The following is a 57,671-nucleotide window of genomic DNA, read 5'->3' on the forward strand; positions in this document are numbered from 1 at the left end:
CGGTACCGACGGCGGCCTCACCGTCGCTGTCAATGCCATGCAATCGGCTGCTAACCCTCACAGTTTCCTGGGTATCGATTCCAAAGGCCAGGCAACGGTTCTGAAAACCCGCGGCAACGCCTACGGACATGTGATTCTGCGCGGTGGCAACGAAGGTCCCAACTACGATTCAGTCAATGTATCGATCGCAGAAGAAGCCATGAGCAAGGCCGGACTGCCTCTGCGCATCATGATCGACTGCTCACACGCCAATGCCAACAAAGACCACAAGCGCCAGCCGCTGGTAGCCCATAACGTTGCAGACCAACTGGCTGCCGGTAATGATTCCATCATCGGCATCATGCTCGAGTCTCACCTGCATGCTGGCAACCAGTCCCTGAAGGATCCGAAAGATCTGGTTCATGGCGTGTCCATCACCGATGCCTGCATTGATTGGGAAACCACAGAAAAGCTGATGATGGAACTGCACGGTGTACTGGCAGCTCGAGTTGGCAAATAGTCACGACAAGGATTGCGAGAAATAAAGCCGATGAGTAACAGTGATTCTGCCGCCGGAGTGCGTGATTCGCTTTTTGCGGCGCCACTGGGAGATATCGAGGGGTTCCGCTTCAACCAGTCCGTTGTTGATGTATTCCCCGACATGCTAAGGCGTTCGGTACCTGGCTACGAATCCATCATCGCCCAATCGGCGTTGCTGGCCAGTCGCTATGTCCAGCCCAACAGTCATTTGTATGACTTGGGCTCATCGCTGGGTGCCACCTCGATTGCCATGCGCGATGCGCTGATGAAAAAAGAGGCGGCCTCCAGCATTGGCTGCCAGATTCATGCAATCGACAACGCTGGCGCCATGATTGCCGCCAGTCGCCAGTTAATTGAGCTGCATGACGGGCAAAAGACGGCACAAACTCAGCAAGCGGTGCCCATCGTACTGCACGAAGCCAATCTGGAAGAACACCCACTGACGGATGCCTCAGTGGTTGCCATGAACTTTACCTTGCAGTTCGTCAACCCCGACGCTCGCAGCGACTTGATGCAGAAGATTGCAACGGCCCTCAGACCCGGAGGCGTGTTGATACTGAGTGAAAAAGTCAGATTCGACGATGCTATCGTTAATGATATGCACATTGATATGTACCACGCGTTCAAGAGCCGCAATGGCTATTCTGATCTGGAAATCAGTCAGAAACGAACGGCACTGGAAAACGTACTGGTGCCTGATACGCTGGAACAGCATCGGGATCGACTGCTGGGCAGTGGCTTTGCCCATTGCACGGTCTGGTTCCAGTGTTTCAACTTCGCCTCCCTGATTGCCATCAAGGGCTCGTAATACCCGGGAGGTCATCAAACCTCGCCACCAAAGAACTGCTTTTCATGTCTGAACTTGCCTTCGATGCCGCCGCCCTGCGTAAGCAACTGGCCGATACGACCCTGGCCGCCTGGAGTGATGGCCTTGCCAGTGCGGTATTGGGCCAGGAACACGCACTCAAGCATGGGCATTTACCGCAATGGGAGAGCGCGGTCAGCTTGTTACCTTCGATAGCCGATGCAAGCTGGTCAATGCAGGACGGCAGAATGACCATCAGCGGCTCGTTCACGGATGAACAAGCAGAGCAACTCAGCACCGCCCTGAGCGGCCTGATGCCATGGCGCAAGGGCCCCTTCCAGGCAGGCCCTGTGCACCTTGATACTGAATGGCGATCAGACTGGAAATGGAACCGTCTGTGCGAGCACATTCAACCCATGGACAATCGCGTGGTGCTGGATGTGGGCTGTGGCAGTGGTTATCACTTATGGTGCATGCGCGCCGCCGGAGCCCGCCTGGCTCTGGGAATCGATCCCAGCCTGTTGTATCTGAAGCAATTTGATGCCATTCAGCACTATGCCAACGATCCTGGGGCCTGCCTTCTGCCATTGCCCATGGAGGCCCTGCCCTCGTCCATGCAGGCATTCGACACGGTGTTCTCCATGGGTGTGCTTTATCACCGTCGTGACCCTGCCCCCCACCTCGAGGAGCTTCGCCAGGCGCTGAAAAGCGGCGGAGAACTGGTGCTGGAAACACTGGTAATCCCGGACAGCACCGAGACCTCACTGGCTATTACCGGACGTTACGCCAATATGCGCAACATCTACGAATTGCCCTCGGTGAAACGTCTGGAGAACTGGGTGCGAGCCGCTGGTTTCAATGATGTACGGGCAGTCTCCGTCGAACAAACCAGTCTTGAAGAACAACGCAGCACCGCCTGGATGCCATCGCATTCGCTGGACAAGGCTCTGGACCCTGAGAACCCGGAGTGCACCATTGAAGGCTACCCACGGCCACTACGAGCGGTGATTCTGGCAACGGTTTGAGCGGGAGCGAAATGCTGCATCTTATCGCTCTAAAACAATCAGCTTGAACTGTTTTGTGAGCCTGCAAATCGATGATATCGAACCTGAACAGGTCAAAACAGCACTCGCAAGGTTATAAAAGTGCACAAAACAGACGAATGTAATGTACAAGATTGCGAATGTAGTCTGTAACAATATGACTTTCGTTAACCATTGATATCATTGAATATAACAGTTACATAACGCGTATTCTCCCTCACATGAAACAACAATTTCGGTAGGAAATGTGAGCAAATTACAAAATCATAGTGATCATTGACTGGCAGAACCTATCCATCTCGTTATACTGCGCCCATCGAGCTGTTTCACCGGTGTTAAATGCGTATTGCCCATTCATCAAACAACCCTGCCGGGTCTGAAAGACCCACTTTGCTGGCACAGGCGACTCCGCCTGACAACGGCGAACGGCGCACAGTCGATGGAGCTGACTATATTCACTTCAACGGTTACTGGGTACGTTATTACCCACCGCTGGAAGAATCACTGGCATCCAGAAAAACTCTGATCGATCACCTGACTCGGCGTGCCTTCCATCACACCGAACCAGGTATCAACACCCCGGGCGAACGACTGGACACAGCCCGGGCTCACTACCAGAACCAGTCAGATCCGGCCATGAAACGGGTCAACGCGGCCATGCTGGCTGGCGCTCTGTTCAACCGTGCGACCGACATCTTTACCGCGATTGTCGAGCTGGAAGAAAAAGGCGTGCGAATCAGCCGTGACAACGAGCTGATGAGAGCCTGTGGCGACTACTTCAAGGAAGCACTGGAACTGGGCCGTGATGTTCGGCATTTCAGTGGCGAGGAAGGTATCGATGAGCTGTGGGGCGAGCCTTTCCGGGCGTTTACCCTACCGATCACCGCCTATTACGAGTCACGATTCGTCAAGGTGGCACAAGCCATGGCGAACATCGACAAGGTAGTAGCTCGTATCCAGCAGTTATATGGCGATCGACCCGAATTCAGTGAGATCGGACCACTACTCGAAAACTACTCTTCAGCGGCCAAGCATGAGTGCGAGACCATGAAGTCCGATGTCTGCATCTTCGACATCTGGCCGCGGTTCATCGCATCGGGTGAATTGCTGGGTAATGTGCAACCGCATATGCAACAAAACTGTTCGCGAGAATGCCGCTACGTCATGGAAGAGGCCCTGAAAACTCTGGTAGCGGGTCGTAACCTGATCAACTGGATAGCCCGTGCGCGCGTTCCCATGCCGCGTAGCAGCGTTGCTTATTTCGCACGCTGCGAGCTGCTGGGCGAGCGGTTTAAATCCTGCTGACAAATCCCCTGCTGTCAGACACCTTGTCAGCTTTGCAATGACTGCCCAGATCATAACAACAGGCGACGGCTCTCATACGATCTGTAGCGAGCGTTATGGGGAAACCTACCATTCCATCAACGGCGCCATCACCGAGTCGCGCCATGTGTTTCTGGAAGCCGCCGGCGTGTCCCAGCGCCTGGCACAACAGCAACCTACGCGGGTGCTGGAAATCGGTTTTGGACTCGGATTGAATTTTCTACTCACAGCAGATCTGGCCCTGCAGCACGGTGCGGCTCTGGACTATCATGCCTATGAGCATGACCCCTCAGTGCTACTGACAATCGCCTCCCTGAACTACGTTGACTGGCTGACAGACCCGCAAGTGCTGGATAAACTGCTGTCAGGGCTTGCCGATTCAAAGCAGCAGACACAGACTCACATCTGCGTTGGGCAAAATGTCACGCTGACACTGCATCAGGCAGATGCTGTCCAGGAGCCGCTACCACCCGGAAGCTTTGATGCGTTGTACCTGGACGCCTTCAGCCCGGATACCAATCCGGAATGCTGGACGATGAGCTTCTTTGCCAAACTACTGGCCAGCACCACCCCCGGCGGAATGTTAACGACCTACTCTGCCAAAGGTTCGGTTCGACGAGCCTTGATAGCGGCTGGATTTGGCGTCAAAAAAATGGCCGGACCGCCCGGAAAGCGCGAAATGCTGCATGCAACTGCCTGAAAGCACACATTTAACAATGTGTTGCTGTCAGCTCACCAAGTTGTTGACCGGTACTCATGATCTTTACATGGTTGTACCCATATAATCCCCCCCTGACTTAACTTCTCAAAAAAACTCTCCGGATAACATGACCACTGCCGCTAACGGCATGGTTTCCGCAGTTATCTGTTGCAAATTCCGCAGGTAGATCGTGATGCTGTTCAGCGCCGTTTGCCCTGCCACTCTTTGATTTTTCTTTTACGCAGTGTATTGGCGGCCTTGGCTGTCACAATTCAGGAATAATAATGAAAGTAACGATTTACGGTTCGGGCTATGTAGGGCTGGTAACGGGCGCATTGATTGCGGACGTCGGCAACGAAGTACTGTGTGTGGATGTTGACGAGAAGAAAGTCGCCAACCTCAAGAAAGGCATCATTCCCATCTTCGAACCGGGCCTTGATGATGTCATCAAGCGCAATGTGGAAGCTGATCGTCTCGACTTCACCACCGATATGGATCGTGCGGTTGCTCACAGCGAAGTGCAGTTCATCGCCGTTGGCACACCTCCTGGCGAAGATGGCTCCGCTGACATGCAATATGTCGCAGCTGTTGCCAAGACGATTGCCGATCGCATGACCGAATCAAAGGTTGTCGTGAACAAGTCGACAGTGCCTGTTGGCACCGGTGACATGGTCGAAAAAGTCATCGCAGACGGACTGGCTGCTCGCGGCCAATCCATCTCCTACGCTGTCATATCCAACCCTGAATTTCTCAAAGAAGGCGCGGCTATCGAAGATTTCATGAAGCCTGATCGCATTGTCATCGGTACTGACAACGAACAAGCGATGGAAGTCATGCGCGAACTGTACGCACCTTTCTGCCGCAACCGTCGCGACCGTCTCATCTTCATGAGCCGCAAGTCATCTGAACTGACTAAATATGCCGCTAACTCTCTGCTGGCAACCAAAATCAGTTTCATGAACGAGCTGTCCAACATTGCTGATCGCCTCGGTGCTGACATCGAAGATGTTCGCGTCGGTATCGGTTCTGACCCACGCATTGGCTATCACTTCATCTACCCTGGCTGCGGCTACGGCGGATCGTGCTTTCCAAAGGATGTAAAGGCGCTTATCGCCACGGCACGTGAGAATAACTACGACGCCAAGCTGCTGTCAGCCGTGGATAGCGTCAACGACAGTCAGAAGCATGTACTGTTCGAAAAGCTGATGAAGCATTTTGACAACGACATCAAAGGCAAGAAGTTTGCAGTCTGGGGATTGTCGTTCAAACCCAACACCGATGATCTGCGTGAAGCGCCCAGTCGCGTACTGATTGAATCCATCTTCGAACACGGCGGTACTGTACGTGCCTATGATCCGGTTGCCATGAAAGAGATGCGTCATTTCTACCCGGACGAGAAGCGCCTGGAACTGGTGGGTACCGCACAGGATACGGTTGATGGAACCGATGCCCTGCTGATCAATACCGAATGGCGTGAATTTCGCAGCCCGAACCTGGAAGCCCTCAAGAGCAGCCTCAAACGACCTCTGGTGATCGACGGTCGTAACCTCTATGATCCGGCTCAGATGGTTGAACATGGTTTTACCTATGACTGCATCGGTCGTCCCGGCAAGCACGCCGAAAGCTGATTGAGCGATAAACCAGGCGCGCTGGCTGCCAGCGCGTTTGGGTGAAGTCATCGGGGTTAGAACTTCCCCACCCCGATCACGGCTTCTGTAACATACCGCGGTGATTACAGAAAACGCCAGCCCCGCCCATTGGCGACGACACCTGCTCAACCTCTCTATTCCTGTCATGCTGTCCAACAGCATGGTGCCGATCGTCGGCATTGTGGATACAGCGGTCATGGGCCATATGGGCTCTCCCGAATGGATTGCAGCCACAGCCGTTGGCGCACTCCTGTTCAGCAGCATCTTCTGGCTATTCGGCTTTCTGCGAATGGGCACAGGTGGACTGGTAGCACAGGCCTTCGGCGCAGACAATCATACTGAGGCCGGACGAATCGCTGTGCGGGCCATGTCCATGGCAGCGCTGCTTGGCATCTTGCTCATCCTGCTACAAAGTCCTTTGCTTGAATTGGGTCTTGCCGCCCTGACTGATAGTCAGGACTGGAAAGCACTGACCTCGATCTATTTCTCCATTCGTATCTACTCAGCGCCTGCCACATTGATGATCTACGTCATCATGGGCACCCTGATCGGCTTGCAATTGATGCGACAGGTGCTGTTTCTGCAGCTCGCCTTGAATGTGCTGAACGTCATTCTGACCATCGGTTTCTTTTCACTGACCGATCTGAATATTGCAGGGGTTGCTCTGGCAACCGTCATCAGCGAATACACCACACTCGCCCTGGGTCTGTACCTATCGCGCGATGTGCTGCTGCAAGCGCTGCGACAAAAACCCATATCCCCCTGGCTATTTGACTCGCAGGAGTGCCTTAAATTCTTCCGCATCAGCGGCAATCTGTTTATCCGCACCTTGTGCCTGATTCTGGCCATGTACTGGATGACGGTCATGGGCAGCCGCATTGGCGTGGCAACCCTGGCCGCCAATACCATCTTGCTGAATATGGTCAGCTTTACCGCCTATAGCCTGGACGGATATGCCCATGCTATCGAAACGCTTACCGGCTATTCACTTGGACAGCGCAATCAGGCCATGTTCAAGCGAGCAACCCGCGCCTCCATTGAACTGGCAGCTTTGACCGCGATCGTGTTCTCGGGCATTTTCTGGCTCTTCGGCCATACCCTGGCTGGCCTGATGACCAACGATGCACAGATCGTGGCAATGGCCACGCAGTGGCTGCCCTGGGTCATTCTTGTACCTCTGACTGGTGTCTGGAGCTTCTTGCTGGACGGTATTTTCATTGGCGCCACCCAAACCGCCAATATGCGAGACAGCATGATCGTATCGCTGCTGGTCTTCGGCGTATCAACTCTGGTAACCGTGCCACTGCTGGGTAATCACGGCATCTGGCTGAGCTACCATATAATGCTGGTGACACGAGCACTGACGCTGGCAAGGTACTGGCCTCAAGTGGTACACCGTATGAGTGCCAGTGTTCACACCCAAGCTGTAACTGCCCGGATATCGATTCCGTGAGCCAGCTCGATGTGCAACATGATGTCGAGCTGAGTCCGTACACCACATTCGGATTTTCGCAGCGTGCCGCGCATTTTGTCGAGGTGCATTCAGAGGCGGAACTGGCTGAGGCGGTGCAGATTGCTCAGACAGAAAAATGGCCCCTGTTGGCGCTTGGCGGCGGCAGCAATCTGGTCTTTGCCCACGATTACCCGGGGCTGATTATCCGGCAGCTTGACCAGACGATCTCCTACCAGCAAAACAGCGACGGCAAAAACAACAGTAACGGCGACATAGACGACAAACAAGACATACAAGTCACGGCCAGTGCGGGAGTCTCCTGGCACACCCTGGTCATGGATACCGTCAATCGTGGCCTGACCGGGCTGGAGAATCTGAGCCTGATACCCGGCCAGGTGGGCGCGGCTCCCGTGCAGAACATCGGCGCTTATGGCGTTGAGCTGTGCGACCGGTTTGTCTGCTTGCGCGCCTTGCATGTCCCCAGCGGCGAATGGCATTGCATGAATGGCAGCGATTGCCAATTCTCCTATCGCGACAGTCACTTCAAACACCATGATGGCGACTACATTATCAGTTCCGTGACACTGCGACTTGGCGAGCATCTGGGCCTGCATACAGCCTATGCGACGTTGTCAGACTACCTGGCGCTGCACTACCCTGGCGTAGAACCGGATGCCAGGCTGGTGAGTGAGGCGGTCTGTGTCGTTCGCAGCGCCAGGCTTCCAGACCCTGCCAAACTACCCAATGCCGGCAGTTTCTTTCACAATCCGATTACCTCTGCGGAGCATTTCCTGCAGCTGCAAGTGCGTTTCCCGGACATTGTTGGTCATGCCCTTGCCGATGGCCGCTACAAGCTGGCTGCCGGCTGGCTGATTGATCGGCTCGGCTACAAAGGCTATCGTGACAACGGGGTCGGCGTGCACGAGCATCAGGCTCTGGTTCTGGTCAAATACCAACAGACGGATGCCTCGGCCCTGATCCAGCTAGCCGACAAGATTCGCCAGCACGTCATGACGGAGTATGGCGTGACTCTCAATATCGAACCCCGCATACTTTAATCATGAACAATGATCTGGCCCCTGGTGGCAAACTAACTGGCGACGCCTTGCATCAGCTGATTGCAAAGCTCTATCCCATCATGCGCAGCATCACAGGGCCCGGCGTCAGGGAATCACTGGCGATACTGCAAACTCTGGCCCCTTTGGACATTCATGAAGTCGCCAGTGGCAGCCAGGTGCTGGATTGGAACGTACCGGATGAATGGCATTTCAAATCCGCCTGGATAGCTGACGCCAGCGGCAAACGCATCATTGATAGCGCGGATTCAAATCTGCATGTCGTGAATTTCAGTGTCCCCGTGGAAGGAGAGTTTACGCGCGAGCAGTTGCTACCACACCTGCATACCCTGCCCGATCAGCCAGAGAGCATTCCCTACCGCACGACCTACTATGCGGAACAATGGGGCTTCTGCTTGTCCCATAAAACACTGGAATCAATGGGAGATGGCCCATTTCAGGTCAGGATTGATGCACAACGCAAGCCTGGAGTGCTGAACTATGGCGAGTTGTTTATCTGCGGCAAGAGCGATCGTGAGGTTCTGGTCAGTACCCATATCTGCCACCCGCAACTGGCCAATGACAACCTCTCCGGCATGGTACTCGCAGCGGCCCTGGCAGCCTCGCTATCAACCAGCACGCCCGAACTTTCCTGGCGTTTCGTTTTTGTCCCGGGCACCATCGGTGCTATCAGCTGGCTGGAGCAGAACCAGTCCTCGCTGTCCCCGATCGTCGCCGGTCTGGTCATCACAGGACTAGGAGACAACAGCGATTATCACTGGAAAAAGACGCGCGACGGAAGCCTCTGGATTGATCAGCTGATGGCACAGGTACTCAACGAGGCGGCACCGTCGACCCATACGCTGCTACCGTTCAGCCCCTACGGCTATGACGAGAGACAATATTGCTCACCGGGTTTCAATCTGCCGGTTGGACGATTGACACGTGGGGTTCATGGCACCTTTGCGCAATACCACACCAGTGAGGACAATCTGGATTTTGTCACCGCCAGTGGATTGAGCCAGTCTCTTGAACTACTGGAGAAAATTGCAGCAGCCGCCAATCGCGACATCATCTACCAGAACTTGTCACCCTATGGTGAACCGCAACTGGGACGTCGAGGCCTGTACAGCGCCCTGGGGGCCAACAATGACCCGGGCAAGCTACAGATGAGCCTGTTGTGGCTGCTCAATCAATCTGATGGCCAAACCTCCTTGTCAACGATTGCCGCAAAATCCGGCATTTCCATGAGTGATCTGGATGAGGCTGCACGCCTGCTGGAAGAACATCAACTACTCGCCCCAGTCAGGCATGCCAGCGCTGACTGAGACGGCACGGTAGTAGCAAACGCTACTACCGCCTGCTATCTATCTAGTCAAGAATCAGTGGATGCGGAATGGGCACGATGAACTTGCAGCCCCACTCCCGTACGTGTGCCAGCTGATCCATGATTTCACGTTGCAGATTCCAGGGCAGGATAAGCACATAATCCGGCTTCATCTCATCGATGTGCTCAGGCGGGAAAATCGGGATGCGTGAACCCGGGCAGAACCGACCATGCTTGTGCAGACTCTTGTCGCAAGTTGATGGTAATAAATCGGTTTTGATACCGCAATAGTTGAGCATTGTATTGCCCTTGCCAGGTGCGCCGTACCCGATGACACGCTTGCCGTCACGCTTCAGTTGAATCAGCAGAGTCAGTAATTCATTCTTGATTTCAGCCGCACGTGCACCAAATTCCAGATAGGTCTTCATATCACGCAAGCCAGCATCCGTCTCCTCGACGAGCACTTCTGCAACCGCCGCCGTTGGCGTCGATCCAGCCGCCTGATGCTTGAGAAATACCCGCAAAGAGCCACCTGCTGTTTCCAGCTTCTCCACATCAACCACCTGCAAGCCCACGCTTTCGAACATGCGACTGATGGTGTAGAGCGAATAGTAGGAATAGTGCTCGTGATAAATGGTGTCAAACTGGCATTGTTCGATCAGTTGCAAGAGGTGAGGAAACTCGAACGTTGCTGTGCCTTCCGCCTTCAACAGAGTAGCCACAGCTGCAATGAAGTCATTCACATACGGTGTATGGGCCAGCACATTGTTGCCAATGATCAGGTCGGCCTGTTCGCCGGCATCTCGCATTCCACGCGCCAGCTCGTCGGTGAAGAATTCAACTCGCGTGTCTACACCCACTGTTTTAGCGGCTTTTGCCACATTGCCAGCAGGATCGATACCCAGACAGGGAATACCTTTCTGGACAAAGTTCTTCAGCAGGTATCCATCATTACTGGCCACTTCCACCACGAAGCTATCAGCATTCAGGTTAAAGCGAGGTATGGCCATATCGACATACTTGCTGGCATGCTTCAACCAGCTTGTGGAGTACGACGAGTAATAGCCGTAGTCGTCATCAAAGATATCTGTGTTTGAACAGTATTCCTTGGCCTGTACCAGCCAGCACTCGGAACACACCAGCACTTCCAGCGGCAGAAAAACCTCTGGGCTGTTCATCTCGCTGGGGCTGATGAAATCTTCACACAAGGGCGAAAGCCCCAGGTTGACCATCGTATGCTCTAGCCCGGTTCCGCAAAAACGGCAATTCATGACAGGCTCAGCAGATTGCACAGTTTTAACAGCTTGTTTGCCCTGGGAGCTCGCGTCGATCGACGGCTCCTGAATCGTATCATCGCTGTTGAAATTGAGAGAGTTAACAGATTTATCCATTCCGAAGAAATTCCTAAAACAAACTAAACGCGGAAGTAGCTATTCTACTCCGGTACATTACCAAAATTTAACAATTGAAAATAACGATGTGGTTACGTAATTTCACAGCCAATAGCATTGAGGGCAAGCACGCCGGTCGGTCCATCAAGCCCGAACCAACACCGTTATCGATTCTTTACCTATAGACTTCAAAACACCACTTGAAGTCACATTACAAGGATCTGAGCTTGCCCCTGTCAGGCGCTTACCTTAGGCAGTGTTGTCAGCTCGGCAAAAGGATGTGGCTTACCGCCTCGCACTGATGCGAAGTAGTCGGAGCGCAATGTCGCGAGCATGCCTGTATCGGTGGCTAGTTCGCGGCGGCCAATGGCCTTCACCGGTGTGATCTCGTTAAGTGTTCCACCGATCGCAAGTTCGTCAGCAATCAGCAGTTCAGTGCGATCAATTGGTCGACGCTCGAATCGGTAACCACGGTCAATGGCCAGCTGCTCACAGAAATCCGCTGTCAGACTCTCAAGCGTGGACTCGCTCGCAGGCGGGGTGGAAATGACGCCATCGCGCACCATCATCAACGCAGCAGTGGATGCCTCGGCAACTCGGCCAGCCTGGTTGAGCATGACCATGTCATCAAGCCCCTGTTCGCGGGCTTCGATACGCGCCATGCGTGAATTCTGGTAATTGGCACTCGCTTTGATTCGTGCCGGCAATGAATCATCGCCCGGCTGACGCCAAGTGCTGATACCCAGACTCACAGGCTCCGGCAAGGCCTTGTCCTGATGATAGGCTGTCAGTACCAGATCAGAACGTGTGTTCTCGCCCCAGTGACCTTCAACAACATACAACGTGGTACGAATCCACATATCACGCGAAGGTTCAACAAGAGCGGTCATCAGCTCGAAGATAGCTGCCGAAAATTCATCAAAATCGTGTTCGAACGGGATGTGCAATAGCATGGCAGAGCGCTTCAGGCGAGCGAAATGCAAACGCAGCATCAACAGCGCAAAGCTACCGTCAGGCTGCCAGTAGCCCTTGATGCCTTCAAAGATGCTCAGTCCACGCGTTACGGATTCGCAGCCTATGTGCAGGCGCGCATCCTCCCATGCAGTAAGCCCACCATTCATGTAGACAAATTTTGGAGTTTGCAGTGCGGCCATGGGCAGATATTCGGTGAGAATGCCAAAAAAGAAGGTTAAAAAATCTAAATGCAACTACAAGATGATTCTATCGCAGCCGCATTACCCCAGCGATGGCATGTAACCCGGTCGATGAGGAATATGACTCGGGAATATCACCACCAATGAGTGCGAGCAACAAGAGAAGGCAGCCTTAGCCTTGATCGACCAGACCCGCTTCGACGCGCTTGTGTAGCAGTCGTGGTGTCAGGAAGTGATGAGCCAGAACCAGAACAACAAATAACCAGAATGAAAACGGGATCAATACGCGATATTCATTCACCAGAATACCCACCAGTATGAAACCTACCTGGATCAGCGCCATGACCAGAACCATACCGTTCACTGAAAAATTGGCTTCCAGCAATCGATGATGCAAATGTTCGCGATCAGCATCGAACGGAGATCGTTTTTGTGACAAACGCCTCATCATGACTGACACGGTATCGGCCAAGGGTAATCCAAATATCCAGCCCGCGCTGACCGGTGAAAGCACAGCATCTGGTCCCTGGGTTAGCACAATGAAATACCAGACCAGGAAGAATCCGAACAACATGCTGCCCGAATCGCCCATGAAAACCTTGGCGCTCTTGCGGAAGAGTCTTGAGTTATAAAACAGGAACGCGAACAGCGCACCGACCATGGTCATCATCAATTGAAACGATGCCAGATCACCCGCTTTGTAGCAGTAGTAGGCCAGAGGGCAAACGGTAATCGTGATGATGGTGCCAGAAAGGCCGTCGACCCCGTCAAGCATGTTGATCGAATTGATAACGCCCACCACACACATGATCGTAAAAATGACAGAGACAACACCTGTCATCAGCACCGGACCGCTACCGTACAAATCGCCGACGGATTCAATACTCTGCCCACCCAGGAAAACCATGGCCAGAGCCGTGGCAATCTGCAAAGGCAAGCGCTGCCGTGCACTCATTATGTAAATATCGTCAAGCACACCCATCAGGACAAGCCCGGTTCCGAAAACGATAGGAGCCATGACACGCCATTCGATACCCAATGCCAACGAGGCCACCAGCACTGACAGGTAGATAGCAATACCTCCCACCACAGGGACATTACCCACGTGCTGTTTGCGTTCGGTGGGTTTGTCGAGTAGACCTACCGAACCGGCGAAACGCGCTAGCACAGGCACCAATGCCAGACAAAACAAACCGCCTAACGCTACCCCGCTACCCATGTAGAGGTCGAATGTCATTGTTCATCAACTGTTGCAAAACTTGTAATAAGCCAGACTCATAGTGTACCGGCTAGCAAGGCGATAAAAGTGCCACAAGTGCCTGTTTGATGCTTCCAGACAGGGTAAAAATACCTGTGACATGCAGGATCACTCTGTCCCGCTGGCAGCTTTCATCTGGATGTTCGCGGCCTTTGACCAGGAACTGCGCATCTGCATCCACTCCTTCACCACGGCTCTGGAGTGATCAAGCTTGACGTTGTCCAATGAGATTGGCGCGTTCGCAGCTATACCTGCCGTTACCGTCGCAAATTCCACCAGTCCAACCGGCAAGTATTCAGAAGAGCGTCTGGTTGACTCTATCAGCCCATAGGCGGTGTAGCCACCAATACAATCCAGCTTTTCGCCACTGGATAAATCCTTTTTGGCCATGGCGATGACTTCCGCAACATGGGGTTGGTCAACACTGACCAACGGTTCATTATCCAACAACACCTGTGCCATGGTGGCAGGCAGCTCTAGATGAACCAGATGGAATGGGCGAAAGAAAAAATAATCAGGTCCATTGCCCATCTTGTACAACGACAGCGCTTTTTTGTGTGAAACGCCGTTGGGATGATGGGCAATTACAGCAACACCTGCTCCAAAGTCACCGCCCAGGGTGTAGTCAACCTGCTTGCCTTTGGGAAGCTTTGCCGCACAATCGCGCAGTATGTTTTCCTGTGTGCTCTTGATCCCATGCATGCCAAGAATACTTGGCTCAATACCAGTGGCATTGGCAACGACCGCTTGCTCTACCTGCATTTTGGTTCCATCACCAAATGCGGTTGTCATGATATTGGAGGTTGCGTCGCGAGAGGCAAAGCCAGCACCGCTACTCGGTGTCTGGCTAGTGTCCATATAGCGTTTGCAATTGAGCAAGGTATCCACTTCGAACCCCATAGCCTCCACTTGCTGTTTCAATCGAAAGATAGCTCCGGGTTGATCACCATCTGCGATGGTGTAGACCACGTTGTGCAAACGAGCCTTGTCATGAAACAACCATCCCAGTAGCGCGTCCACTTCGGCATTGTAGGACACCACATGAATACCTTGTTCCAAGGTATACAGAATGGCTTCTGTGCCGTAGTCCATAGCGCCGGTAGCTTCAACCAGAGCACGCACAGGGAGATCCTTGATGACAGCATAATGCTGTGTTACGGCGGGCTTACCGCTATCGATAGCGTTGGCCAACACCGATGCGTCATCAGAAACAACGATATCCGACTCGCTATAACCCACATCAATAAAAGCCTGTACGGCTTTCTCAACAGTTCGGTTAATGATGATAGCCGGGCGTACACCCGGAGTCTGAGCCAGCATGCTGACCACGCCACCAGCGACATAGCCTGCACCTATGATTGCGATGGGTGCTGCACCATTTTCGCTTTCGTATCTTTGCAGTCTGTTCCAAATATTCATCTAATAATGCCGATTGAGAAATGATATTTCACAGCCCTGAACTGACTGTTGCGCGAAGTATACAGGTTACAAGCTGCCGCAAAAAACAGCACCCAACCGAACCTCTGGCTTCGTGATGTCGCGCACTAATCAGATCAAAAAAGTGATACTCATCACAGAATAAAACCAAGCATACTTCGCGAACTACAACACGCCACAACCGTTAAAACATTGCAAATTCCAGCTTTTGCAACGCACTGCACACGACTTGATCGGCATTTGCACAACAGCCGCTTCACAAACATCAAGGGGGTCCGATAAGCGCAGTAATACCTATTAACAGCTTATTCGACGCGGTTGACGTTGCGCTCGAAAAACCAAGCATACGCACAGGCCGGGACTCATGCCGAGGCAACAACAACTATGAATCGAAAGCGATTAAAAGCCCATTTCACACTGTCAGTGACAGCCCTGTTGGTTGCTGCATGTTCGGATGGATCAACGCCATCCAGCTCTGACAATAATCCGGACCTAGGGGCCGCCACGGCAGATTCGGTCATATCCGGTAGCAATGCCACTGACTCGGCCAATGCTTCCACCCCCCCCGATAACTCTTCAGCTGTACCGACCGTCAACATAGACACCGGTGCAGTCAGCTCAACAGATATCACAATCACTCCCAGCGTGTCCTCGTCCACAGGTACTTTGGTTAGCGATCAGAATTACACAATAGGTGCTCAATCTTCATTGCCAGCACTTGAGCTACTGCAGGCAGACTTTCTGTCCATGACCAGTACTACAGGAGTTGCACACGCGGCGCTCAATCGAAACAGCACATCCACGCTGCAATTCCAGAGCGATAGCGGGCAATTAGTGTTCCAGGAAAACTCCGAAACATGGGGAACTGGCGACGGTCATAACATGAAGATGGCGGGTCTTACGGCCGGTACAGAGTATCAGTACACCTGGACGTTTACCGCCAAGGGTATGCAGCCGTTGACGATCATGGGCATGCTGATCACACCCTCTGACAACACCACGGTAGCACCGGATTCAGCATTGCCTGCACTTGAGTTGGTGGAGGCAGATTTCCTGTCAATGACAAGCACGACAGGGGTTGCGCACGCAGCCCTGAACCACAACAGCACATCAACTCTGCGACTGCAGAGCGCTAGAGGCCAAATCGTGATTCAGGAAAACTCCGAAACATGGGGCACTGGCGACGGCCACAACATGAGGATGAAAGAGCTTACGCCTGGTACAAATTATCAATATACCTGGACGTTCACAGCCAAGGGCATGCAACCGTTGACAATCAGAGGCGTGATGAGTACGCCTTCTGACAATAATCAGCCAGCAGCCGAGCCAGCAATGCCTGCACTTGAACTGGTGGAAGCAGATTTTCTGTCAATGACCGGTACTACAGGGGTTGCGCACGCTGCACTCAACCATAACAGTACATCAACTCTGGCACTCATGGGTGCAGGTAGCCAAATCGTGTTTCAGGAAGAATCCGAAACATGGGGTAGTGGCGATGGTCACAACATGAAGATGACTGGCCTCACGCCAGGTGCAGAGTATCAATACACCTGGACATTCACAGCAGAAGGAAAGCAACCGTTGACAATCAGTGGTGTATTGAGCACGCTTTCTCTCGCTTCCCCCTCCTCCAACAACACTGACTCAGCACCTGAATCCGTAATAATAACGCCTGAAGAAAAAGCTGCTGAAGTGCAAGCAGCGGCAGAAGCAGCTGCTGCAAAGGCTGCTGCTGAAGCAAAAGCAAATGCTGCAGAGGCAAAAGCTGCTGCAGAAGCAAAAGCTGCTGCAGAGGCAAAAGCTGCTGCAGAGGCAAAAGCTGCTGCAGAGGCAAAAGCTGCTGCTGAAGCAAAAGCTGCAGCAGAGGCAAAGGCTGCAGCAGAGGCAAAGGCTGCTGCTGAAGCAAAGGCTGCGGCTGAAGCAAAGGCGGCTGCTGAGGCAAAAGCTGCGGCTGAAGCAGAACCTGCGCTGCCTGCACTTGAGCTTGTTAAAGTCAACTTCCTGTCAATGACAAGTACAACAGGAATTGCCCAGGCTGTACTCAACCATGTAAGCACATCGAAGCTGGTGCTTGATAGCGGTACGGACCAAATCGTGTTTCAGGAGGACACACAGGACTGGGGCACTGGGGATGGCCACAATATGAGGATGAAGGATCTGACCCCTGGAACAGAATATCAGTACACATGGACATTCACAGCCGACGGAATGCAGCCATTGACAATCAATGGCGTAATGAGCACGACCGCTGCCAAGACAAACGATAATACCCCCGACAACTCAGCTGATAGCATCGCTGAAAACACCACCAACACCACCTCAGCCAACAGCTCAGGTAGCGCTATTGTTGTTGGAAGCGGACCCGGTGATGCAGCTTGCATAGACCTGTCAAACCATCAGATGGGATTTGGTGGAGTCAAGGATTCGCACTGGAAACAATGGGTACCAAGCTTGCGTTATTCCATTGGCGAGGAGTTTCTGGCTGTCGAGGATTCTGGTGAATTTGGCAAAGTCATGCGCCATAAATATGTACCCTCATCGATTGGAACCGGTCGCGTAGTCACAGCCAGCAGCTTGAACCATCAGCGTACTTACCGCCTGGCCCAATCGATGTACCTGGAGCCAGGCTGGGATTGGGGCGGACTTACCACCAAGGGTGGCGGTGGAAAACTGGGTTTCGGCCTAGGTGGCGGCACTACGCCTTCTGGAGGCACGGTTGACCCCAAAGGCTTTACGGCAAGACTGATGTGGCGTGGTCAGAAGGACGGCACGGCAAAAATCGGCATCTATTCCTACGCAGCTGATCGTACAAAAACTTACGGTGAAGACGTCCTTATTGAAAACTACACGGCTCCGATCGGAGAGTGGATCAACATCATTATAGAAATTCAGACGAACTCATCAACCTCCAGTTACGACGGACGCATGAGAATCTGGCTTGATGGCGTTGAGGTGTTGGACAAGCAGAACGTTGGCTGGCAATTGGGAGGCAGCACTCCAGTGGTAGATTCCCTGTACTACTCCAGCTTCTATGGAGGCTCCAGTGCCCAATGGGGGCCCAGCAATACAACCTATGCCAAGCTGCGAGATGTCTGCTGGTCCTCGGTTGTCAATGGCTACTCTGGCATCGACCCGGACAACGGACGCTATGAAGTGCACTCAACGGTCAACCCTGGCGGCTCTTTCGGGGATGACCCCTGGGGCGACAGTGGCGCACCAGATTGGTATCTCAAGCGACAAGAGTCGGAGCAACTGGCAGAGGAAGCTCGTATACAGATAGAGTTTCTGGCACCCGAGGCATCAGAAAGTATCGGAGTGAACTATGCGCAAACCGTCGAACAGTTGATTCTTGCATTGGATGCAATCAAATCCAACTCGATTATTGGCCTGGCAAACAATCCGGTTCCTGCAATCAGGCAAGCCTACGACTCCCTGGATGCCATTACCGAGCAAGACGTGAACGCAGGAGAGTGGGGCGAGATTCAACGCATCAAGGAATCCCTGAAAACCCTGAGCGGCGTATCAGCAGAAACTGCACTGGCCGTTGTTGAAATCAATCTCGATGCCGCAGACTGCGACATCGAGCCTCTCTCAGTCTTCTGCGAGAATGCCTTGTCTCACTATGAGACTGCCAAGGCAAGCAAGCAACAGATGGATAGCAGTAGCAATGACTACCATCTGCATGCCGAGCAATCCTGGAACAGTAGTGTCGAGGCGCTCATGAGCTTGCAAGCCGATTACAGGCAGAAGTAAGCTTTAACCTGCCTCAGCCGACAGACACACGTTCGAAAATCGGGCGTGTGTCGTGTAGTCTGGCGCCCAGGCAGCAGTGTTACCGCCGTAGAACGAGGAGTAGATCAGTTGATCTACTTCAGGAAAAACACCTGATCCCTGCCATTGAATATTGTCTTTCCACATCACGACTTCGTTATCCAGCAGTACACTCAATGAACCATCATGGCTGTTGACTGTTGAGTTGGCTGTCACTACGAGAGTGATTCGAAACCATTCGCCAACCGGGATTTGGAAATTCTCCACATTGAAAACATCCCCCCATGGCAGGTTCTGGCTCCGGTCGGCTGAATACGCATAAACACCCAATCCCGCTGTACCGTCTCCGTTACCTTGCCATATCAATCTGGCCGACAGGCCATCGTCGCGAGCATCACCGCCCGTTGGTGTTGATCCGCCCCCGAGTCCGAATCCGAATTTGCCGCTTTCACTGGTACCACCCCAATCAAATCCATCTTCAAACAAGACTGACTGGCTTAATGCGTAAGTTTGCTGCCCGGTTATATCGATTGAAGCAACCACTCGATCCGAGCCGATATTTGTAGGCTCAAACTTCTGTCTGATTGCAGACTGGTTTTCAAAGCCGGTGTCTATAGAGAGGTGTTGTGGGTTGACGATATAGCGAAGATCAGGCATCCAGTGCTGCATCATCGCCTTATTTACTTGACCAAATGGGACTGGCTCATCCTGAATTGGCAGGCAGGCTTGATGAACATCATTTGCCGCCAGCTCGATTGTGCTCACGCTGTTATCAGTATCATCGTCAGATGCTGTGCTGTTACGTCTGACAGGTACGATGTCGTAGTCATAATTGGCCGTCTGCTCAGTCCCGACAACGACCGTGCTGCGACTGACAGATGAAGCATTGAATTTGTCATTAACACCAATCTTGGCCGTTTCGGTACTGACCGATGAATTACCGTTGGCTTCAACAGCACGCACAACCATCGAGTGATCACCCTGCCAAAGGTCACGACTGATATATAAAGTCTCTCGAGTAATACCCTTGTAGCTATCGTCTACGGTGATCTCATAGTAAACAGCACCAGGAACGCTGGCCCACTCCCATTTCACCGCTGATTGTGCCACCTCAGTGCCACGAAGATCTTTGGGGGCATCAATAGCATAAGCCATCGTGGTCGCAAGTCCTGATCCTGCCAGGACAAGCAACATGCAAGAACGATTTACAACATGCTTACTTGTCATCGTTTTTTACATCCGAATGCTTGCTGGCAATATCGGGAGTTGCTGCACTTGCCATTGTGCTCGGACTCACGGTCAGCATCAGAAAAGCTGAGGTTAAACGCATCGGGTATCACCATACATGGATTCGGTGCAAGGACAATATCACCATTTTTTACGTTCATATAACCCTAAGATCCATCATGTCCAGAAAGTAATGACAGAATGGACATAAGCTGTAACCCGTTATTGATTGATTGGCATGCTTTTTTGTTTTCGACGTAAAGTCACGATCAGGAATATCTCTCCCACGGCTGGCGCCATTACCACCCAGAGCGCGGATTTCAATGCAAGCCCACCAACCAGCATGACACCAAGTGTCAAAATACTGGCAACAATACCCAGAGTGAGCAGAATTCCAAATTGCAGTCGCACCACAAAATTCTGACTGACCCAGAACCGATAGTTGGACAGAGCCATGACCAGCACGGTAGCCACGAACAAGGGTATCAACGCATCCCCTGTTTCAATCCAGCCAGCGTATCGACCTATCACCCACGCAACAGCAATGACTGCAACGTAGTAATAGACGATATTCATACTGGTACGACAGTGGGCCGTGATTGCCTTGTCCAGCGCATCGTTGTCACCGTCCCCAAATGCTCTTCGAATCTGTGGCAAGGCACTCTTTGATAGTCCCGTGGTGACCATATTGACTGGTGTGACAATCATGCGAGCCACACTGTAGTAGCCAACCGATAGTGGACCAAACATGAACATCAACAACGGTACAACGCTCTGATTCTGCATCCAGGTCACCAACATGCCACTGGTTGCAGGGATGCCATGTCGCCAATAGCTTCGGCATAACTCAAGAGTGTCGGCAAACGTGACTCCAGAGTTTGCTCCCTGGGCACGCAGTGCTCGATGGGCGAACAAAACGAACAGCAGATTACCGACAGCTAAAAACCAGAATGCCGATATTTCTGGCGAATGATTCACTTCACTGACGATGATCAGCAGAAAACCCACGACACCCAGTGTCAGCGACAAACCAGAAAACCATAACGAATGCCTGTGCCGCGATTGCAGATAGTAGTATTGCCGATACAGCTCTGCAAAGTTTAGACTGGCGCTGTACAGCACCAAGGCAACCCACAGCGCGATGGCACTACCTGTCGGTGGATGCATCCATACCAGCGCAGCGAATAACACGGCCTGGGCCACTTGCAAGCCCATCACGATTTGGCAGGTGGCCCAGAATCCGTGGATCTGCCTGACAAATGTCTCACTGGACAACTGTAGTACCATCTGCCGCGTAGCAAGGCCCATTGTCAGCATCGCCATGAACTGACAGACCACGAACCAGAAACTGTAGACCCCCAGATCAGCAACGCCTGCAACTTTTATTATCAGTAACGAGAACAAAAAATTACTGCCACTCAAACCTGACTGCTCGAGCGCTGCATACCACTTGTTATTGCGCTTGGCAAGCTTACTGGACAGCCATCGAAGCTGATGTGTATTCACGATTTCGAAGCGTGCCTGAAGTTAGGGGATTTCATGATCAATAGGAGCGATAGCAGTTGTCAGTCATTGTAAATATCGGCGAAATGATATTCGCATTACTTAATAGGCGGATAGTCAATGTGTTGCTTGGCGGCGTCATTCTTATTGTACTGTTCGCCGGCTTGCGTCCGTATGCCAGCTATTCAGATGAGTGGGTTTCGTTCAACAGCCAGGCAAATCAGACGGAGTTCGGGTACTACGGCCTGGCTACCGGGAAGCTGGACGATGCCGTCAGTATAGCGATCTGGCAGCAATCAATTGAAATTTCCATGACGGTGCAGTTAAGCCGCCCCCCTGACAATCGTTTCCAGGTTCTGACACAAATCGACTCCCCTGGCAGTGTCGACCCCTTGATCATAGGGCAATGGCAATCCAACCTCATCATCATGAGTGGGCGCGATTATCGCTCCGAGTTCAAATTTCCACGACTGTCTGCAGATCTATCAGCAAATTCTGCAGATCTATCAGCAAATATAGATACGGCCATCGATGTTGTTGTCATTCTTACCCCCGATATGACCTCATTGAATGTCAACCAGCAGTTGATAGCTCAAGGCCCGGCCATCCCTTTCAATCAAGCTCCTGACAGAATCAGCATTGGCAATGCTCCGGACGGCGGCCATGGATGGACAGGCAGTCTTCAACACTTTCAACTTCAAAGCACAACGCCAGGCCGAACACGTGCTCAGTATCAGTTTGACAAAGACAATTTCCCCGCCATTGCCGAGAGCGACGATGGCACAAATAGTCTGGTCGTGCCTGAGCCGGGGCATTTCCCGGACAGGGCCTGGATCGGCGCATTGCGAATCAATGATCTATTTCATGGCAACTTATTTGATGTCATCATCAATTTTCTGGGATTTACACCTTTTGGCTTCCTGATGTGCGCCGCACTACCCCGGCGTAATCGAAGCTATTCCGGCCTTCAGAATGTTTGCCTCACTATTCTCACCGGCTTCCTGCTAAGCCTGGCCATTGAATCCGCGCAATCATTCATACCTGGCCGCAGTCCTCATGTGCATGACCTGCTGCTGAACACTCTGGGGACAGCAGCAGGCGCCATCAGCCTGCTGATTATGCTCAAGCTCTGGCGAAGAATCAGGACTACTGCTTCTGCGGAGCATCCTCCAACCAGGAATCCAGAGAGCTCAGAAAATCCTTGAGATCCAGGTCAAACTCTCCACCAGAGCCTTGATGCAGCCACCGCTTCTTGGAGTTATTCTTGAAGATATACGTATGATGCTCATGACCCAATGCAGCGCTGATGGTGGCAAACATATAGCTAAGAAAATTTGAGGGATAAAGCTCAACAACCCTTGTATCCGGTGGGCTGAACATCACAGACATCATGCCGGCACCTGCCAGCCCAATGACATCGGTTGCCTGTGAGAAAAGTTCTGCCTTCTCCCGAAGACCCAGTGATGACATCTCCACGGATTTGAAACCACGCTGCTCCAGCTCTGCGACCAGCGTATCTTCCTGACGAAATTTACGAGAGCCTGCGTCTTTGCGACTGATGTACAAGCGTTGATTCGCAGCCGCAGGCTCGCTCATGAAGGAGCCCAGTCGCGTACGATAGCCTTCGATGAGCCAGCCGGGTACCACATTGGATGAGTAGCCGCGCGGACGCGATACACACACCAAACGCTCGAACTCCATCGCTTCATGAAGCGACAACTCCACCATCCGATCATCGGCCACACCCAGCACCCGCAAACTCTCACGAAACGCAGATTTGTTCGGTGGTATCAGAAACTGATCAATCTGAACTGATTCAGTTGCGCAATCCTCCAGCAATATCCATCGCCCCAGAGCGTCAGTCAGCCAGTGAGCAAAATTACCCTGAACTGTCGATAACGGGGCACACAGATTCAAGGTCGTGCCCGCTATCACTCTTGCAGGCGCTCGCTTCAATACCTCGAGCGGCTTGAGTTGATGATGCGTCGAGTAGTCTTTTTGCAGTCGGTTGTCTGCACCGAATATCGACACATGAGTAATCCCATCACTGAGGATACGGCCATTGTTCAGAATGAGTCCCTCATACTCGAAGTCGGTTTTGAGAACTGCCGGACTGACAGACTCGTCCAGCGTGTCCTGTTCCCGACCTTCAGACCAGCGTTGGTACAGCTCTGGATTAAACGGTACGCTGGAATGGAACGCCGACAGCTCGATCTTGGTTACCTGCAGATGCTCCACGGGAACAACGGGCAGCGCCGGAAGTAACAAATCTTTTGTTCGTTCCCTGAGCGCAACACCCAGACTGACAGCATGTCGTAGACTTATCACAGACCAAGAACTCCATCGACAATTTTTGACGCCGTATCCTGAATGGTGTATCGGTTTGCTGAACGTCGACACCCTTCTCTGAGTTGCTCTGATAGCTCAGCAGACTCCAGAAATTGCCTGAGCAGTGACGTGTAGCTCTCAACATCTCCTTTGCTATCCAGTATCAGCGCGTTGTCGCCATTTTCAAGATAGGCCACTTCGGGGCCATGATTGTCACAACGCGTGGTGATTATCGGAATGGCATAATGAAACGAATCGATCGCCACCAGGCCTACTGCACCGGGCACAACCATGGCACTGGCACTCAACAGCAATCGGTCGCGATCTTCACCGAACACCGAACCTACGTAGTTACACCAATCGTGTTTACTGGCAAACGATTCAACCATGGCTTGATCGGGGCCCGTACCTGCCACAACCAACTCAAGCTCAGGGTGTTCAGCCTGCAGGTTCTGCATCGACTGAAAGATCAGATCCAAACGCTTATCGTCGTACAGCCCACCGATGTAGACAAAACGAGACTTGTGCCGTTGTACTTCTGACTCCTCCAGCTTCCTGGTTACGGTCAGCGTATTGTTGACAACGACTATTCGCTCATCAGGTACTTCTTGCTCCAGCAAGGCCTGTCGGGAGATTTCCGTATAGGCGAACCACCGAGCCACTCGACGGACCATCAACTGCTTGAGCTTACGTGCCAGGCCTATCTCTCGGTGGCTTTGAAAATTCTTGCCATGACCGAAATAACACATCGATATCCATCCGATCTGCTGAAGTGCGAAAAGCAGATAATTATCGAGCAATTTGGAGGCATGCTCCACGATCACCACATCACCGCGCCGCACCTTGAAAGGCGAACCCTGCCAGTACAGGTAGCGCGTGAATTTACCAGGCAAGGGAATGATCAGGCTTTTCACACGATGCCCCCACTCGGGATATTCCATACGAATCTTTGAGCCTTCATAGGCGTCTGGTGGCCCATAGATAAGGACGAACTCAATTCCCTGCTGCGCAAACTGTTCACGCAGGTTTTCGAACAGAGGCAAACGGTAGTGAGGCACGAATTTCTGAACGAAAACCACACGCTTTATCCCAGCCTGATTAGTCGCCTGTGATTTGTCAGCTTCACTCATTATTTCCACCACTGTTTTTCTGATCCTTACTGGACAAATCATCCAGGCCCATATGCGCACGTACCATTCTATTCAACGGTTCCTGATAGAAAAAGCGTCGTTCAGTAAATGCAACACAGCTTTGTTTTGCCTCCTCGTAGCTCTCCAGCACCTCATTGACCTGTTCCGGATACATCGCTACGACTGCAAAAGAATTGCGTTGCAGCCACCGGGCAATCTCGAGCTGATGTTTGTCACGCCGGAGGGTATTCGGCACAACCAATGGGACAATGCCGGCTTCAAGCAGGGAAAAAATCGACCCACCTCCCCCATGACAGACAACCACATCGGCCTTGTCGATATGCGCCTGGATACCTGGTTCGAATCTGAACCAGCGTGCCACTGCGGGCTCATACAGGCCGTCAGCGATCTGGATCAAGGCATTTTTGGCGTATGGTCCCTTATCCACGGCTTCAACCAATGGGTCGAACGATGTTGTGCCAACGGTAACAAAAATGTTCATAGCAGCCCTACCCAGGTTGCCTTGGGATAAATTTTCAGCAACTCTTTGTGCTGCACGAAGAATTGATCTGCGAACCGGTACAAAGCACGCCCACATTTGCTACGTGTCTCGAATCGAGCCCAACTCTCGAAAACAATCAACTTGCCCCCTAGAACCTTTGCCGCCAAGGCCGGAATAACGGCAAAGCCGGGGCCCGTCACGATTGCCATGCGAATATCGTAATGACGCGTCATACGCCAAAGCAGTCGAGCTGAACTGACGGCATATGCAAGCACATCCCTTAACTCCACGGCACGATGTTTGGGGGCACAGGTATCCACAGACCAGCACTCGTCAAACAAGCTGCCATCAACGAGTTCAGAGTCAGTAATCAGGACACAGTGACTCGCGGCTCTTACCTCTGGATCCAGGGATACAAGGACGCGAAGAGCTTCCTCCAAATGACCACCTTCACCAGCAATGAAGAGCAACGTAGCCGGTGAATGCGCACGACAAAATTTCATCTGTTTATCCGACTACCAGCGTAAGCGGCGAGCAGAGGGCCGTACCTGCTGGCTGCGCACACTGGTGGGCTTGGACCGCTTGCGCGGCTTGACCGTCATCACGGCAACTGCCATGAAACTGATGAAGTAGATCTGCCAGATGGCCGTATTACTTCTGAACAAGGAATACTCAGTCATGTTTTGAACAGACACAGCCGCAATCGCCACTAACAATGGAAATGCATTAGTGACTCTCGATGAGAGTGATAGATAACGCAAGAAATATGCACCATAGCTGAATATTATAGCTGCCCCGAAAAACACCCCTCCCGATACCAGACTGTCCATATAGCCATTGTGATAGTGGTTGTAAGGCACACCAAATGCTGGTGCTTCCATAACGGTCTGGTGGTTATCGTAACCCCATCCGAGTATCGGGCGTTGCATGAACGCATCCCACGCCACCCCCCATAAGTCGGTTCGACCGGTCAGTGTCATGTCCTTGCCTACAGCACCTGTCGCAGCCTCGGCGTAGTCATCAGCGCTCTGCTGAATAACCAGCACCAGCAACACGATAAAGACCAGCGTTGTACCACCAAGAATGATGGCGGCTCGGCCTTTCTTGCCAAGCGACCCATAAAACCGGTGACCAATCATCATCAAAGCCAGGGAAGAGATGATCGATAGCGTAGTCGCACTACCCGTACTCCATGCGTTGAACATGACGACACCCAGAACAAGCATCAGCCACATCATTTTTCTGGTTTTGAATCGCGTCTGGGACATTAATCCAAATGTGGCCCAGGCGGCCGCAATACAGACACCACCCAGTGAGTTAGGGTTCCCAGCAAGACCGCTGTAACGTTGACCGTCGAGGATAGCTGCGATGGTGCCGTTCTCATGTGCGAAAAACAACAGAAAGCCTCCTCCCAGGGTCAGCATCAAGGGCGCAATAGTGATAATGCAGGCACTGTAGACAACATTGCGTTGCCGACGTTCATCACTGAAATACAACCAGGTAGCAAAAATACCCAGACTCAAATGAATCACGTTGATGATGACCCTGTCGGGGTAGTCACTGGCGACTGCGGTTAACAGCAGCACAAATATCAGGAATAAAAGCGTTCTTTCACGTTTGAAGAAGGCGATCATGTCCCTCATTCGAAACATCATCAGAAAAAACGTCAATAGATAGCTGAGTGCCTGAAGCTTCTGTTTAAACAATTCTGCAGACAATTCCGCACCGTCATCTGTGGCAGTATCTGGCACCCAAAACACGGTGTAGCTATTGATATCAGTCAAGCCTTGAATAACGGCCAGAAAAAACACCGAGCCCAGAAACATATAGCTGAACAGTGGCAGAGCCGTCAGCGTCGGCCAATGAGAGATGGCTTCAAGTCTGCGCCATGTGCGAGAGAAGAATCCGAAACTCAAAAATCTTGTGTACCAGGAACTCGAACGCTTCTTGCGACGACGCTGCCTGGAATCACCACTACCCTCTGAAGACTGCACGCCAGCCATTTATCCGTACAACCTCTTGGATGGACGTATCAGCTTACCTAGATTGGTAAACCCTTTCTTGAGCCAGTAAGCAGCCATACCGCCACTCACGGGTAGAGCCAGCACCCCCAATACCAGACCCACTGGCGCTTGCACCAGAGCCTTTAGATTGAATACCAGTCGCTGGGATAATTCTGCCTCGCGCAGCACGACCCGTTTGAAATTCTGGCCTTGGGTCATACAACGAAAGATCATGTATCGGGAGCTGGTTCTCGACGCGGGTATGGTCTCGTGCACGATGGCATCCTCACGCCAGACGACGTGCAAACCACGCTCTGCCAATTGATCAAAAAAGAGACTATCGCTGCCGCCCGACAAACCAAACTCTGGATCAAAGCGCTGTGAACCGATTTGTTGCAGATCGAGCAAGCAATTGCCAGTGGCAACATGGCGCACCTTATCACCTGTCTTCAAGCTTCCTTTGTTGTGAAGGTCCAGCAAAGCGACCCAGGCAGAAGTGCCCTGCGGGTAAACCGGCTCAATGGGACCTGCGACCACGGCACTGCCAGACACCTGCTGCTGGGCATACAGTGCGCTGATCCATTCAGGCTTCGGAAACTCATCGTCATCGACAAAGACAAGCCATCGCGTCTGCGTGTTTTCCAGAATCAGGTTGCGCCCGATTGATATGTTGTTTTCTGGCGAGTCGACTATTACGACCTCACACACATCATTTATTGACGAATCATCCACAATCTGTTGCACTATCGGACGAGACTGCAACCCCGAGTTGTTGACGACCAGTAATGTGCATTGCCCACTTTCAAGATCCGCCGCCTGAAAATGATTCATCGCGATTTTCAAGTGCACTAGCAGATTGCCAAACAGCGTGGAACGGTCGTGTGTAATCACGCCCACGGTAAGCCCTGGCTGTTTCTCAGGAGTGTTCATCTTGTCTTTCTCCACGAGAATGAGAGGTATGGAATACGAGCCAAAGGCATGGGTTTACAGCAGCAAAAATGTCCGGAAAGGGTATCACCAAAGCACGTGGAATGTCGCTGCGTGTTCACAGATCTCAAGGATTCCAGCTGGCTGATTCTGGCTACGGCATGGACAAATGTTTACATACGCCTTAATCCTACCATTGCTATCGTAACAGCTCTGGGTAACCTGACCCATTTTAGAGAGTTTCTGCGTGATAAGGTCAAAGTTTACATTCAAGATTTCGGGTAGAAGTTGAGATGCGCAGATCACATCGCAAAAGACGTAGATCAAGCCGTAACAAGCGTAGGTTAAGAGTCGCCATGGCCTCTTCGCTTCTTTGTCTTGCACTGGGCTCCGTGTACGCGGTTCGCCATCCCCATATCGCAGATAACGTCGTAGGCCCCGGCTCACTACTGGAAAGTGCGCTTGCGAAGCTGCCCTTTGTTGACAAGGCAATGTGCGTCGGCCTACCGCGATCGCCGATGCCATTCGACGTGATCAACAAGACAACACTTGAGCAATGGGTACCGTCCTTACGTTACACGACCAATCCTCAACACCTCTCCATTGACACGGGACCTAAAGGTCACCCGGCCTTACGCCAGCGCTTTATCCCCTCAGAAAGAGGTAGTTTTCGAGTAGTCGCCTCGATCAACCTGGAGCCTCGCCGAAGCTACGAAGTGGAGCAATCTGTCATGTTCGAACCTGGCTTCCAGTGGGGTAGCGAAGTTGAAAGCGGCAAATTCGGCTTCGGCTTTGCTGGCGGCAGCGCCCCCACTGGCGGAAAAGTGGAGAACGATGGGTTCTCGGTCCGTTTGATGTGGAAAGGCAACTATGATGGTAGTGCCAGCGTCGGCGCCTATGTCTACTCCGTAGACCGAACAATGAACCTGCCTTATGGCGATGAGTTCGTGTTTCCGGATTTCACTATTCCGACAGGTGACTGGTTCCAGGTGAAGATGCGCTTGACCACCAACTCCAGCCACGAGGCTAGCGACGGACAACTTCAGGTCTGGATCAACGATAAACTTCTGTTTGATCGAAGCGGCATTCAATGGCAGTCTGAAGGTGAACAACCCGTGATAGATGATCTGCTCTTCTCAACATTCCACGGAGGCAATACCGCGCAATGGTCCCCGCAAAACGTTGTCTATGCTCGATTCTCTGATATCTGCGTATTCAAGACCGACGCACCGACACCTGAAGAGCCCTAAGCCAAAGGGCCTCCAGTTCCATCGAATCTCTTTTTGCCAATCGCTTGAAAGAGCGCAAGACAATGACACTTTGAGCCAATATTCCTAGCGCACAAAAAAGGCCCGCTCTCAATACCTGAGGCAGGCCTTTTTACGTTGACGGAACTAGCAGCCAGGACTCAGTCCTGGCTGGCTATGGACTACACGATATCCAGATCATCATCCATCTGAGTGGTAGACCTGCGACGTTGCCCAGAACCCTGGGCAGGACGCTGACCCGAAGCAGGTCGACCCAGATCAGAAGGATCGATTCTGGCAGTGAAATCGAACTCGTCAGTATCAGCAGCACTTGCCTGAGTGCTTGCACCGTTACCGTAATCCAGCCCCAGGTCCACTTCACTGCTATCTGTACGAATGTGCATCAACTCTTGCTGTGTCAGCCTGAGCTTGGAACCGCGCTTCTCCGAACGTTCACCCTTCTCACCTTTCTCGGTGTATCCGTAGTAATCGTAGTAACCCTGATAGTAATAATCACCACCATAAGCCGTGATCTTGTTGATATCCACTTGCGTGATCAACACACCAGCCAAAGGTGCATCCACCTGACGCAGACGCTGAATACCGCGTTTGATCAGCTCCATCGAAGTCTCATGTGACTTGACGACGTAGACAACCGCGTCACTCAGTCTGGCAAGCACCAGTGCATCGGATACTGCCTGAGTAGGTGCACTATCAATAACGATTCGATCGTAGTGGTTGCCCAGTTGCTCCAGGATCTTCTCGAAACGCTTGGATGACAACAACTCCAGAGGCTGCTCTGGCAGTGGTCCGGAAGGCAGAATGTCGAAGGCACCTTCATAGACACCGCGAATAATGCAATCCCTGGCCGGAGCCGTATTGGCAATCAGATTGCTCAAACCCTTGACATTTCGATCAAAACCAGCCGCTTTGGCAACCGTTGGACGACGCATGTCGCAATCGATCAGCAGCACACGCTCCAGCTGTGACAAGGAATAAGCCAGGTTGATCGACGCTGTTGATTTACCCTCACCTGGTATGGATGAAGTAATCGTGATGACTTTTCGTACCGAATCCCTGTCATCCAGACAGATAGCTGTTCTGGCCGTGTTAACCGATTCTGCAAAGGTCCGATTCTTGTCCGGTATTTCCAGCGGGCTCAAAGGCAGATTCTGCTTGGCATTGAACAGACCGCCTTTGATCAGTGGCAGGATTCCCAGCAGTTTCAAGCCCAGAGTCTTTTCGATATCACTGGTGCCCTTGACCGTATCATCCATTTGCTCATACAAGAAAGCCATCAGCATTGACAGAATCAGAGAACCCAGGGCTGCCAGTGCAATGATCAGCTGCTTCTTGGGCTTGAAAGGACTAACCGGTGTCTGTGCATAATCAGCGACTCGTGCGTTGGCTGTTTCCAGTCCATCCGCTGATTTCGCTTCAGTGATACGACTGAAGAACGTGTCATAGATAGTCCGGTTGGTTTGCACTTCACGATCCAGCGCATCCAGCTCAAACTTCTTGGTACCAATCGCCTGAATCTCATTCTTGCCAGAGCTCAACTTGGCCTCGATAGACGCAACTCGTTGCTGGGCCAACTGATATTCCTTCGCAACACTGCCCACCACTCGAGCCACATGCCCTTCAAGAGTCAGATTCAAGGTAGCCAGCTGTGACATGGCATCAACAACACGTGGATGCTTGTCACCATAACGATTACGCAATTCATCCAGCTGACGTTGAGCCTGCCCCTGGTCGATCTTTACACCCTGCACCAGCGGATCGGCCTGAAATGCGGGAATGGAACCCAACAGGTTTGGCTGACCTTGCAAGGCTTGAACCTCTCGATAAACGTCAGCTTTTGACGCCAGCTCACTACGTGCTTGGGCCAATTCAGCCGTCGCCAGCAACAACTCTTGCTCGTTCAAGCGACCAACACTGCCATCCACATCAACCAGACCATTTTCCTGTTTGAAAGTAATCAGGCGATTCTCTGAGTTATCGAGAACCGACTTCAGCTGCGTCAAACGTTCGCTCAACCAGGAAGAGGCCCGTGTCGTGAGCTCCAGTTTCGCATCCAGATAACTATCGATGTACTGCTCACTGACCGCATTAGCGATTTTTGCCGCATGCTCAGGATCTGACGAGGCGTAAGATACCTTGACCAGCTTGGTCTTTCTGACCGGTTCGATCGACAGACGTCCCATGAAATTGGCCAGCACGATTTGCTGACTCTGGCTCAACTGGCCATCAATATCATCACCAAAAGCCTCGTCGGTAAGATCTACGGAGAACTGAGGCAACTCCTCACCTGAGAGTACTCTGCGATCCATTTCAGCTGTAGCCGCACCGGAGAGTTGTGAACCGGACACCTCTGATGCCAATGAGGCTTCAGGGTTGTCAAGATCAACCACAACGCCTTGGTCACCCTCAGCCGAACTGCCCATACCCATGCCCAGTGTGTCACGAACACCATCAACCATGCCAGCAAGACCTGAAGAGCCAGTTGCCGCGGCATCCGACTCAGCGCCCTGATTCAGTGAAGAGAGTTCAGGATCTTTCCACAGCCCCATGACATCGACAACACGCTTGGCCAGGCCCCGAGACTTCAGCAACTCATACTGTGTCTCATAATAATCCTGCCCTTCTACCTCTGCACCTACCAGCTCTTCAAAAGAAATAGCAGTATTGGCTTGAGATTCAATAAGCAATGTAGAGGTCGCTTTGAACTCAGGTGTCGCTGTGTAGGCGTAGTACCCGGCCAAACCTGTAATCGCTGCAGTAAACAAGATGATCGGCAGCTTGTGCTTGCGCAGAATGCGGACATAGTGCTGCAGATCAATTTGATCCAGGCCACCTTCAGCATCGTCTCTGTACTCAGAGTCGAAGCTGTCGGCGCCTGGATGGACATCCGTTGAACGTGCCATTAGAAGAACCCTTCTTTAATAGTAATGATATCGCCAGGAGCGATCCTTGAATTGAGATAAACCTTGGATTCTTCCTCCGACTTACCGCCGCCAAGACCCTTGGTCACAAACATCTTTCGAGTCGAGGCCCGATCCGTCAGCCCGCCGGCCAGGGCAATGGCCTTGTCCAGTGTCAGCCCTGGCTGATAAGGATAACTACCCGGTGTCCGCACTTCACCATTGATGTAGAACGGACGGTATTCCAGCACCGTGACATTGACCGATGGATTAACCAGGAAACCGTTCTGCAACATGCCGGCAATATGACGCTCCAGCTGCGATGGCGATTTGCCAACCACCTTGATGTCACCCAGATAGGAATAGTTGATGCTGCCGCTGGTACCGACAGCGGTAGACAGCGTCAGATCTGGCTCATCGAAGACCTGGATGGAGATCGTGTCGCCCTGACCCAGAATGTAATCGTTCTGAATCTCAAACGGTGCGGCATCAACGTCTACTTCGTTACTGGCACCGGCAGTGGAAGGTGCTACCTCCTCCGAAATAGGGGTTGCTGTTCCGCAACCGACCATGCTCAGGCAAAGTAGAAATGCGGTTGGTAGGTGAAAAATTCTCATCTATAAAAACTCAAACAATTGATGGTGGCAAGATTACTAGGGTCGGGAATCGATCTACCTAACAGGGTTCTCAAAACGACAGTCGAGAGAAAGGTGTATTTGATTTATAAAGCCGGGGTCACAATTCAAAAAGAAAGACATATTCCACTTACCAAAGGCGTCAAAGTGTGGCCCGGATGTGCGCGCCGACGACAGAACGATCGTATTCCAAGCCTTCAACGTCTATTGCCACACCGGAACAAGCAGTAACTGTGCGACTCACCTGAGCGCCACTGACTCCAACTTGCAACCACCGCCGAAGTTGGAGATTCAATTCAAGACCGGCTCCCATTGTCTGGTAATCGAAAGTCGGACAATCACGATCTTCGTTCTCGAAGCTCAAAGAGGCTACGGTCTGAAATCGGCTAGACCAATCGTGCGTCCAGTTAAACAATAAATCGTCAGAAATCGTACTTCCAGCATTGTCAACACCTTGATCATCCGTCTGCAGTGATCTGTCGATATCCAGACTGAACTTACTGTAGGAGACCGGTGAATAGACAAGCCCAACCTCTGCAATCAATGCCGTCGTATCTTCATCACTATTTTGATCATAGATTGCTTTGAGCACACCAATGCGAGCATCACCACTCAGTTTTGACGATGATGCCAGCTCGACACCTGTCAGTAGCGAAACTTCGTTTCTATCGCGACCGTCGTCATCAAAATCGTAGATTCCATAACGAATTTCCGCCAAAACGCGAGTATCAGGAGAAAGACGCAAAGAAAACACGGCGTATGGTCGAATGTAACTGTAATCATCACCATCAGTGAATTGCTCGAGATTGGAGTAGTTGACTGAGCCTAGAGCTATCCCAGCACTCAAATTACCGCGTGCATCCGCAGCGCCATATCTGAATTCAGCCCCGGCATTGATCACTGAAACCTCGACCTGATCATCCAGAATCCCCACGATGTTGGCTGCCTGTCCCGTGCCTTGTTCCTCAGCTGTCTTTCGAAAATTGAGATTGGTAATCAGACGTTGCTTGCTGGAAAGATCACCGACAGCCCGGAGGTCAAGATTATGATTGTCATAGTCGAGACCATCTTCTGAAAAAACCCCATATTCACCGCTGTAGCTCGCAGTCAATGAAAGCAAACGACGATCTGCCCGCCACTCGAGTTCTGGTTTGACCAGCACCGCACTGCCAGACACCTCATTTGCACCATCTCTGTACAGATTATCGATAGACACATAATCGACTCTCAAAGCAGGGGTTAGCTCAGTCTCACCCAACTTTACCGAGGCTGCTTCCTGCACCGAGGCTGCTTCCTGCGCGAAGGCGTTGGCAGTAAAACAAAGGGTACTAACCGCTAACAAAGGGACCAAGCGTGGCCCGACCAGACGTTTACCGAGCTTGTCCGCTTTACAAGTACTGGAGCTATCGCAATAGAAATGACTCACTGAACCATGCACCAATGTCAAATTTGAACCTTTTATTATACCTGAGTCACTTGAAAGCTTGACAGCTGATAAGAAGAAGAATAAGACTCGCACAGGTATTTTTACCGCCTAGCGTTAATGGGCGATTTGTCATATCACCCTGATTGAGCCTCTCTACTCCTTGTTTATACTTTCGTCCAGGCAAGTTACTCAGTCGACAGAGACCAGTTGCTCGTGAGCCTCGATAGATATTCGGGCCACTTCCATCAGCTCCTCATAGGCAATAGGACTGGCACTACCGCCAGTCATTGCCGCAACGAAGGTCTGAACACAAGAGGCCTGGCCTTTATCCTGCCGAAGCAGATTCATTTTCTTGAATCCTGGCCAACCAAACCCCTGAAGTTTCCTGAAGTTATCCAACTGCAGAACTGCATTACCCGCAAACACCTCAATGCGCTCTTTCGGGAACACCTTGCCCCCATTGGCCAGATAGTGAATGGTGCCGAACGAGCCATCTTCGAAAGACAGCGTTATTGAACACTTGTCCGTGGTTACATCCACGCCCGGATGACTCCCCATACACACAGCATGCACCTTGGTGATAGGCGCTCCCACCAGAAAACGCATCAGATCGATGTAGTGACACGCTTCACCAATGATACGGCCACCGCCAACTTCCTCATCCTGAACCCAGCTATCGGCCTCGATAGCCCCGGCATTCATGGTCATGATCAAGGATTTGGGCGTCGATACACTATTCATCAGTGATTTCATTTTCTGCACCTGAGGTGCAAAGCGTCGATTGAAACCCACCATCAATACGGGTGCAGCCGCCTTGCTCTGACTGGCCTGGTAGGCCTTGTCAATATCTGCCAACTGCTGGTGCGTCATGGCCAGCGGTTTTTCGACAAAAACATGCTTGCCAGCTTCGAGGGCCTGCTGAACATATCCTGCATGTGAGTTGTGACGCGTGACCACACAGACCAGATTGATGCTTTCAGCTGAGATAACTTCATCAGCATCGGTACTAACCCGATTGAATCCGTTCTTTTCGCCGTGATGCGTCGCACTGACACCGCCTTTGGACACCACCGTGTCCAGTGTCACACCCGCACTCTTGAAGGCGGGTATGAGCGTACGCGAGGCGTAATTGCCCGCACCGATAAATCCACAGACGATCTGACTCAAGCTGGCATGCTTTGACTTGACTGGTAACGACACAGTCTGCATGGATAAATCAACGGGCTCATCGGTTCTGTAATCCAGCAAGACGCCGATTGCATTTTTGTCACTGGTCAATAAACCGTAGGCTTCAACTGCCTGATCAAAGGCATATTGATGCGTTAACAAGGGCGCTACATCCAGTCGCTGTTCTGCCATCATTTCCAGCACCGCCTGAAAATTTCGATTCTCAGTCCAACGGACAAAACCAATCGGATAATCCATGCCCTTGCCTTCATAGCGCGGATCGTAACGTCCGGGGCCATATGAGCAAGAGACTTGAAAGGTCAATTCCTTTTCATAGAACTCAGAACGATTAAGCGAGAGTCCGACAACCCCCACCAGAACTATTCTGCCGCGCTGTCGGCACATTCTGGCCGCATTACTGACCGGCTCATCCGATTTGGTTGAGGCAGTAATAATCACGGCATCAACCCCTTCGCCACCGGAGAAGCTGTACGCTTTTGCCAGCGGATCTTCGCCGGCTGCCAAGGAGACCGTCTCAGCGCCGAACTGCCGCGCCAGTGCCAGCTTGGACTCATCAAATTCAATTCCCAGCACTCGGCAGCCTTGTGCCCGTAATAATTGCACCGTCAGCAAGCCGATCACGCCCAGACCAATCACCACGATTCGCTCACCCAACGTAGGTGCCACCAGACGCAAGCCTTGCAATGCAATGGCGCTTAAAACCGTAAAGGTGGCTGACTCATCGCTGACATCATCGGGAATGGCTGCCACCAGGTTCTCAGGCACCGCCACCACCTCGGCATGATTACCATTGGAGACAACCCTGTCACCGGGTTTGAACCCTTTGACACCAGAACCGCACTGCAGCACCACACCCACATTGCTGTATCCCAGCGGCATGGGCTGATCCAGTTTGCTTTTGACCGCCTCATAGGTCGCGGCCAGACCATCGGTACCGACCTTCTCTAAAACCATCTTGACTTTTTCAGGCTGCTGTCGCGCCTTGTCAATAAAGTTGGCTTTGCCAAATTCGACCATCATGCGCTCGGTACCGATGCTGATCAGACTACATTGCGTCCGGATCAGAACTTCGCCGCTTGCCAGTGACGGTGCGGGTACTGTCGCCAGGCGAGTCTCTCCGCTGGACAGGTTTTGAAGTATCTGTCTCATTTTTGGAGTTGTTTCCTTGATTCACGATGTAAATTGAGAGCAGAGTATACAGTCTGTGTTTGGCTGCACTGTTCAGCAGTGCATTTATACTGTCGCGTTTTGTGATATCACCCGATCTTCAGGCTAGCTGTGAAAAAAATTCTACTTCTGCTGCATACGCTCCGATATCTAAAACCCATTCAGATCTACGGACGAATCTGGTTCCGCCTGCATCACCCCCACGTTCGGCCGGTGAGCGGCGCACAAGTACGCACACACACGCGTCCCATGACGCGCTTCGTGCCTGCCAAACAGAGTATTTTCGTCCCCGACTCTGGCCTGGAAACAGCCCGCAGCGAGTCGACGTCCAGAGCGCTGCTAGCCGATTGCGTGTTTAAATTTCTGGGTGATGAGCACCAGATTCAACAGCCCAAAGACTGGAATTGTGAGACGAAGGAAAAGCTCTTTTTATATAATGTTCACTATTTTGACGACCTGAATGCCGTTGGATGGGCGCAACGCAGCTCGCATCACACCGCGTTGATTGAAAACTGGATTGCAGACAATCCGGGGTCTGGTCCCGAGCGCGGAGGAAACGGCTGGGAGCCTTACCCCCTCTCCTTGAGAATCATCAACTGGATTCAGTTTTTCGAAAGACTGGAAACCGTGCCAGAGCATTGGTTGAATAGCCTGGCTACTCAAGCCCAATATTTATTCAAACGACTGGAATATCATCTTCTGGGCAATCACCTGTTCACCAATGCCAAGGCACTGGTCTACGCAGGCTGCTATCTGGAGCACCATGAGGCTTGCCTGAATAAAGGCCTGTCCATACTCCAGAAAGAAATACCCGAACAGATACTGGCGGACGGCGGACACTTTGAGTTGTCCCCCATGTACCACAGCATCGCATTGGCTGATTTACTGGATTTGATCAACCTGGCACGCAGCTACCCACAACAGATTCCTGATGCGTTCACCAATACGCTGACGAAAGTCGCTCAAGACATGTTTGCCTGGTTGCTGAATATGCAGCATCCAGACGGGCAAATCAGTTTGTTCAATGATGCGGCGATGGATATAGCCCCCGATTATCAGGAACTCGCCGCCTACGCTAAATCTCTGGATTTGGCGCTGCCTCTAACAGCCGGTACCGCTCACTATGCCAAACACTCCGGATACGTCACACTCCACAGTCAGGAACTGTGCTGCATCATGGATGTTGGCAATATCGGACCTGATTACATTCCCGGGCATGCACACGCAGACTCACTGACCTTCGAACTCTCCCTGTTCGGACAACGCCTGCTGTGTAATTCCGGCACCTCTGTTTATGGCACGGGTCCAGAGAGACTTCGCCAGCGGGGCACTGCCAGTCACAACACGGTTGTCGTTAATAATCGGAATTCAAGCGAAGTCTGGAGTGGGTTTCGTGTTGCACGTCGTGCCAAACCGTTTGATGTCAAGGTGGATATATCCACGATCGGCTACAATGCCACGCAGGTGTTTGCGGCACACTCGGGTTATCGTCGTCTGGCGGGCAAAAATATCCATTCTCGACAGTGGTCTTTTGGACCTGGCTCACTCACAATTACCGATAAACTGACTGGGCCATTCGACTCTGCAGTCGCCTACTTCCACCTTCACCCTGATATCCATGTCGACATTTCACCCACAGGCATCGAATTGAGAATGAAGTCTGGACAAACCGTGCAACTAAGGACTTCCGGTGGAATAATGCAGGTTGAACCCTCGACCTGGCATCCTTGCTTTGGCGCGTCCATCCCGTCAAACCGAATCGCCATCACTTTTAAAAAGGCACAGATCGTCACCCAAATTGCCTGGAAGAACGCCCCGCTCAACCCATGAAAATCCTTTTCCTTTCGGATAATTTTCCGCCCGAATCCAATGCCCCTGCCAGCCGTACTTTTGAGCACGCTCGGCAATGGGTGGCCGATGGGCATGAAGTGACCATCGTCACTTGCGCTCCCAACTTTCCTGCTGGCAAATTATTCGACGGCTATTGCAACCACTGGGTCCAGAAAGAGACCATGGCAGGCATGAGCGTGGTACGCGTCAAAACCTATATCACCGCTAACGAAGGATTTATCAGGCGGACACTGGATTATCTCTCTTTCATGGTCATGGGAACCCTTGTTTCCCTGTTTCAGCCCAAACCTGATGTCATCATTGCGACCTCGCCACAATTTTTTACAACTCTCGCAGGCTATATGGTTTCAGTGCTGCGTCGACGCCCCTACGTGTTTGAGCTGCGCGACCTCTGGCCGGCATCGATAACTGCGGTCGGCGTCATGAAAAGCGGCAGAACCATCCGTCTACTGGAACGACTGGAGATGTTTCTCTATCGCAAGGCAGCGCTCATTATCCCCGTCACAGAATCTTTCAAGCGCGAGCTGATTGAGCGTGGCATACCCGCCGAAAAAATAGCGGTCATTTGCAATGGGGTGGACTTGTCTCAGTACCTACCCAGACCCAAAAGCGAGAACCTGGTTCAAGAGTACGACCTGAAGGACAAGCTGGTTGTTGGCTATATCGGCACGCATGGTATGGCCCATGGCATCCCCAGCGTTGTTGCTACCGCCGCCCGCATGCAAGATGACCAGGACGTCGTGTTCCTGTTTGCAGGTGGTGGTGCCGCACGCTCGGCGCTGGAAGCTGATGTGCAGAGACGAAATCTGACCAACGTTCGCCTGATACCCATGCAACCCAAATCCTGCATGCCAGAGCTGTGGAGTATCTGTGACATTGCACTGATTCCCTTGCGCAATCAAGACCTTTTTCGCTCCGTCATACCCTCGAAGCTGTTTGAATGCATGGGCATGGGCATACCCGTCATCATGAGCGTGCCTGAAGGTGAGGCGACTCAGATTGTCCAGAATACCGGCTGCGGCCTGGTGGTACGACCAGAAGATCCCGAAGCCCTGCAGCAGGCGATCCTGCAACTGAAAGCCGACCAGGCGCACCGCCAGGAACTGAGCCAGAACTGCATTGCTGCAGCCCCGCTCTACTCCCGAGTCATGTTGGCCAAGCAGATGCTAGAGAGCATCAGGCAGTTGGTTCGAGTGCCCTAGGCACGCTCATGCTCACCGCCAATAGGTGAAAAGCGTAGTCGGTAAGTTACGAAAAGCCAGTGGATGTGGCTGGCTATAATTTGATCAGATTCGATATTCTTCTGTTGAACCTATGCTGCTATTTTGCCAGTCTTCTACTTAAGGCCATCGTTGGTTTTTCAACCGCTAAAAACAAAACCCATGCAATAACGACAGAAAGTACAACTGTAGCAAGACTAATTGCCCAGTAGGACAGCAGACCATGAAATTGATGTGCCAATGAAAGTAGAACAATGGCATGCACCAGGTAGAAGCTGTAGGATATTTTCCCAATAAACTGCAGGCTTGGATACTGTAATATTTTTCGTAAGCGCGTGTTCGCACAAGCCATCACGAGCAAGATAACCACACCTAGAGTCGTCGGCAATTGCCCTAAAACGCGTATTATCGCCTCTTGAGCCTCAGATGGGAAAAACGCATCGTATTGAATCAATGCAAATCCAAGTCCTAACAATGACCAATGCAGCGATGGCCTTAGTGAGGAAACTACAGTAAGAAGCATCCGATAATGTCGTGCAAGAATCGCGCCCGCGAAAAACTGATAGACAAACATCAAGGTAAGTAAGTAATCATTTTCATAATTGAGGGAAGAGTTGGTGTACCAATGCCCCCCTCGCCCAACCACATACAAACCCATAGCGAACGCAAGGCATACCCAAGCGTTGTACGTAAGCGTTCACGGCGTTGGAATAGCGTTTTCTGACTATGTAGGCTATTCTGAAGAAAAGGCCCTGCGAGTTTATTAGCCATCATCGTGCCCGATCCTCATCTATTAAATCCACCCCAAACGCTTGATGAGGCTCGCACTCAGATCGAGCAATTGTGGGGTGTGGTCGGTCAGTTAGAATCGATAGTCTCAGAACTTAAAGCGCAAAATGAGGAGCTTGTTGAACAGGTTCGAGAGCTGAACGAACGCATGGGCAAAAGCTCGCGTAACTCCTCCCGTCCACCCTCTTCAGACTCCACCTCGCAACGAGCCAACCGAAAAAAGAAACCCAAATCTACAAAACGAAAGGGTGCGCAGCCGGGTCATGAAAAGCACGAACGCCCGCTGGTACCCGAAAGTGATGTCGATCAGATTCAGCGCTATTTTCCGACCGCGGCCTGTGGCTGTGGTGGCTCTATTTTTGTCGATCCCGAGCCACGCTGTCGTCACCAGGTGTTTGATATCCCGGTGGTGCGTTTTTCAGTGATTGAGCATCAGCTGTTCGGTGGGCAATGCAACGGGTGTGGCAAACATCATTGCGCCCAGACTCCCGATAGCGTGCCTTCGGGGCAGATGGGCCCCAATCTGGTGGCACTTATCGCTCATCTGTCCGGGCGTTATCATTTGTCGATTCGTAATATTCAGGATTATCTGGTTGAGCACTGGCAGTTGCATTTCAGTCTCGGTGCCCTCTCTCAGGCTCAGGCAAAAGCGACGAGCGCATTAGGCGACCCGTACCGACAGATTGGCGATTTTGTTCGCCAACAACCCGTGGCGCATGCCGATGAAACACGGCATTTTCGCGGCAATGAGTGCCGTTGGCTGTGGTCGTTAGTGTGTGTGCAAGCTTGCTATTTCCTGACACAGGCCTCGCGCGGCAAAGAGGCTGCCGATAGGCTGTTAGGCGAATTCACAGGGTATTTGGTCACTGATGACTACGTGGGTTATAACCGTGTACCGGAAAGTCGTCGTCAACTGTGTTGGCCGCACCTGATTCGAAAATTCATCGATATTGCTGGACGGGTAAGCAATGGCGGCAAGATCGGACGCCGACTTTTATTACTTGCCCACGCGGTTATCCGCACCCGACATCGATGGCAAGATCAACTCATCGACGAGGCCGTTTATTACCGGCGAATGCAGCGACTACGCCGCAGCTTTCACCAGACGCTGGAGCGAGGTGCCCGGCTACGAATCGATGGGCGAACCAAACGTCAATGCCAACATCTTCTCAAGCGAGAATCTATGTGTTGGACCTTTCTCAAAGATCACAGGATCCCGCTAGACAACAATAGCGCTGAGCGTGCGCTTCGGCCCTATGTGATCTGGCGCAAGTTGAGCTTTGCCACCCAATCTTATCAAGGCGATCAGTTTCGTCCCTTGATACTGAGCATCGTGGGCACTGCACAACGGATAGGGATCTCAAGCTATCAGTTTATCCGCATCGCGTGTCACCAGTCGATGATTGAGGGCGAGGTGAAAGTGCGCTTTCCGTTTGATACGCCTCGGTTAGCGACTAGCTGAAAGAATCAGCTGCGGTTCCTACACCCCGCATGCGGGGCCGTGAACGGTTACGCGTTGTACCTCAATACTAGCCACATGATGACCGGGAAGATCAGTGCAATTCTCATCTCCATAACCAGCGTCCAAAGAACGGGGTTGAAAACGTCGTTATCAAAGCTACCGACGAGTAACACATGACCAAGAATGTCTTTCGGCTTTATGGAGTCAGGCCAAATCTGGTGAAACCACTGGCTATAGTCGTCTACTGCGATTGAGGCGAACCCTATATAAGCCAGCCATGACAGTGCTACTGCTACAATATAAGCTGGGTAGATACGAATAAATCGCTTTATCAAAAACGGGACTATTTTTACTGGACCGTGATAGAAAGGCATTGCCAGCACAAAGCCACTAAGCACAAAAAAGAACACGACCGCCTCGGAACCACCCCATAACGCACGAAACGGTGGCAATGAAACAATCTGAATGAACATGGAGTGTTTTGGCGAGGCATCACCAACCTCAGGCAGCATGACAAGAATATGCGAGAAAACAATTGCCAAGGCAGCTAGCCCTCGGAAAGCATCTAGTTCAATTATTCGTTTCATGCCCAGCTAACCATATCGTTATTTTGCCCATTACAGTCGGATCTTCAATGCTGCGGTCCGACTTTTGGCGACTCAGATTGTCCAAGATACCGGCTACGGCCTGGTGGTGCGACCAAACACACCGCCAGAAGCTGAACCAGAACTGCATTGCTGCAGCGCCGCTCTACTCCCGAGTCATGCTGGCCAAGCAGATGCTAGAGAGCATCAGGCAATTGGTTCGAGCGCCCTAGCTAGGCACGCCCGTATTCATCGCCAACACGCACGATGTCATCCTCACCCAGATAAGAGCCTGTTTGCACCTCGATAAGCTCCAATGCAATGGTGCCGGGGTTATGCAAGCGATGCATGGTACCTAAAGGAATATAGGTGGATTCGTTCTCCGTCAGCAATATCTCCTTCTCGCCATTGGTCACTATGGCGGTACCGGACACCACCACCCAGTGCTCTGAACGATGAAAATGCTTCTGTAGTGACAGCTTCGCACCCGGCTTGACACTGATGCGCTTCACCTGAAACCGAGGGTGCAGGTTCAGGCTTTCATAGTGGCCCCAGGGTCGATAGCAAACGGTGTGGGTATCTATTTCTGTTCGCTTCTGACTCTTGAGGTGTTCAATGGCAGCCTTGATACTTTGGGCATTGGAATGATCAATCACCAATACAGCGTCGGAGGTTTCAATCACAGAAATATTACGGGTACCTATCGCCACCACCAGACGCGAGCTGGAGTGCAGATAGGTATCTTGCGTGTCATGATGCAAGATATCGCCCACTCCTGAATTACCATCGGCATCACGCTGGGTAGCTTTGTGTACCGCATCCCAACTACCAATATCGGACCATCCGGACTTGTAAGGCAGAACAACCACGTTATCGGCTCGTTCCATGACCGCGTAATCAACCGAGATGTTCTGGCATTGGTTAAAAGATTCGGCCTCCAGACGAACAAACTCCAGATCCAGAGTCGCATTTTCCACACAGACTCGGGTGTGCTCATGCATCTCCAGCTCAAGCTTTTTCAGAGAATCCAGAAACACTGAGGCCTTGAAAATGAAGATACCGGCATTCCAGAAGCAATTACCGCTAGCGATCAGTCTTTGCGCCTCAATACGATCTGGCTTTTCGACAAACCGATTGACGATGCGAGGTGCATCCAGCGTGTCATCCATCGGATCACCCGACTGGATGTAGCCATAGCCCGTTTCCGGTGATGTGGGCTCAATTCCCAGAGTTACCAAGGCACCATTTTGAGCGATGGTGACCGCTCTTTCGATACTGGCCAGAAAGTCTTCAGCATCATCGATGATATGGTCCGCCGGCAGGACAACCATGACCGCATCGGGGTCGTTCTGCATCACCTGCCAGGCCGCCGAGGCAATAGCGGGAGCCGTATTACGCGCAGCAGGTTCCAATACAATCGAGAACTGAGTACCCAGAACCTCGGTCAATTGTTCAACAGCGAGAAACCGGTGTCTTTCTGAACAAACTACCAACGGGGCTAATGCCTCTGAATTGGCAAATCGCGCAACGGTTGATTGAATGAGGGATAAATCTCTGCCCAATGTGAGGAATTGCTTGGGCTGGTCTGTCCGCGAGAGCGGCCACAAGCGCGTACCAGATCCACCGGCGAGTATGACGGGTACGAATGCGGACTTTTTTGTAGTCACTGGACAACTCTCCTCAAAAATCACAAATGGATAGTAAAGCACATGCATTGTAGAACACAGTGGCTATACGAAAGCTGCGTTACAGTGACCAGATTTCCTGCACATCAGCGATTGTCGCTCGTATTCGTCTGAACAATTTCAGGATACAACCCGATTATGGTTTAATTCAATCGGCCTCATTGCTTTCGATTGACAAGTCGTTGACAATCTTGACTTAATTCCCTGCAATCAGGAGCCTGCTTATGAACGTACGAAATCCTCAAGGTTGTAAAAATCCGTGGGCTCTTACCGCCTTGACGATCCTTCTAGCAAGCTGCAGTAGCTCAGACGGCACGCCGGCAGTTGATGATGGCGATACACCTGTCGATCAGCCAGGCGAGGTCATTGACACGGATCCGACCGTCACCCCACTTATCATGGCGCTTAATTCAAGAAACCTGGGGATTGATGTACTTGAGTTCATTGATACCCTGAACTACACGAGCATCGTGATTCCAGAATCGATCCTCACCTTATCGATTGGCGAGCAAGACTGCGCCAGCGGTGGTCGCTACACCGCCTTGGCTCAAGAGTCACAAACAGAATTCAACTTCTCGGACTGCTCATTGTCTGCGACGGGGTCAAGCCCCTTGACTGGTCAATTGTCAATCACTACAAATGGCAGTGATACCTCGGCTGAGACGAGGGATATCGACGTCCGTTACGAAAGCGGGTTTGCCATTCAAAATGGGCAACGCGTAGTGACTATAGAAGGCAGATTCCTGACTGTATCGACGGACAATGAAGTGTCAGTCAGCTCCGACTCTTTGATCATCAATGACAACCAAGGCGATCTGACTGTAACAACGCTTCAATACGGCAAGACAGCAACAGAGAACGCCCAATCCACTATAAGTGTTGAATCCAACATCAACAGCTCTCGCTTTGGTTTCACGTTCGACTTGAGCACTTCACCGAACATGACAGCCAACCAGATATTCTGCCCAACAGCTGGAACATTGATTGTCACTGCAACAGATAGCTCCACCTTGACTGTCCAGGGTGCTGAAGGCGACAACGTGCTAATCGGTTCTGACACCGATCTGGATACTGTCAATTGCTCTGAGATAAGTTCTCTGGAAAACAACAGCAACCAGACCGTCGTCATAACCCCTCCCGCACCTCCGGGCGGTTGATTTCTATGGGGTGGTTCGCTCGAGCGATGACATCGGATACCGGATAGCGTAATCCGCGCCACCGGCAAAAACCCACGCTGCATCAAAGGCATCCAGAACGCCTGCGGCAGTGCTTAGCGTATCGTATCTCCCCGTTGTGTCGTTATATACGAAGGCATATTGTGCAACCTTGCAGTTCGCTGCCGGAGGCGATGTATCAGTGCATGCCGTACCACCGATAACACCGCTAGAAGCAGATGCAGCACCTCCTGCCACGGCTGGATCTGCCTCATTCAGAAACAACACATCACCATTGGTATCCACGACCAGAGTATCTGCCCATACCACCGGAAAACGGAATGGGTTTCCGACCATATTCCAACCTTGCGTACCCGGCTCTGATACATCAACGAAAAGGGGAGTGTCTACCTGAGAGCTGTACTCACCCTGTACATCAATTGATTTGCCGCTTTCATTGGTAATGACCCAGTAGCCAATTCCATTTTTCAACGAGTCGGTTAAAGCAAGTTTCTCGTATTTACCAATGAGACCACCACTACTGCCATCTTCCAGGTATTCGTATTCGAATACAACCCAGTCAGTATCATAGTTGGTAGTACCATCAGGAAAGACAGTACCCAGATCATCGAAGAGCACATCCTGCACAGTATCCGACGTCGACACTCCTACCAGGCAAGGTAATGACATCATTTTCCAGACAGTGGCGGTTAGTGCAACTGATTCATTACATGGCGAAGAATCGTTGAAATACCAATCTACTTCCGTATTGAAATATATTTCAGCGCTGATTATTCTTGCATCCCCCGCAACCAGCGAGGCCGAGACCGAACAGACAGCCACGCCGGTTTTGCTTGAATCCATTGCCACTGAAATATCGCAATCGGGTGCAGCACTGATACCGCCGTATACCAGCTCTACCGTATAGTCGTCAGCACTACCTTGAACACCATCCAACCCACTTCTGCCATAGCGCAGAGTCGAGACATCATCGTGACCCAGGGTCCTTTGTATCTCCGCACCGAAAGTCCCCTGTTGCATCGAAGCCTCCGTGAACGGACTCCGATAGCGCGATAATGAAGAAACACTCCTATCCGCATTTGCAGGGAATAAATCACCTACGGGTAGGTCCGTCTCATCACGTGTGTAGGTAGAAGCGTCCACTATCCTGTTTTCGGCAAATGGATTATTGGTATCACGATTGAAATAATGCAAATTCACATCATCACCGCGCACATCATCTGCTGAACCTATTACGTTATCCACTCCGGCACTGAAACCATAAACAGAATCTGCCCCTGTATTAGATTGCGTAAAGTCGGTGTCTGAGCCTGACACGGATGACGTTAATCCCATATTAGGATGCCCGAGGCCAACGCAGTGTCCCATTTCATGCAGTGACACTGACTCAAAATCAATGGAATTGGAAGGCAATGGCATATTACGCAGGTTGGAACTTGTGGATTCCTGCTTATTCCAGATCGCGATGTTGTTCATTACAGGGCGAACCATCTCATTCGCATAAGCGGTGCCTGGTGTAATGCACACCTTGAGCTCAAGCGCGCCGCCATCGCCTGAGTATCCACTTGGATATGTCAAACCACCGGGAAGCTGATTTCCAAAAATATAGGATCCAGCTTGTGTTTGACAGGATATGGCTGCAAGCATGGCGCCAAACAAGGCACCTCCTGCTATCTGAAGACTCTGCTTCGTTATGATGATCATTCGTCTAATTCCCCGCCCTGCTGAAGAGCTCTATCATTTTTACGTGCAGCTCCTTGAGAGGCTGCATCGCAACACTAGCCGATGCAGCATTGGCTGTGGCAATGACATCATCAACCTGGATCGATTGCATCTCACTCGACACAGCTTCGCTGGCAGAGATCACCAGTTCACTGCCGCCTTGCAAGCGATTGAACTCAAATGTACTGGTTGTAGAATCTGAAATTGCTACGAGTTCGGAATCTGAAGCGTGTTTTTCTACGCCTGGCAAATTCTCCGATTCTGTCAATTTTGCAATTTCAGAGGATTGTGCCAGCTCTACAAGCTCTGTTATTTCTGCATCATTCAAGACAAATTCATAGAGACCCGGATTTCGCATTCCCACTTCACGATTAACAACAACTCGCCCTCCGGCATAGACGCTGACCATTGGACTGTCGCCTCCCTGCGCAATCAAGGGGTGACTCTGGTCAAACGTGATTATGGGCGTAGCGGTCTGATCTTGTGCGTGAACCTCTGCAGTTACCAGCACCAACACACCGCTTACGCAAGCTGAGATTAATCGCCATGGCGACGCTGTAGTGTAAATCGTCATATTACTTTCCTGGATGAATGACCTCGTTCAACCAACCACTGAACACAGATCAACTTTTTCATGCTGTTGATAGGTGCATCAATGGCCGTCAAAATATATTGTATCAAGCATCGAGACTTCTCTAAACAGGGTTCCGACATGGAAACAGGACACCGAGACGTCGGACATGAATTGATTGACGAATTACAGACTTGCTCAACGTTGTCAGCCTGCAAGAGAAACTAGAGCTGCCCTAATCCATAATGTGTTGATTCTTTACTGTGCCAATCCAGCTGGAAACCTGCTTTTCCCGTGCTTTCTGGAGTAATCTGCGGACAGGAACGGCATTCACGCCTCTTCCATTCATGTCGTTCAAACCAACGAGGTTTGCAAGAAAATGTTCACGATGACAACTGTCGTTCGACGGTTACTTTTACCCTGTACGATGGTGATGCTCACCTCGATAGGCGCAGCCCATGCCGCAACGTCACCCGATGGCGTATGGGAAAGTGCCGCGCAGCTACAGGTTTCGGCAGCGGAAAATGGTTCCAGCAACACTAATGTACAGCCTACGGAATACAGCGCCTTCAGCCTGAACAAGGACCTGTTGGAATCGACTCTGGCAACTGCATCAGGCGAACAGATAGAGGGCTCATCTGGCGCATCCGGCCAGACCCTGATTGTACATCTGCCGATGCCGGATGGTTCGTTCATGGCATTCAATGTCGTAGAATCATCCATCATGGAACCTGACCTGGCCGCACAATTTCCGGAAATCAAAACCTATGCCGGTACCAGTGTCGAAGATGCCGCCATACAGGTGCGTCTGGATCTCACCCCTGCAGGCTTTCATGCACAGGTCATGATGGTTGGTCAGCGCTGGTATATTGATCCGCTATTCAAGGACAATTCCGAACTGTACGCCAGTTATTATCGAGAGAATCTGGACGGTGAAGTCCAACAGTGCCTGGTGGGATCGGCAAATGAGTCAAGCCCCGTGAGCACATCAGCCCAAGCCTCGGGCGATAAATTACGCACCTACAGAATCGCAGTGGCAACCACAGGTGAGTACGGCCTGTTTCATGGTGGCACAGTCTCGCAAACCATGTCTGCGGTAGTAACGACCATCAATCGGGTGAATGGCATTTATCAGCGTGAACTGGCTATCGGTTTTACCTTGGTTGCTGGCAACAGCCAGCTGATTTTCGTGGACCCGACGACAGACCCCTTCACGGGCAACTTCAATGGTGACACTTTAATGGAGGAATCGCAGACAGTCATTGATGCAAGAATAGGGTCAGCAGGTTACGACATCGGTCACACCTTCAGTACAGGGGCTGGCGGCGTGGCAGGACTGGGTGTCGTTTGTACAGAAGGCACAAAAGGCCAAGGCGTCACCGGCGGCCCCTCCCCGGTTGGCGACGCCTACGATGTGGATTTTGTGGCCCATGAAATTGGCCATCAATTCGGTGGTAATCACACGTTCAATAGCGGTTTGGGCAGTTGCGAAGGTAATCGTAACGCATCGACAGCTTATGAACCCGGTGGTGGCACAACGATTCAAGCCTACGCAGGCATTTGCGAAAGCAATGACCTGCAGCAGAACTCAGATGCCATTTTCCATTCAGAGAGCTTTCGAGAAATAAGGGCGTATATGGCCAATCCTGGCGGCGGCGGTGCCTGCGGCGTGGAGACAATTCTGAACAATGCCACTCCGACGGCTAATGCCGGCGCTGATTACACCATTCCTCGCGCCACCCCATTTGTACTGACTGGATCGGGGGCTGACTCCAATGCGGGTGATGTGCTGTCCTACCTATGGGAACAACGTAGCTTGGGCCCAAAAGCGGCACTGTCAGCACCAGACGACGGCGCGATACCTTTGTTTCGCGTATTTACGCCGAGCGAATCTCCAACCCGTTTTCTGCCTCGCCTGTCCACACTGGTGACCAATGTACCCAGCAGCGCAGAAAAATTGCCGAATTTGGCTAGAACCATGAACTGGCGCTTGACGGTACGTGATAACAAAGGAGGCGTGCAGTCAGAGGATGCAGCAATCACTGTCAACGCCGGCGCTGGTCCATTTACGGTAACCAGTCCTAATGGCGGAGAGAACCTGCAGGGTCTGGTTAACGTCACCTGGGATGTCGCCAATACCGATACGGCACCAGTGAATGCGACTTTAGTCGATATCTTCCTGTCCGTTGATGGCGGTTTGACGTTTGATTTATCCAATCCCCTGGTCACTGGCACGCCCAACGATGGCTCATATGACTTGACACTGCCAAGCCAAACCCAGAGCCAGGCAAGGATCATGGTCAAGGGCCACAACAATATATTCTTCGATATCTCAAACGGCAATTTCAGCTTCACCCCACACGATGTGGGCAAGGTCATTGCGACCAATACCTGGCAACAGATTTCGTTACCGGCGGTTGCTCCTGCTGGCTCCAATACGGTAGCGGCAATAATAGCCGATGACATGACGGGCACACACCAAGTCGACTGGATGCTATTTGGCTACGATCCTGTAACTGAAATGTATACGGAACCAGCGCTGACAGAGGTTATGGCCACTGGCATTGGTTACTGGATCATTCAGGTAAGCGGCAGTGATAAAATCCTCGACATGCCTGCTGGCAGCACTCCATTATCAACGTCAGCAAGTGCTGGTGATCCGAGGTGTTCCGATGCAGAGGGCTGCTTCCGGCTTTCTTTGACGACCACGGCGGGAACGTTCCTGTGGAATATGATCGGTAATCCGTTCTATCAGACGCCTTCAGTCAGTAGCATTCGAGTGTCAACAACCGGTGGAATTTGTGGTGATACCGATGGATGCAGCATGACCGAGGCAGCTAACGAAGCTGGTGCCAATGTACAGCACAACCAGTTCTGGACCTACAACGGCACGACATACGATATAGCGGGCGAGTCCAATACCCTTAGCCCTTGGACTGGTTATTGGAACCCGGTATTGTCAGGTGCGCATGGACTCAGTCCTGTCATGCACATGCCACGACATTAATTACGGACTACGTTGAAGATATCAACAGGCCGTCTGTGTGGATGGCCTGTTGACGTTTTCCTGGTATTTATCTTTAACCTTTAAATCGTTACAACTTTCTAACAGTGCAAGCTGCACTTTTGGCTAATCTGTTGCGATTACAAGGTTACATACTGTTGACCTCGCCTCGAACTCCGTATAAATCTGTTTACGGTACCCAGACGACTTGTGCGACAGATTATGATAACTATCCAGACTCGATTTCATTCTCGGCCTAGATGGTGGGCCATTTTCAAAGTCCTGATTGCTTCCGCCTTCTTTATTACCGCCGATAATACGCTGGCTCAAGACCAGGCATCCACAGTTGTGCCACACGATAGCTGGATGCAACTGGTGATTCCGGCAGATACGGCAGGACAAACAGTCGAACAACTATTCGCTGACGATCTGGATGCAGATTCATACAATCAAGATGGGGGCTGGGTTGTATTCACCTACGACCCGACAGAGAATGTTTACGACAATCCGGGGCTAAGCGGCACAATACCGCCAGGCACAGGATTCTGGATGCTTCAGGTCACAGGCGTCGAAGTATCAATAGATGTCCCACTATCGTTGCCAACTCCAACAATAACGACATCCCTGCCTTGTATTGCAGCTGGAGGATGCTTCGCAAAGACACTATTATCGGGACCGAGCGTTACCAGCTGGAATCTACTTGGCTCACCATTCAAACGATTTCAGCCATTAGCGGGACTCTTGGTCGGTAATGAGACTGCAGGAGGCCCGTGCTTTGAGGGCTGCAGTCTACAGGAGGCTGAAACAGAGAACTTATCATCAGCAGCTTTGTGGCACTACGATTCAGAAAAAGAGAGCTATGTAGAATATGATCAAAGCTCTGGATTGGTACCGTGGCGAGGTTTTTGGATGGCAGCGCTTGAAGGTAGCAGTACAGGGACGACCAGACTCTACTTTCAAAATGTAATAGACCTTTATCAATTAGTCGCAAGCCCCACTGATTTTCTTACCAATACCCAAACCGAAGTTCGATTTCAAATGCGCCTGTTACCCGGTGCTGAATTGCCTGGAAACGTTGCGCAATTATTTCGGACGACTGATGGCGTACCCTTCGGACAAGCATTGTGTACACTTAAGGACGATGGAGCGCTGGATAACGGTGATGATCTTGCAGGAGACAAAGTCTACAGTTGTCTTTCACCGTTCATCGAATCATCTGAATCTACAGTTAATCTTGTAGTATCTGCGGAGATTGATGGTAATTTCAGCCCTGTTGCATCTATCGATTTGAACGCAATAGATCCGATAACCGATGAAGAAGCATCAATCGTAATCAGTGCCCAATCCTCAGCGCAACAGATTTGGAAGACCGAACTCGCTCAAGTCGGTGATACCGTGGCCGCTCGCGAGACTGCATCTGAAATTATCGCAAACCTGCCTGGAGTTCTTGATTCTGGAGTCGCAGAAGATGATACGACTATCTGGATAACCTACGAATCAGGTCTTACTACAGGCTTGATGCTGAACCCGGAAGGTACTCGCGGATCGCAAGAAGATCGAGACTTCTACTCTACAACCGTAAATGTAGAAACCATTTCACCTGCAGTATTCGATCGACTCGACCCGCACGGTGAGCTCACTCAGGGGCCGCTGGATGTGTATGCTGAGGAAACGGGGGAGAAGGTGGTAGGAAGCAGTCGAGTGCTTATCTGGGATGCATACAACTCTCAGTTCGCACCTTTTGATGAAGGCCCTGATTTACGAACTCTATTTGAAGGCACCCAATGTCCGTTGTTTGATGTCAACTATCTTATTGACTCTCAAGCTACCGTAGACTCAGTTCGGCAATTCAATAAGTACGGCACTATCATACTGATCACACACGGAGCAGTAGACAAGGATGGGCAGGTAGTATTTCTAACCAGAGAGAACACTGGCGTATTTTCAATCATCGGCCATTCCATAGACTTACTGCTAGGTCGAATCTCCATCATGGGAGACGTGTACGCAATCAGACCAAGCTTTATTACATCCCTACCCGGAAATTCTCCAGGCGCAATCATATACAACGGCTCATGCAGCAGTTCAGCCAACAGCTCGATGGCTGATGCTTTCGTCAGCGAGGGCGCTAGTAGCTACTACGGGTATACACGCACAGTGAATTCCCCTTATGCCCAGAATGCCGCCAATCAACTCTTCGACAACCTAGTCAAGTCACTAGATACGACAGGCGATGCATTCGCACCCGTCACACCAAAAATTGATCCAGTTACACCTTTTGCTACTTTTACGCTGACCAGCGATCCGACTACCAGTTATACCGGTGAGCTGACGAATGGCGAATTCGAGACGGGAGATCTGACAGGCTGGACTACTGAGGGAGATGGCCGGAGCATTGTCAATCTAGGCGAGTTCAGCCCACCCGGAGGCAATTTCATGGGCATAATTTCTACTGGCCTGGGATTTACCACAAGCTCCGGGTCGTTGGCACAGAACTTTTGCCTTGCAGCTGACGCCACTGAGCTAACGTTTGATTGGAACTTCAATTCAGAAGAATTCGTAGAGTGGTGTGGACCTGAACATCCGTTCGACGATCCCTTCACAGTGGAAATGCTGACTGATTCAGGTACAGAGTTATTGCTTTCCGAGACGATCGACACACTGTGCTCCACCGTCACGGCAAATTCGTTGGCTTTTGATGTCAGCGGGCCAGCTTGTGAAGTTTCTGAAGGCGTTGGCTTTGGCACGGGTGGCAATGATTGCACGGTCTACGGGACTGGGAATCTGATCCAAACAATAGACATCACCGCAATCGCAGCAAACAATGTTGGCAAGGGAGTAACATTGCGTTTCAGGAACTTTGATGAAGGCGATAGCCAGTATGACAGTGCAGTTCTAATCGACAATGTCAAGATCCGTTAAGCTGTTCCAATCGAGTAAGTGCTAAATGTGGAACAAATTGACTTTACTGACCAGCCTTGTCAGTGCTTCGCTAGTCCTTCTCATCAACTCCGCGTGCTCAGAACCATCAAATTCGATACAAGTAAGATTGCACAATAAAGGACAAACTCACCAACTCGATGCTTCTTCGCGGACAATCTTACAAACTATTGCACAAATTGAAACAAGCCTTATATCAGCCGATAGCGTTCTTCGTCTGGCGGTAGATAAGCATTTCATCAATCGCATTATAAATGAACAAAGCGCACTTGAGATTCTCTATCCGACAATACGAGAATTCGAAACAGCATTCAACGGTAAGTGGTTAACACTAGATCGCATTCTGGTTCCACTAAATGGTGAGTTCGCAGATAACGTTACTACAATATTCCATGGAACTCGTAACTACACATCAGGACCGTTAAGTCACCAACGCCCTCTTCCACTTTCCGTAACTGAAGGCCTGCTGCTCTGATTCTCTTGACGCGCCTACACGGTAAATGCAGGCACGTTTTACTGGTTAATCAGTCGGTAGACCTTAGGATACTAACTATGCATTTCCAAACCGAGCCATCCATGGCAGTCACAACATGAAATTAACGACTTAGAAACTCATCATTGACAACAATAAAATTACCGACATCTGACAGACTTACTCTCAACATCCGATCATTATCCCCAGACTCTCTATCAACAACAAATAATTGAATCTCGTCGAAATCGTCTGGCAGTCTTACTTGTCTTGCTGAGGCCTCGTTCACTTTAGGCCATATGGCCAATACTTCGTCACTAGAGACCAGCACTAAAATCTCAGCACTGTCATTCAGCAACCAGACTGTAGAACTACTATCAGCCTCAGAACCAGCCGAGAGCACCGAATCTATCAGATCACTGCTCGGAGTCGTCAAAGTGGCATCAGATGAAACGGATAAAGAGGCCGTTGAAAAATTGCCCCGAGCATCGAAAGCAACTAAATGATAATTATGCTCACCCGAGAGTGCCGCTTGATCAAGAAAAATCTGGTTTGAGGAAGTACCAATGTAAACGCTATCCCGATAGATATTATAACCAGCGACTCCCTCATCGTCTGCTCCCTCTGCCCACGTCAACAATACAGCAGGAAGCCCTTCTACCTGACGCAAGAGTATCGCAGGTGGAGGTGTCGGCTTGGCGTAGTCGGGTTGTGATGCCGCATCACTGGCAATACTGATCAAGGATCCAGAAATAAGGGAATAATTTCCATTACCATCGAACGCAGAGACCGCATACTGATAAACACTGCCACTAGTTACCTGAACGTCACTGTAAGAGGCATCTTCAACGGTATCCAGATAAATCCCATTTCTGTAAATATCATACCCTAAGACATTTCCACTACTCCCAGCCTCCCAATAGAATGCAATCTCATCGGGTGACTCGATTGAAATCTCAAGACCAATCGGTGTAGAGATGGATTCAGCCGAATTATTGTTTGAGTTAGGAGATTCCGACTCAACAATATCCGGGCTTTCATCGGGTGCTTCTGGCGTAGCCGGTATCACTGGCGTAGCCGGTATCACTGGCGTAGCCGGTATCACTGGCGTAGCCGGTACCTCTGGCGTAGCCGGTACCTCTGGCGTAGCCGGTACCTCTGGCGTAGCCGGTACCTCTGGTGTAGCCGGTACCTCTGGTGTAGCCGGTACCTCTGGTGTAGCCGGTACCTCTGGTGTAGCCGATACCTCTGGTGTAGCCGGTACTGTTGGTACCTCTGACTGCTGGATAATCACATTGAAAAAGACAGCTTCCGTTCTTTGATCAAAACGACCAACCTCAGCGACTGCTAGCTCCACTCTCCGGTTGCCAGCTGCGGCCTGCCCATCGGCCATTATGATTAGCCGCCGCACCGAATCATTACCACTCAATTCGAATAAAACGCCATCAATAGCTATACTGCCTGAATCACTACCGTTGAGAACCCACACAATATCATCGTTATTTGCGTCAGCTGCGACGGAACAAACATCGGGAAGAGCCTGCGTCAGCGATTTACCGGCCTCCAATACTTGGCTTGCTTCTAAGGTAGTATTTCCTGAATAAACAGGGGCTTGAGCTGAGATAGTGTTGTTGCCACTACCTCCTGGTGCTGGTGGCGGTGCAAACGGCCCAGAAGGCTCACTTTCGGTCCCACACACTGCGGCCTGAAGATTGATTACAGGCACAGATGCAAAAATTAAAATAGCCAGTGCAGAGTAGAGCTTACTTCTCGGAAAACTTCTGCTCACATCACTGATGTGAGCTTGGCGACGGTCCTTTCTCATCTAACTATTCCTACATACCCTGCCGAATGGCGTTCTCCACGTAAAGTAACATCTAATCGTCAAGACGGTCAAAATGAAAATGCGGTTTAAGCAACCATTTCACACTTTAATTTTTATACAGGCCTGACACTCCACAGTGAGCTCAGAATAGTGCTGCCGCACGGCCTGACATCTGAAGCAACAGACCTGAATACGTTAGTTACCAGGCGCTGCGGGAGGACTGAATTCGTCTGAGGTAGAGCGATTAGGATCACTAGGCCCCCCTGGAAAATCAAGCGGTGGCGGCCCACCTAAACGACCTGGACCTCGCTCCTCCTTTGGAATAAAATATTTCGCAGCATCAGTGACCGGATAGCTTTGAGGTACTGCAAGCGGAACACCCACTGACCCCTTATCCAGAACTTTTTCATCAGGCGCAGAGGTTGACGAATTTGACACTGCAACATCGTCAGAATTCAGCACAGATGGTTGCAGCTCTTGTTCTGAGTCCGTTACTGTGGAAAATGGCGAAGTGATCAAGGAAGCATCCGCTCCCGAAGATTCGCTACCTTTCACCGGAGACTTGGGATTTTCAGCAACCGCAGGGTTCAGCCTCTGTGTTTCAATCGACGATTGAGCTTCAACTTTATTCAGTGGAGCATCGATGGCAATTGCTTCAATATCCACCCCCAAATCATGATCCTTCTCCCCTCCGACGAGGGCCCACCAGAAACCAGCCACAACAAAGGCCAAGACGGCGACTACAACTCCTAGCTTCATGCTCGCTCCATTAATCAAGTAATACAATATTATGCAATTACACTCTAGACCCCAGTAAAAAATACTCGGGAACACCTCGAACATGAACCCCTACTCAGAGTACCGGTTTTTGCTGATACACCCTAACGTAGTCGATAATATAGTCCGCAGGTAGCTTTTGTTGATCTACAGGCTGAGTGTTGAATGACCCTCCCACTGCGAGATTTATAAGTACATACATGACCTGATACGCAACTGATGAATCTCTGTAAGTGTGTTTTAGCTCTCCATCCACATACCAGGAAATGCTCTCATCGGTCCATTGCACTCCAAAAGTATGAAAATTATCACCAAAACCTTCTTCCTCACTCCCGCCCGTTGAGCGGAAGCTATTCTGAACAGAGACGCCATCGTCATTACGCCGATGATAGCTGTGGATTACCTCGCCAGGATTTTCGCCCAGAATTTCCATGATATCAATCTCGGGCTGCCGTCCAACGTAGTAGCGATTCAGTAACCAGAATGCCGGCCATAGCCCATCCCC

General features: G+C 51.3%; 43 protein-coding genes (2 of these 43 cut by a window edge). 19 read left to right on the forward strand and 24 right to left on the reverse strand.

Translation table 11 applies throughout. The features are described from left to right. The 9 genes from IMCC3135_RS21970 to IMCC3135_RS22010 form a co-directional block, all read left to right on the forward strand. Window positions 1-499, forward strand: the final stretch of a protein-coding gene (locus IMCC3135_RS21970) for a 3-deoxy-7-phosphoheptulonate synthase (protein ID WP_088919545.1). 587 nt of this gene lie to the left of the window's left edge; 499 of the gene's 1,086 nt are visible here — the last part of the coding sequence; the start codon falls outside the window, past its left edge; the stop codon is at window positions 497-499. A 30-nt stretch (window positions 500-529) separates the two neighbouring features. Continuing rightward, the gene (cmoA, locus tag IMCC3135_RS21975) at window positions 530-1,327 is read left to right on the forward strand and encodes a carboxy-S-adenosyl-L-methionine synthase CmoA (protein ID WP_088919546.1); all 798 of its coding nucleotides are present in this window, start codon (window positions 530-532) and stop codon (window positions 1,325-1,327) included. 44 nt (window positions 1,328-1,371) lie between these two features. Next, window positions 1,372-2,349: a tRNA 5-methoxyuridine(34)/uridine 5-oxyacetic acid(34) synthase CmoB gene (cmoB, locus tag IMCC3135_RS21980; RefSeq protein ID WP_088919547.1), complete on the forward strand. Its 978-nt coding sequence runs from the start codon at window positions 1,372-1,374 to the stop codon at window positions 2,347-2,349. A 357-nt stretch (window positions 2,350-2,706) separates the two neighbouring features. Further along, window positions 2,707-3,672, forward strand: a complete 966-nt coding sequence (locus tag IMCC3135_RS21985; RefSeq protein ID WP_088919548.1) for a hypothetical protein — start codon at window positions 2,707-2,709, stop codon at window positions 3,670-3,672. A 37-nt stretch (window positions 3,673-3,709) separates the two neighbouring features. Further along, on the forward strand, window positions 3,710-4,390 hold the full coding sequence (mnmC2, locus tag IMCC3135_RS21990) for a tRNA (5-methylaminomethyl-2-thiouridine)(34)-methyltransferase MnmC2 (protein ID WP_088919549.1): 681 nt from the start codon (window positions 3,710-3,712) through the stop codon (window positions 4,388-4,390). Between the two features lie 284 nt (window positions 4,391-4,674). Next, window positions 4,675-6,018: a UDP-glucose dehydrogenase family protein gene (locus IMCC3135_RS21995; RefSeq protein ID WP_088919550.1), complete on the forward strand. Its 1,344-nt coding sequence runs from the start codon at window positions 4,675-4,677 to the stop codon at window positions 6,016-6,018. A gap of 100 nt (window positions 6,019-6,118) precedes the next feature. Next, window positions 6,119-7,492: an MATE family efflux transporter gene (locus IMCC3135_RS22000; protein WP_157736175.1), complete on the forward strand. Its 1,374-nt coding sequence runs from the start codon at window positions 6,119-6,121 to the stop codon at window positions 7,490-7,492. Next, window positions 7,489-8,550 (forward strand): UDP-N-acetylmuramate dehydrogenase, encoded by a 1,062-nt coding sequence (gene murB, locus IMCC3135_RS22005; protein ID WP_157736176.1) that lies wholly within the window; start codon window positions 7,489-7,491, stop codon window positions 8,548-8,550. The genes IMCC3135_RS22000 and murB overlap by 4 nt, the downstream gene beginning before the upstream one ends. 2 nt (window positions 8,551-8,552) lie before the next feature. After that, a complete protein-coding gene (locus IMCC3135_RS22010) occupies window positions 8,553-9,875 on the forward strand; it encodes a DUF4910 domain-containing protein (RefSeq protein ID WP_088919553.1) in 1,323 nt (440 codons plus the stop codon). A 43-nt stretch (window positions 9,876-9,918) separates the two neighbouring features. Here the strand turns inward: IMCC3135_RS22010 and IMCC3135_RS22015 are convergent, their stop codons facing one another. From IMCC3135_RS22015 to IMCC3135_RS22030, 4 genes are all read right to left on the reverse strand, one after another. Continuing rightward, the gene (locus IMCC3135_RS22015; RefSeq protein ID WP_205737668.1) at window positions 9,919-11,265 is read right to left on the reverse strand and encodes a class I SAM-dependent methyltransferase; all 1,347 of its coding nucleotides are present in this window, start codon (window positions 11,263-11,265) and stop codon (window positions 9,919-9,921) included. A gap of 236 nt (window positions 11,266-11,501) precedes the next feature. Beyond that, a complete protein-coding gene (locus IMCC3135_RS22020) occupies window positions 11,502-12,419 on the reverse strand; it encodes an aminotransferase class IV (protein WP_157736177.1) in 918 nt (305 codons plus the stop codon). 172 nt (window positions 12,420-12,591) lie between these two features. Continuing rightward, window positions 12,592-13,656: an MraY family glycosyltransferase gene (locus tag IMCC3135_RS22025; protein ID WP_088919555.1), complete on the reverse strand. Its 1,065-nt coding sequence runs from the start codon at window positions 13,654-13,656 to the stop codon at window positions 12,592-12,594. Between the two features lie 129 nt (window positions 13,657-13,785). Beyond that, the gene (locus tag IMCC3135_RS22030; RefSeq protein WP_088919556.1) at window positions 13,786-15,096 is read right to left on the reverse strand and encodes a hypothetical protein; all 1,311 of its coding nucleotides are present in this window, start codon (window positions 15,094-15,096) and stop codon (window positions 13,786-13,788) included. A gap of 402 nt (window positions 15,097-15,498) precedes the next feature. Here IMCC3135_RS22030 and IMCC3135_RS34780 point away from each other — a divergent pair, with 402 nt between their 5' ends. After that, entirely contained in the window at window positions 15,499-18,867 is a 3,369-nt protein-coding gene (locus IMCC3135_RS34780; RefSeq protein WP_205737669.1) for a polysaccharide lyase, read from the forward strand. A gap of 3 nt (window positions 18,868-18,870) precedes the next feature. Here the strand turns inward: IMCC3135_RS34780 and IMCC3135_RS22040 are convergent, their stop codons facing one another. Both IMCC3135_RS22040 and IMCC3135_RS22045 read right to left on the reverse strand, forming a co-directional pair. Beyond that, window positions 18,871-20,112, reverse strand: a complete 1,242-nt coding sequence (locus tag IMCC3135_RS22040; RefSeq protein WP_157736178.1) for a polysaccharide lyase — start codon at window positions 20,110-20,112, stop codon at window positions 18,871-18,873. Window positions 20,113-20,334: 222 nt separating this feature from the next. Then, window positions 20,335-21,618: a lipopolysaccharide biosynthesis protein gene (locus IMCC3135_RS22045; RefSeq protein ID WP_088919558.1), complete on the reverse strand. Its 1,284-nt coding sequence runs from the start codon at window positions 21,616-21,618 to the stop codon at window positions 20,335-20,337. Between the two features lie 56 nt (window positions 21,619-21,674). Between IMCC3135_RS22045 and IMCC3135_RS22050 the strand changes: the two genes are divergently transcribed. Then, entirely contained in the window at window positions 21,675-22,820 is a 1,146-nt protein-coding gene (locus IMCC3135_RS22050; RefSeq protein WP_088919559.1) for a VanZ family protein, read from the forward strand. On the opposite strand, the gene IMCC3135_RS22055 is transcribed toward IMCC3135_RS22050, so the two are convergent. From IMCC3135_RS22055 to IMCC3135_RS22080, 6 genes are read right to left on the reverse strand one after another with little or no spacing between them, the layout of a single operon-like run. Beyond that, complete coding sequence (locus tag IMCC3135_RS22055) at window positions 22,762-23,943, reverse strand: glycosyltransferase family 61 protein (RefSeq protein WP_157736179.1); 1,182 nt, start codon at window positions 23,941-23,943, stop codon at window positions 22,762-22,764. The two genes, IMCC3135_RS22050 and IMCC3135_RS22055, sit on opposite strands and share 59 nt — an antisense overlap. After that, window positions 23,940-25,073: a glycosyltransferase family 4 protein gene (locus tag IMCC3135_RS22060; protein ID WP_157736180.1), complete on the reverse strand. Its 1,134-nt coding sequence runs from the start codon at window positions 25,071-25,073 to the stop codon at window positions 23,940-23,942. The genes IMCC3135_RS22055 and IMCC3135_RS22060 overlap by 4 nt, the downstream gene beginning before the upstream one ends. Then, window positions 25,066-25,575 (reverse strand): PssE/Cps14G family polysaccharide biosynthesis glycosyltransferase, encoded by a 510-nt coding sequence (pssE, locus tag IMCC3135_RS22065; protein WP_157736181.1) that lies wholly within the window; start codon window positions 25,573-25,575, stop codon window positions 25,066-25,068. The genes IMCC3135_RS22060 and pssE overlap by 8 nt, the downstream gene beginning before the upstream one ends. Further along, window positions 25,572-26,078 carry a glycosyltransferase family protein gene (locus tag IMCC3135_RS22070; protein WP_088919563.1) on the reverse strand — a complete coding sequence of 169 codons (507 nt, stop codon included), beginning with the start codon at window positions 26,076-26,078 and terminating at the stop codon, window positions 25,572-25,574. The genes pssE and IMCC3135_RS22070 overlap by 4 nt, the downstream gene beginning before the upstream one ends. Window positions 26,079-26,090: 12 nt before the next feature. Beyond that, a complete protein-coding gene (locus IMCC3135_RS22075) occupies window positions 26,091-27,569 on the reverse strand; it encodes an O-antigen ligase family protein (protein WP_157736182.1) in 1,479 nt (492 codons plus the stop codon). A gap of 9 nt (window positions 27,570-27,578) precedes the next feature. Continuing rightward, window positions 27,579-28,508 (reverse strand): glycosyltransferase family 2 protein, encoded by a 930-nt coding sequence (locus tag IMCC3135_RS22080; RefSeq protein WP_157736183.1) that lies wholly within the window; start codon window positions 28,506-28,508, stop codon window positions 27,579-27,581. A 353-nt stretch (window positions 28,509-28,861) separates the two neighbouring features. Between IMCC3135_RS22080 and IMCC3135_RS22090 the strand changes: the two genes are divergently transcribed. Then, window positions 28,862-29,755, forward strand: a complete 894-nt coding sequence (locus tag IMCC3135_RS22090; protein WP_088919567.1) for a polysaccharide lyase — start codon at window positions 28,862-28,864, stop codon at window positions 29,753-29,755. 179 nt (window positions 29,756-29,934) lie between these two features. On the opposite strand, the gene IMCC3135_RS22095 is transcribed toward IMCC3135_RS22090, so the two are convergent. The 4 genes from IMCC3135_RS22095 to IMCC3135_RS22110 all read right to left on the reverse strand — a co-directional run bounded on the left by IMCC3135_RS22095 (window position 29,935) and on the right by IMCC3135_RS22110 (window position 37,071). Beyond that, on the reverse strand, window positions 29,935-32,676 hold the full coding sequence (locus IMCC3135_RS22095) for a GumC family protein (RefSeq protein WP_088919568.1): 2,742 nt from the start codon (window positions 32,674-32,676) through the stop codon (window positions 29,935-29,937). Further along, complete coding sequence (locus IMCC3135_RS22100) at window positions 32,676-33,290, reverse strand: polysaccharide biosynthesis/export family protein (RefSeq protein ID WP_205737670.1); 615 nt, start codon at window positions 33,288-33,290, stop codon at window positions 32,676-32,678. Before IMCC3135_RS22100 ends, IMCC3135_RS22095 begins: the two co-directional genes overlap by 1 nt. Before the next feature lie 160 nt (window positions 33,291-33,450). After that, entirely contained in the window at window positions 33,451-34,734 is a 1,284-nt protein-coding gene (locus IMCC3135_RS22105) for an outer membrane beta-barrel protein (protein ID WP_157736184.1), read from the reverse strand. A gap of 189 nt (window positions 34,735-34,923) precedes the next feature. Then, a complete protein-coding gene (locus IMCC3135_RS22110) occupies window positions 34,924-37,071 on the reverse strand; it encodes a bi-domain-containing oxidoreductase (RefSeq protein WP_088919571.1) in 2,148 nt (715 codons plus the stop codon). A 231-nt stretch (window positions 37,072-37,302) separates the two neighbouring features. Here IMCC3135_RS22110 and IMCC3135_RS22115 point away from each other — a divergent pair, with 231 nt between their 5' ends. Further along, window positions 37,303-38,919: a heparinase II/III family protein gene (locus tag IMCC3135_RS22115; RefSeq protein WP_157736185.1), complete on the forward strand. Its 1,617-nt coding sequence runs from the start codon at window positions 37,303-37,305 to the stop codon at window positions 38,917-38,919. Then, complete coding sequence (locus IMCC3135_RS22120; protein ID WP_088919573.1) at window positions 38,916-40,142, forward strand: glycosyltransferase family 4 protein; 1,227 nt, start codon at window positions 38,916-38,918, stop codon at window positions 40,140-40,142. Before IMCC3135_RS22115 ends, IMCC3135_RS22120 begins: the two co-directional genes overlap by 4 nt. 118 nt (window positions 40,143-40,260) lie before the next feature. Here IMCC3135_RS22120 and IMCC3135_RS22125 read toward each other — a convergent pair whose 3' ends face one another. Beyond that, the gene (locus IMCC3135_RS22125; protein WP_088919574.1) at window positions 40,261-40,818 is read right to left on the reverse strand and encodes an acyltransferase family protein; all 558 of its coding nucleotides are present in this window, start codon (window positions 40,816-40,818) and stop codon (window positions 40,261-40,263) included. A gap of 117 nt (window positions 40,819-40,935) precedes the next feature. On the opposite strand from IMCC3135_RS22125, the gene tnpC reads away from it, so the two are divergent. Beyond that, entirely contained in the window at window positions 40,936-42,411 is a 1,476-nt protein-coding gene (tnpC, locus tag IMCC3135_RS22130) for an IS66 family transposase (RefSeq protein ID WP_088919187.1), read from the forward strand. Window positions 42,412-42,458: 47 nt separating this feature from the next. Here tnpC and IMCC3135_RS22135 read toward each other — a convergent pair whose 3' ends face one another. Both IMCC3135_RS22135 and IMCC3135_RS22140 read right to left on the reverse strand, forming a co-directional pair. Then, on the reverse strand, window positions 42,459-42,998 hold the full coding sequence (locus IMCC3135_RS22135; protein ID WP_088919575.1) for an acyltransferase family protein: 540 nt from the start codon (window positions 42,996-42,998) through the stop codon (window positions 42,459-42,461). 230 nt (window positions 42,999-43,228) lie between these two features. Next, on the reverse strand, window positions 43,229-44,662 hold the full coding sequence (locus tag IMCC3135_RS22140) for a mannose-1-phosphate guanylyltransferase/mannose-6-phosphate isomerase (protein WP_236994634.1): 1,434 nt from the start codon (window positions 44,660-44,662) through the stop codon (window positions 43,229-43,231). 242 nt (window positions 44,663-44,904) lie between these two features. Here IMCC3135_RS22140 and IMCC3135_RS22145 point away from each other — a divergent pair, with 242 nt between their 5' ends. Then, entirely contained in the window at window positions 44,905-45,837 is a 933-nt protein-coding gene (locus IMCC3135_RS22145; protein ID WP_088919577.1) for a hypothetical protein, read from the forward strand. Window positions 45,838-45,840: 3 nt separating this feature from the next. Here the strand turns inward: IMCC3135_RS22145 and IMCC3135_RS22150 are convergent, their stop codons facing one another. Continuing rightward, window positions 45,841-47,559 (reverse strand): hypothetical protein, encoded by a 1,719-nt coding sequence (locus tag IMCC3135_RS22150; protein WP_088919578.1) that lies wholly within the window; start codon window positions 47,557-47,559, stop codon window positions 45,841-45,843. A 4-nt stretch (window positions 47,560-47,563) separates the two neighbouring features. Beyond that, window positions 47,564-48,151 (reverse strand): hypothetical protein, encoded by a 588-nt coding sequence (locus tag IMCC3135_RS22155; protein ID WP_157736186.1) that lies wholly within the window; start codon window positions 48,149-48,151, stop codon window positions 47,564-47,566. 385 nt (window positions 48,152-48,536) lie between these two features. On the opposite strand from IMCC3135_RS22155, the gene IMCC3135_RS22160 reads away from it, so the two are divergent. The 3 genes from IMCC3135_RS22160 (at window position 48,537) to IMCC3135_RS34275 (ending at window position 54,567) form a co-directional block, all read left to right on the forward strand. Beyond that, window positions 48,537-51,155, forward strand: coding sequence for a reprolysin-like metallopeptidase (locus IMCC3135_RS22160; RefSeq protein WP_157736187.1), 2,619 nt, complete (start codon window positions 48,537-48,539; stop codon window positions 51,153-51,155). Window positions 51,156-51,374: 219 nt separating this feature from the next. Then, window positions 51,375-54,074 (forward strand): hypothetical protein, encoded by a 2,700-nt coding sequence (locus IMCC3135_RS22165; RefSeq protein WP_169727508.1) that lies wholly within the window; start codon window positions 51,375-51,377, stop codon window positions 54,072-54,074. 25 nt (window positions 54,075-54,099) lie between these two features. Then, a complete protein-coding gene (locus tag IMCC3135_RS34275; protein ID WP_157736189.1) occupies window positions 54,100-54,567 on the forward strand; it encodes a hypothetical protein in 468 nt (155 codons plus the stop codon). A 121-nt stretch (window positions 54,568-54,688) separates the two neighbouring features. On the opposite strand, the gene IMCC3135_RS35305 is transcribed toward IMCC3135_RS34275, so the two are convergent. The 3 genes from IMCC3135_RS35305 to IMCC3135_RS22185 form a co-directional block, all read right to left on the reverse strand. After that, the gene (locus IMCC3135_RS35305; RefSeq protein ID WP_261341254.1) at window positions 54,689-55,957 is read right to left on the reverse strand and encodes a fibronectin type III domain-containing protein; all 1,269 of its coding nucleotides are present in this window, start codon (window positions 55,955-55,957) and stop codon (window positions 54,689-54,691) included. A 627-nt stretch (window positions 55,958-56,584) separates the two neighbouring features. Further along, entirely contained in the window at window positions 56,585-57,232 is a 648-nt protein-coding gene (locus tag IMCC3135_RS22180; RefSeq protein ID WP_157736191.1) for a hypothetical protein, read from the reverse strand. A 10-nt stretch (window positions 57,233-57,242) separates the two neighbouring features. Further along, window positions 57,243-57,671 carry the end of a glycoside hydrolase family 16 protein gene (locus IMCC3135_RS22185; RefSeq protein ID WP_088919585.1) on the reverse strand. 1,986 nt of this gene lie beyond the right edge of the window, so the window shows 429 of its 2,415 coding nt (coding positions 1,987-2,415); its start codon lies off the right edge, out of view; its stop codon occupies window positions 57,243-57,245.

The organism is Granulosicoccus antarcticus IMCC3135, from assembly GCF_002215215.1.
In the GTDB taxonomy this organism is placed as follows: Bacteria; Pseudomonadota; Gammaproteobacteria; order Granulosicoccales; family Granulosicoccaceae; genus Granulosicoccus; species Granulosicoccus antarcticus.

Bases quoted from the DNA above. Each gene is read 5' to 3' on its own strand.
- IMCC3135_RS22145 (WP_088919577.1), top strand. From the start codon at position 44,905: ATGAACGTACGAAATCCTCAAGGTTGTAAAAATCCGTGGGCTCTTACC.
- IMCC3135_RS22090 (WP_088919567.1), top strand. From the start codon at position 28,862: ATGGCCTCTTCGCTTCTTTGTCTTGCACTGGGCTCCGTGTACGCGGTT.
- IMCC3135_RS22070 (WP_088919563.1), bottom strand. From the start codon at position 26,078: ATGAAATTTTGTCGTGCGCATTCACCGGCTACGTTGCTCTTCATTGCT.
- IMCC3135_RS22180 (WP_157736191.1), bottom strand. From the start codon at position 57,232: ATGTTCGAGGTGTTCCCGAGTATTTTTTACTGGGGTCTAGAGTGTAAT.
- IMCC3135_RS21985 (WP_088919548.1), top strand. From the start codon at position 2,707: ATGCGTATTGCCCATTCATCAAACAACCCTGCCGGGTCTGAAAGACCC.
- IMCC3135_RS22015 (WP_205737668.1), bottom strand. From the start codon at position 11,265: ATGGATAAATCTGTTAACTCTCTCAATTTCAACAGCGATGATACGATT.
- mnmC2 (WP_088919549.1), top strand. From the start codon at position 3,710: ATGACTGCCCAGATCATAACAACAGGCGACGGCTCTCATACGATCTGT.
- IMCC3135_RS22030 (WP_088919556.1), bottom strand. From the start codon at position 15,096: ATGAATATTTGGAACAGACTGCAAAGATACGAAAGCGAAAATGGTGCA.
- IMCC3135_RS22060 (WP_157736180.1), bottom strand. From the start codon at position 25,073: ATGAGTGAAGCTGACAAATCACAGGCGACTAATCAGGCTGGGATAAAG.
- IMCC3135_RS35305 (WP_261341254.1), bottom strand. From the start codon at position 55,957: ATGGCCGATGGGCAGGCCGCAGCTGGCAACCGGAGAGTGGAGCTAGCA.
- IMCC3135_RS22160 (WP_157736187.1), top strand. From the start codon at position 48,537: ATGACAACTGTCGTTCGACGGTTACTTTTACCCTGTACGATGGTGATG.
- IMCC3135_RS22025 (WP_088919555.1), bottom strand. From the start codon at position 13,656: ATGACATTCGACCTCTACATGGGTAGCGGGGTAGCGTTAGGCGGTTTG.
- IMCC3135_RS22165 (WP_169727508.1), top strand. From the start codon at position 51,375: ATGATAACTATCCAGACTCGATTTCATTCTCGGCCTAGATGGTGGGCC.
- IMCC3135_RS22100 (WP_205737670.1), bottom strand. From the start codon at position 33,290: ATGAGAATTTTTCACCTACCAACCGCATTTCTACTTTGCCTGAGCATG.
- pssE (WP_157736181.1), bottom strand. From the start codon at position 25,575: ATGAACATTTTTGTTACCGTTGGCACAACATCGTTCGACCCATTGGTT.
- IMCC3135_RS22080 (WP_157736183.1), bottom strand. From the start codon at position 28,508: ATGAACACTCCTGAGAAACAGCCAGGGCTTACCGTGGGCGTGATTACA.
- IMCC3135_RS22155 (WP_157736186.1), bottom strand. From the start codon at position 48,151: ATGACGATTTACACTACAGCGTCGCCATGGCGATTAATCTCAGCTTGC.
- IMCC3135_RS22010 (WP_088919553.1), top strand. From the start codon at position 8,553: ATGAACAATGATCTGGCCCCTGGTGGCAAACTAACTGGCGACGCCTTG.
- IMCC3135_RS22110 (WP_088919571.1), bottom strand. From the start codon at position 37,071: ATGAGACAGATACTTCAAAACCTGTCCAGCGGAGAGACTCGCCTGGCG.
- IMCC3135_RS22150 (WP_088919578.1), bottom strand. From the start codon at position 47,559: ATGATCATCATAACGAAGCAGAGTCTTCAGATAGCAGGAGGTGCCTTG.
- cmoA (WP_088919546.1), top strand. From the start codon at position 530: ATGAGTAACAGTGATTCTGCCGCCGGAGTGCGTGATTCGCTTTTTGCG.
- IMCC3135_RS22135 (WP_088919575.1), bottom strand. From the start codon at position 42,998: ATGAAACGAATAATTGAACTAGATGCTTTCCGAGGGCTAGCTGCCTTG.
- IMCC3135_RS34780 (WP_205737669.1), top strand. From the start codon at position 15,499: ATGAATCGAAAGCGATTAAAAGCCCATTTCACACTGTCAGTGACAGCC.
- IMCC3135_RS22095 (WP_088919568.1), bottom strand. From the start codon at position 32,676: ATGGCACGTTCAACGGATGTCCATCCAGGCGCCGACAGCTTCGACTCT.
- IMCC3135_RS22020 (WP_157736177.1), bottom strand. From the start codon at position 12,419: ATGGCCGCACTGCAAACTCCAAAATTTGTCTACATGAATGGTGGGCTT.
- cmoB (WP_088919547.1), top strand. From the start codon at position 1,372: ATGTCTGAACTTGCCTTCGATGCCGCCGCCCTGCGTAAGCAACTGGCC.
- IMCC3135_RS21995 (WP_088919550.1), top strand. From the start codon at position 4,675: ATGAAAGTAACGATTTACGGTTCGGGCTATGTAGGGCTGGTAACGGGC.
- IMCC3135_RS22120 (WP_088919573.1), top strand. From the start codon at position 38,916: ATGAAAATCCTTTTCCTTTCGGATAATTTTCCGCCCGAATCCAATGCC.
- IMCC3135_RS22040 (WP_157736178.1), bottom strand. From the start codon at position 20,112: ATGACAAGTAAGCATGTTGTAAATCGTTCTTGCATGTTGCTTGTCCTG.
- IMCC3135_RS22125 (WP_088919574.1), bottom strand. From the start codon at position 40,818: ATGGGTTTGTATGTGGTTGGGCGAGGGGGGCATTGGTACACCAACTCT.
- IMCC3135_RS34275 (WP_157736189.1), top strand. From the start codon at position 54,100: ATGTGGAACAAATTGACTTTACTGACCAGCCTTGTCAGTGCTTCGCTA.